This is a genomic window from Halobacillus sp. KGW1 (genome assembly GCF_001592845.1).
Lineage (GTDB): Bacteria > Bacillota > Bacilli > Bacillales > Halobacillaceae > Halobacillus.
Window position 1 is genome coordinate 550056 of the sequence record NZ_LSOC01000002.1, and the last position, 56863, is coordinate 606918.

The following is a 56863-nucleotide window of genomic DNA, read 5'->3' on the forward strand; positions in this document are numbered from 1 at the left end:
TAAAGCCGTACGCCAAGACGCTGCTGCCAATCTCCATCATTGCAATGCTGGTCTCGACGCTGGTCCGGCTTGTCGTTCCAATCCTGATCGGAAAAGTGGCCATCGATATAGCGATTAAAGACGGCAATACCAATTTATTGATCGAGCTTGTCGTTGGAATCGCCGTTTTATACGGGCTCAGCTATGTCGGCAATATTCTTCGGATTAAATATGTCAACATCCTTGGTCAAAACGTCATATACGATTTGAGACAGCATTTGTTTTCCCACGTCCAGCGCTTGTCTCATAAGTTCTTTGATTCCAGATCCGCCGGTTCTATTCTTGTGCGGATCATGAACGATATCAACTCCCTTCAGGAATTGTTCACAAATGGAATTATCAATTTATTGATGGACATCGTCATGTTGACCGGAATTATTGTCATTCTATTTGTACTGAGTCCAAAGCTTGCCCTCGCCGTTCTTGTCATCATGCCGATCATGTTTTACATTTCGACGAAGCTCAGGCGTAACATACGCCGCTCCTGGCAGGATGTGAGGATCCAGCAGTCGCGCTTGAATTCCCATTTGAATGAGAGTCTGCAGGGCGTAAGAATAACCCAGTCGTTCTCACAGGAGAGGGAAAATACGGAATACTTCGATGGTGTCAACAGCGACACCTTCGCATCTTGGAATACGGCGTCTAGAAAAAGTGCCATGTTCCGGCCATTCGTCGAGATGAGTAATGCCGCAGGTACCATTATTCTGGTCGCATTCGGAGCTCATCTTATCCTTGAAGGCGATGTGGAAATCGGTACTTTCGTATCCTTTGCCTTCTTCCTGGGAATGTTCTGGGAGCCGATTTCACGTCTCGGTATGGTCTACAATCAGCTGTTGATGGCCATGGCCGCATCCGAGCGGATCTTTGAATTTCTTGATGAGAAACCGAATGTGGAAGAAAAGGCCGGCGCTGTTACTTTGACAGATATGAAAGGTCACATCGAATTTGATCACGTCCGGTTCGCCTATGATGAGAAGCGAATTGCTCTCCATGACATAGAATTGGAGATGAAGGCAGGGGAGACGGTAGCCCTCGTCGGCCATACCGGGTCCGGTAAATCGACCATCGCGAACTTAATCAGCCGCTTTTATGACCCGACGGGAGGTTCTGTGAAAATCGACGGTGTCGATCTTCGTGATGCGACCATCGATAGTGTCCGCCAGCAGATCAGTGTCGTCCTGCAGGATACATTCATTTTCTCAGGGACGATCATGGAGAACATTCGCTTCGGACGACCCGGTGCATCCGATGAAGAAGTCATGGACGCTGCGAAGGTTGTTGGAGCCGATGGTTTTATCCAAAGACTCAGTGAAGGATATCAAACGGAAGTAGAAGAGAGAGGAAGCATTCTGTCTGCAGGGGAAAGGCAGCTCTTATCCTTCGCCCGCGCCCTTCTGGCTGATCCGAGGATTTTAATACTGGATGAAGCGACAGCGAGTATCGATACGGAAACAGAAGTGAAAATCCAGCAGGCGCTGAAAAGACTTCTGAAAGGCCGGACAGCCATCATGATCGCTCACCGATTGTCGACGATCAGGGAAGCAGACAACATCTTCGTACTCGAGCAAGGGAAAATTTTAGAGCACGGGTCCCACGAGGAACTGATGGATGCTAAAGGGGAGTACTACGAATTAGTCAAAGCCCAGTTCCGCATGCTCGATGCTATGTAATTCCATTGAATATTCATTTCTTGTAAATATGGAAGCCGTCAGTCATGACGGCTTCTTTTTTTGTGGAAGATCCTGTTACGATCCGTGCCGGAAGGGGTAAACGAGTAATGTCGAACGGAAGGATTTTTGAAGGAAATGTGAAGTTTGTGAAGTATGTCACAAAATCGTCAACACTGACTGCCCACGAAGTGGGATGACCGCATTATACTAAGTGTATCGGATAGATTACCACGAGTTCGTTAGGAGGAAGATTCATGTTCGATTTTGATAACGTCGCCGTAAGTCAGTCACTGACGGCGATGACTCTATTATTCCATGCTATTTTCGCAACGATCGGAGTCGGTGTTCCTGTGCTCGTTTCCGTCGCTGAATTTATCGGGATCCGGAAGAAAGATCCTCACTATACATTACTGGCAAGACGATGGACCCGCGGTTATACCATCACCGTAGCCGTTGGGGTCGTGACTGGAACCGCGATCGGCCTGCAGCTTTCTTTGATCTGGCCGAGCTTTATGCAGATCGCAGGTAACGTCATTGCTCTGCCGCTCTTCATGGAGACGTTCGCCTTCTTCTTCGAAGCGATCTTCCTGGGCATTTATTTATATACGTGGGACCGGTTCAAAAACCCGATCCATCACTGGCTTTTGTCCATTCCTGTGGTGATTGGAGGGACGATGTCCGCCTTTTTCATCACGACGGTCAACTCCTTCATGAACACGCCGCAGGGATTCGACCTGGAAGGCGGTCGTTTCACGGCAGTCGATCCAATTGCAGCGATGTTCAACCCTGCAACTCCGACAAAGGTGTTTCACGTCGTATCTTCATCCTATTTGACAGCAGCCGCCATCCTTGCTGGTATAGCCGCTTTTATTATTTTAGTGAAAAAAGGAAGTGCTTATCATAAGAAAGCTTTGAAATTAACGGTTTCCATGATGTTCATTTTTGCTATTCTGACGGCTCTTGCCGGGGACTTATCAGCGAAATTCCTTGCTGAACACCAGCCGGAGAAGCTTGCTGCAGGAGAATGGCACTTCGATACGGAGGAAGGAGCAGACCTTGTTGTTTTTGGAAGACTTAATGAGAATAATGAGGTGGAGAACGCCATCCGTATTCCAAACGCTCTGAGCTTCCTTGCTCACGGCGATTTCCAGGCGGAAGTAGAAGGTCTGAATGAAACTCCTGAAGAAGAACGTCCGCCGTTATGGATACACTATATGTTCGATCTGATGGTGACGATCGGATTTTACCTGCTCGGCATTTCCCTGTTGTTCCTCGTATTCTGGAAAGTGAAGAAGTGGAATACGTATCATCCGCTGCTTCTTTGGGGAATTGCGCTTGCCGGACCATTGTCCATGCTCGCCGTCGAATTCGGGTGGATATTTGCGGAAGTCGGCCGGCAGCCATGGATTCTGCGCGGGTTTATGACCGTTGCCGAGGGTGCGACGACCTCACCTTATGTCACCCAGATGTTTGTCCTGTTCGCCGTCCTTTATTTGGTGCTTGCCCTCGGGTGTATCCTTACCCTGCGAAAAATCTTTAAGGGGAGACCAGCCGAGCTTGAAATGGAACGACGATATCCGCAGGTGGCAGCAGCGAGAGAGGAGGCCGATGAATGAACTATGAATTGATTGGGATCAGCGTCTTGTGGCTGTTCCTTTACGGGTATTTAATCGTAGCATCCGTCGACTTCGGCGCTGGTTTCTTCGCCTATTATGCCAGGTTGACGAAGCAGGACCATGTGATAAATAAACTGATTTCCCGCTATTTATCTCCTGTTTGGGAAGTGACGAACGTATTCTTTGTGTTCTTCTTCGTCGGTCTGATCGGATTCTTCCCGGATATGGCCTACTATTTCGGTCAGGCCATGCTCGTTCCGGGCAGCATCGCCATTGTTCTCCTTGCCATTCGCGGCTCATTCTACGCGTTTGAGAATTATGGATCGAAAAATAACAGCTTCTACATGTTCCTGTACGGGGCGACCGGACTGCTTATTCCGGCTGCGCTTTCGACCGGGTTGACGATCTCGGAAGGGGGTTACATCGAAGAGACGGCGGACGGGGTTCACCTGCTCGTCGGAGAACTGTTGACCAGCCCTTATTCCTGGAGTGTCGTGTTCCTTGCGATTGTTTCCGTTCTGTATATCAGCTCGATGTTTCTCAGCTATTACGCTCACAGAGCGGATGATCAGCCTGCTCTTAATCTCGTCCGTCGTTATGCCTTGTTTTGGAGTTCCCCTACGATTATCGCCAGTCTGACGACATTCATTGCCCTCAGTCAGCAGAACGAGGAGCATTTCAACAAGGCGCTTGATCTGTGGTGGGTATTCGGCCTCTCTGTCGCAGCCTTTATGCTTGCCGTCTTTCTCGTATATAGAGGGAAACATTATGGATGGGCGTTCATCGCCGTCATGGTCCAGTTCTTCTTTGCCTTCTTCGGCTACGGAGCTTCTCACCTGCCTTATCTATTGAAGCCTTTCGTAACCTTGACAAGCGGCGTGACAAATGACGCGATGGCTGTTGCACTTGTCATTGTATTCATCGCAGGGCTTTTGTTACTCATCCCTTCCCTGATCCTGTTGATGCGCCTGTTCCTGTTCGACGCAGAATATGTAAAAGGGAAAAAATAGATACAGGGTCTAATGGTTGGAACGTCTGCAGCAGCGGGCGTTCCTTTTTTATGCTAACATTGTGAAAGGAAGATCGATCGGTACTGGCATAACAATCGCCTTTCTTTTATGATAGAATGGATGTACATTTGGCCTGATAAATGGAGGAACAATCATGAAAAAAGAATTTGCAGTCATTGGACTGGGTCGTTTCGGCGGCAGCATATGCCGTGAGTTGAGCAGGGAAGGGATGGAAGTGCTAGCCCTTGATCTGGATGAAGATAAAGTCAACGAGTACAGAGATATCGCTTCTCATGCCGTCATCGCTGATTCAACGGACGAACACGTTTTAAAAGAACTGGGATTCCGCAACATCGACCATGTGATTGTCGCGATTGGTGACAACATCCAGGCGAGTATGCTGACCACTCTGATCCTTAAGGAAATGGGAATCAAAACAATTACGGTTAAAGCGCAGAATGACTACCATGAGAAAATCCTGAACAAGATCGGAGCCGATCAAGTTGTCCACCCGGAACGGGATATGGGGAAACGGATCGCGCACAATATCATTTCCAATAATATTCTGGATTATATCGAGCTTTCTGATGATCACAGCGTCGTCGAAGTGAAGGCCGGCAGTAAAATGAGCGGAAAAACGCTTGTTGATCTGGATATCCGTGCCGAGTACGGATGTAACGTCGTGGCAATCAAACGCCATAAAGACGTCATCGTTTCTCCGATGGCAAGTGAAGAAATCCGGGAAACGGATGTCCTGATCGTCATCGGGGCCGATAAAGATATCAGCCGGTTCGAGAAGAACCTCGTTGTTGAAGATTAAATCATTACGAAGAAGCCCATCCTGCAGGATGGGCTTCTAATATATATATGAAATATTTATGATTCATTATCGTCTGGCTCAGGCATGGAGGGCTCCTTCAGCCCTCGATTGTACTCTTCGATCGTCCATATTCTCATTCGGAGGTGAGAAGGGAACGAGTTACCTTTTTTTCAAGCAGCATCCGCCGCGTCTTACCGGGCGTTGTACTTTTGTTTGCGGTGATGTTTCAATGACAATCGGCGTGCTGGACTTCTTAACAGACCTGCTGCTTTGAACTTGTCTTCTCACTCTTCTAGCTTTCACGAATACCTCTCCTTATGGTTTGATAATGTATTATAAGAAAAAATGCGGAAAATGGGAGGGCATTTATCGCTTTTTAATTGAAAAAGGGTGTTCGTCACATGTCCTGTTTTTAATGGTGAAACATCGCATGTTTGGAGGATTGGTCTTGTAAGAAAGAATGACCATGATGACATTATCGTCGGGGTGGTGAAGGAGATCTGTATAAGAGGGATAAGGTGCTGTATCAGGGTGAGTGTGATAGATCGCCAACACCTTATGTCCCGCATGACTCACATGTTCCAACGTTTGTGCGACTACCTTGGCACTGACAAAAAAACGGTTTCTAGCCTTCCATTCGTTTTCCAACGGCCAGACGGATAGGATCACTCCTGGTTCCTCTCCGGCCAATAAACCACAGGCTTCGAGCGGCCATTCCCTGCGTCCGTGCTCCATTATCTGTTCATACTGCTCTTCAGACAGTTCGATCATGGAAGCTCACAGCCTTCTTTGAAAGAATGAAAAGATCGAAGCACGCTCTCGCTTCTTCGGTGCATCTTCGTCATTCTCCTGCGTGAATGATTCCACTTTTCGACCGCGTGCAGGCAGGGATTTAGGTCTGTTGGCAATTCGAAAAGAGGCCATCTTAGGCTTATCATCCGCTTCTTTATGAGGAAGCGTCTCTTTAATGGAGAGGGCTTTCTGGTTGGACACTTTCTCCAAGGGTTCCGGATTCTTCGTGACAGTCTTCTGGACTTTTTCTGGTTTCCTGTTTTCTTCTAATCTCTGGGCGGTTTCTTCACCGTTTTTTTTTCGAATGATGGTGTTCTGGTTGAAGTCCATAGCAGAATGACCGGGCATCCGTCTTTTTCCTGGCTTATTATTTCCGGATTCAGGGAAAGAGATGCCATTCTGTTGAAAGCCCTGCTGGTTCTGATAATAGGATGATTGCTGCTGATACCCTGGCTGCGACATAGGTGGGTAATAATCGCTTCTGCCTGTATGGTACTTCCGTGAAGATTGCAGCATGCTTTGAAGTTTTCTGTACTCCGACGTTTTCTTCGGTGCAGGTGCCTGCTCTCTTGGTTCTTCAATCGGCATTTCCGGAACTTGTTGTCTTGAATGAACCAGCTGTTCTCTCAAGCCGTCGAGTTCTTCCTTCAGACGGTCCACTTCGCTTGTTTCCGTCTGCTTGCTTGGAACCTGCTGGTTTTTCAACGAAGCCAATTCTTCTTTTAACCGCTTCACTTCACTTGATTCCGTTTCTTTCTGTCTGTGCTGCTGTTCTTTTAGCTGCCTTAATTCTTCTTTCAATCGACTTACTTCTCCCGATTCATCCTGCTGCTTCGACCGCTCCTGTACCTCAATTACCCGATTCATTTTTTCCATTAAGTCGTGGACTTGAAGGCGGTCCATCTTCTCCTTAATGAAATCGATGTCGCGTTTTAATGTACTGACGGTGTCGTTCACAGATTGCAGCTGGGCAGCCAGCTGATTCGTTCGTTGGTCTGCACTGTAGTGGTACTCTTCCATACGTTTCATTACTCCTTCGAATTTATGATGGAACCCATCGGATTCCTGTTTCATTAGAAGGTAGTCGTCGGCTATGGTTCCTGTTTTGATGGAGTGGAGCATTTCCTTGTAAAGGGATAATTTCGCTTTCATGGTTTCGATCGCTTCCGGACTGTACGTGTTGTTCAGATCCATTACTCATCACCCTTTTGCAGCACATTAATATACTATTGATGAACCACCAATACGTGACAAATGTGCCGATTTTTCTGACACGCATGACCTTGGAAATCCGTCCTGTTTTTTTCTTACTATTGTATGCAGCACGGAACAAAAAAGTAGTTGTTTGTATCGGACAGTCACACATTTCCATTTGTCGCATTTATTATGGGTGTTCGCACAATTCGCAAAAGCACACCAAATATCAGCGATAGCACTAGACCCAACTGTACACTTGTTCATATGCTACGAATGAAAGAGAAAATCTTATTCGGAGGTGTTTGCAAATCATGCAAGCAAAAAATTTAATGGGGGGCCAAGAGCTCCTTTGTATCAACACAGAAAAAGTTTACGACTGGATTATCAACGAAGCGTCTTTTGATTTGACGTTGGGTGATTTCGATCTACCGGTCGGACCGACAGGAGATTTGCTGGAGTGTACAGATATCGAGAATGTCACTTGTGTCGTGGAACCGGCAGAAGTAGACCCTATCGAAATCGTAGGTCGTACCGATCAAGAATTGGTCGTTGATGGAACATTGTTGACTCTGCAGTTGGTCAACATTCGTAAAAACTTCACCGTGACTGTTCTTGTCGAGCTTATCCCTGAACTTGGCGGCGGTACTATTGAAGTCGGTTCTGTCGACTTTACACGTTGTGAGCAAGTGCTTCTATGTGCGCCGGATGGAACAGATGTCGATGTTTCTTATACAGATCTCGACTGCTTCATCTGTAACTTCTCCTGTGAGGAAAATGGTTCTTTGGAAGACACATTGACTGACGTTACTGTAACGGTTCGTCTGTGCCAAAGCATTCAGTCCACATACGACGTAACGCTTGAAATCGTAGCGGACTTCTGCCAACCGCGTGATATTCTTCCAATCCCGCCTTGCCCTGCTCCAACCATCCCACCTCAATGTCCTGTATTGTTCCCGAATGTGGACGATGGCCCGGGACTATCCGGTGATAAGTGCTAATACTCAGGCATAGAATCAAAGAGAGGATTTCTTCCTCTCTTTTTTCTTTTTGTCTTAATTCGGCTCTTTGTGTTCAGACAGTACGGAGGTGAAACGAATGAAAGGATCGGCTGAGCTGCTTTCTGAATGGCAGCAGAAACAGAAGCGCTACATGGAAGCATTTCGAGATCGGATCAAGGAATTGGAAAAGGCGAGGTCTTGGAAGGTGATCAGCTATTTTACATACTCGGTTCACCTTGCGCATGACAGATCAAAAGAAAGCATTCTTCTTGGAAGCTATCATATCCATAATATCGGTGAGGAACCTTTCGTGGATCCTTACATCTGTCTTCAATTGTCGGAGGACTCCCCCTTTCAGTTTTCCGGGAAGTATCTGTACAAAGATTCGATTCAGAAATTGCAAATGTCCGGGGCTTGGGAACGTTTGAATGAAGCAGACAACAAAACAGAGTATTGGCTGCGCCCTTCCGGAAAGCAGCTCATCTCTCCGGGAGAGAAACTGACCTTCTCCAATTTTCAAATGAAATGGATCGCAGATAAGAAATATGCGGGGAGTCTGAATGGATACACCTATGGAGAGGAGGCGAAGGAGGGGATTCCTTCGCTCAATCAAATCAACCTTAGTGGGGAGGGGGATGCAGGTGGATGAGCTAGACCTCCAGTTGGTGCTTCGTAAATGGCTGAAAGAATGGATGACCCGTCAAGTAACGAGGTTGAAAACAGACGAAGAGAAGCGGAGTCAAAGCTTTGTTTTTCTGGATGACGACACCATCCAGATGATTCTCATGATGTTGGCCATGAATCAGCGTCGTGGATGGAATGCTGAAAAGGTAACAGACAACAAGGAGGATAGGCAGGCGGTAAAGCAGTACATTGAGGAGAGCGAACGGGAGTGGACCGATTTACTTTCCCGTTTGAATTGAAATGAATTCCTACCTGGGGGGTTATGGTTATGGAGAAAGATACGATCCTTCTACAACAGAAGATCATTCATTTCAAGTCGGAACTGGCAAAGTACAAGGAGAAAGTGAAAGATTATCAGGAGAATTATCACTATGCCCTGCTGGAGAAGCTGAAAAAAGAGAATACCGCCCTTCGTGACAGGGAAGAACAGCTGCAAAAGGAAAAAAGTGTCGCAACCCAGGAATCTGTCAAACGCATCCAGGGGATGGAACAGCAAATAGCCAGTATGGAAAAGGCGAAACAAACAATGGAGGAAGAAACGGCGTTATGGAAAGAGAAGGCAGCGAGGTTCCAAAAAGATTTTGAATCCGCACAAACCCGTCTCATTCGTCTACAAAAAGAATCATCTGCTTATCAATATCAGCTGAAGCAGGCTGAAAAGCATTCGGAGGAAAGAGAATCCTTATGGAAGGAAGAGCGTTCCCTTCTAAAAGATAAGCTTGCAGCGGAAAAGAAAGCGAAAGACTCGTTGTTCCAAAAGGCTCAAGGTCTGAGAGAAGAAGCGAAAGACCAGCGGGAATATGTCCAGGAAGAAAGACAACAGAAGCATAACTGGAAAGCAGTTTACCTGGAGAACAGGACGCGGGCAGCAGGGCTGGCACAGGAGAATGCGGAAATTCAAAAACGATTGGAGGCAGCGGAACAGGAGGCAGCCGTTTGGAAAGATCAAGCGAAACAATTGGAAACGGAAGTCCGGAAGGCGGAAGGGGAATTGGCCAGAACAGCAGGGGAGTCTGCAGCGACCGTTTCTGAATGGAAGCTTCGGGAACGTCAATTTCAAAAGGACATCATCCGTTTGAAGCAATCAGCACAGGAAAAACAGCAACTCCTTAACATAAGGGAAGAAGAGCAGGAACGACTGGAGACAGAAAATAAGGAGCTCTGCTCGGATATCAAATACTACGTGTATTATACAAAACAGCTCGGCGATCTTCTCTCCGGCGCGGAGGTGGATTTGAATAAACAAAGAGATGTAGTCCGGGAGTTGGAACAATCGAAAATTAAAGCAGAAGACGAATCGAGACGCATCGGAAGGGAATTGGAGACGAAGGTTGCCGCTTTAAAGCAACTGGAAGATGAACAGCATACCCGTAATCAGGAAAGAAGGTTGTGGGAAGAAGAAAGACAGAACTATCAGTCTGATGTCGCCGACTTAAAGGGGCAGCTCAAGGAGGCTCATGAACAAGTGGAGGAACTGCAGATGATCCAGACTCATCTGAAAAAGCAGAATGAAAAGGTCCTCGGCATGTTCTCCAAGGAAGGAAGCGCGGATACTCCCAGCGATATCCTGTCCGTTCTGGATGAGCAGATGAAGAATATCCTCGGGCAGACGTTCGAGTATGAAGAACAGCTGGATTCCAAAATCATCTTCATGGAGGCACTGGAAGAGAAAATTGATCAGCTTGGGAAAGAAATCCTTCAGATGGAAGGACGGGACGGTCAGGAAGATTGAACGGACGAAGGGCACGCCGGAAGGCTGCTCTTTTTTTGTGCGAAAGATTCAACGGAATCAGGAGAAAATAGGACCAGTATCTCCTCGATTTGTTTAAAGCTTTGCAGGAAAGGAAATAAGAACCATTAGAAGCTATTATATTGTTCACCAGAGAAAGGATGAGACAGATGTTTGAAAAGCGTACAGGAGAAGTGATCACACAGCAATTGATTGATTGGGGGGTGGACCACATCTATGGAATGCCCGGCGATTCCATTAACGAGCTGATGGACGACCTTCGAAAGAGACAGGAAGAAATATCCTTCCTGCAGGTCCGTCATGAAGAAACCGGAGCGCTTGCGGCTGCGGCTTATGCGAAACTCACCGGAAAGCTTGGAGTGACTCTCTCGATTGCTGGACCCGGCGCTGTTCACTTACTTAATGGATTGTATGATGCCAAGGCGGATAAAGCTCCTGTACTTGCCCTTGTCGGACAGGTACATAGTGAAGAGGTGGGGACAGGTGCTTTTCAGGAAATCAATTTGGAGCGCATGTTCGATGATGTTGCCGTGTTCAACCGCCGTGCGGAAACAGAAGCACAGCTTCCCGATCTCTTAGATCAAGCGATTAAGGAAGCTTATGCAAACAAAGGGGTCTCTGTTCTCATCGTACCGGACGATCTGTTTGCAAAAAAACAAAAGAACGAACCGCGTTTGACTGCCGGAACCTACTATCGTCCTGAGATCGTTCCCAATTCGGATCAGCTGAAAGAGGCCCGGCATTTAATCGAGCAGGCGGAGAAACCGCTCATTCTTGCCGGCCAAGGGACGAAGGATGCATCCGCTGAGTTGATTCAATTCGCAGAGACGATCCAGGCTCCTATCGTTATGAGCCTTCTTGGTAAAGGAATCATCCCGGACAATCATCCGTACTGTCTAGGGCAGCACGGTCAGATCGGCACAAAGCCTGCCTACCATGCAATGAAGGAAACCGACCTTCTCATTCTCATCGGTACGCAATTCCCGTACCGTGATTTTCTTCCGGAAGAGGTGAAGGCGGTCCAAATCGATAACAAGCCGGAAAACCTGGGCAAATACTATCCGATTGAGCTTGGTCTTCCTGGAAACAGCAAGGAGACTTTACAGGCGCTGATCGAACTGATTACTCCAGTGGGGGAACGCGGCTATCTTCGTCATTATCAGGAAAAGATGAAGGATTGGCGGATTGCGCTTCAGGAAGAGAAACGTTCCACAAAGGACCCGCTCCATGCACCGCAGGTTATGTATGAGCTGGAGAAGCATATGGAATCCGGTGCGATCATATCCGGAGACGTAGGAAATGTTACCGTATGGCTTTCCCGATTCCTGCATCTTGTCAATCAGAAGTTTCTCATGTCCGGCTGGCTTGCTACAATGGGGAGCGGCCTGCCGGGAGCACTGGCTGCGAAACAAGCCTTCCCGGATAAACAGGTGATCGGCGTTTCCGGAGACGGTGGCTTTTCCATGGTGATGCATGACTTTGTTACAGCCGTTAAGTACGATCTTCCGATTAAAATGATCATTCTAAACAACAGTAAGATTGGAATGATCAAATACGAACAGGAACAGATGGGGCATTTAAATTATGCGACGGACCTTGGGGAAGTGGATTTTGCCAAGTTCGCCGAAGCTTGCGGGGGAGAGGGATACCGAATTCGCTCCTATGAAGAATTGGAGCCGAAAATGAAGCAGGCTTTCGTATCGAATAAGCCGGTCATCATTGATGTCGTTATCGAAGATCAGGCGCCTCTTCCTGGTAAAATTGATTACACCTCAGCGGTCAATTTCTCGAAATATATCGTTAAGAACTTCTTTGAATCCGGGACGCTTGATCTGCCGGATATGAAAAAAGCGCTCCAGCGCCTGACTTGATCAAAAAGAAAAACCCGCGCCGGGTCATCCCGGCGCGGGTTTTTCTTTTTGATCATACTTCCATAATGATTGGAAGAATCATCGGACGACGCTTCGTTTTTTCAAACAAGAACGGAGCGATCGTATCCGTGATTTCGTTTTTGATTTCTGACCATTGCGTTGTACGGCGTTCCATGACTTTCTCAACATGAGAACTTACCAGCTTCTGTGCTTCCTTAATCAAATCTTCGGATTCTCTCATGTAAACGAATCCGCGGGAAATGATGTCCGGGCCGGAAGCGATTTTGAATTCCTTCATATTAATACTTACGACGACGATGACAAGGCCTTCTTCGGAAAGAATACGGCGGTCGCGTAGTACGATATTACCGATATCACCAATTCCGCTGCCATCTACATAGACAGAACCGGAAGGGATCTTACCTGCGATGGAGGCTTCGTCTTTACCAAGGGCAAGCACGTCACCGTTGTCCATAACGAAGCAGTTCTCTTCCTTGACATCACAATCAAGGCTGAGTTTCACATGCTCTTTCAGCATGCGGTATTCTCCGTGGATCGGCATGAAGAATTTCGGCTGCATCAGTCGGAGCATCAGTTTCATCTCTTCCTGACTACCGTGTCCGGAGGTATGGATGTTTGTCAATGGACCGTGAATAACATCGGCACCTGCACGGTAAAGCTTGTTGATCGTACGGCTGACACTGATCGTGTTTCCAGGGATTGGGGAAGAAGAGAACACGACTGTATCGCCAGGCTGGATTTGGATCTGACGGTGGGTACCGTTTGCGATCCTTGACAGGGCAGCCATCGGTTCACCTTGGGAACCGGTACAGAGAATGACGACTTCATTAGCCGGCAGACGGTTGATTTGTTGAGCATCAATGAACGTATCCTTAGGGGCACGGATATATCCAAGTTCCTGACCGATGCGGATGGAAGATTCCATGCTCCGTCCAAAAACAGCTACTTTCCGATTATTCCTAACGGCTGCTTCCACTACCTGTTGAAGGCGGTGGATGTTTGAGGCGAACGTTGCGAAAATCAAACGACCGTTATCCATACGCGTAAAGATATCCTGGATGCTTTCTCCTACGACACGCTCTGACTTCGTAAAGCCTGGTACTTCACTGTTCGTACTGTCGGAAAGAAGAGCAAGTACACCTTCTTTACCGATTTCCGCCATTTTAGCGAGGTCTGCAGGTTCACCGACAGGGGTGAAGTCGAATTTAAAGTCTCCCGTGTGAACGATGTTCCCAGGCGGTGTCTTAACAACTACACCGTAGGAATCAGGGATACTGTGTGTCGTGCGGAAGAAGGACACGGATGTTTTACGGAACTTGATGATGTCATCTTCCTGAATTGTATTCAGTTTCGCACTGCGAAGGAGACCGTGTTCATCAAGCTTGTTGCGAATCAAGCCGATGGCAAGCTTCCCTGCATAAATTGGAATGTTAATTTCACGCAGCAGGTAAGGGATACCGCCGATGTGATCTTCGTGTCCGTGTGTGATGATAAGCCCTTTGATCTTATCTTGGTTCTGCACGAGATACGTATAATCCGGAATGACATAGTCGATACCGAGTAGTTCATCTTCCGGGAATTTAATACCAGCATCAATGAGGATGATTTCGTCTTGGAATTGAACTGCGTATGTGTTTTTACCAATTTCACCGAGTCCGCCAAGGGCGAATACGGCTGTCTGGTCGTTCTTCACGAATTTCATAAATTAAAATGTCTCCAACGCGAAATCTTCGGATTGCTTCTCATATCCCAGGTGATCCTCATCAAGCACCTGGATATATTCAATATTGAACCCTTTATCTTTTAACTTTTCTCTGACTTCTCTCTCTGTTTCCGCTTCCACATACATGGAATTCGTATGTTCACGGACAGGAACTTCTGTTGCCAGTTCCTGATACAAAACTTTGAATATCATTGCACTATCGCTCCTAACTAGATATAATTTCCACATTCTTGTCCTTCCATCATCATAGCACGTTTCGAACCCGCATGGTAATGATAATGATAGTCACAGGTGTTTCGCTGCACCTGGACAATGGTATTACGCGTATGTTTTACGATTCATTAAATTCTTCCAACGTTTTCTAAGCTTCCTTCGTAGACGCTTCATCATATGCATCCATCCCCTTTCACCAGATGAAGAAAAGCGCCAAAAACGTTAAAACCGCCCAATCCCTGTTATCTCTAGTATAATACGGTTTGTGGAAGAATGAAACATTACATTTTATATTTTGTCGTTATCGTTTGTTTTTCTTCTCAAACTTATCCACTCATGCTACAGTATAGCCAAAGAAGACACTATGTTAGTATAAATGTTGAAATCCATGTAGGAGGATCTGGTATGACAAATAAAAAAATCGCCTTCTTCGATATAGACGGCACCCTGCTAGACCATGATAAGAAACTTCCTGAAAAGACAAAACAGGCCATACAGAAATTGAAAGAGCAAGGGGTATACTGTGCCATTGCCACCGGCCGTGCCCCGTTCATGTACAAGAGCTTGCGAGAAGAACTTGGAATCGATTCCTATGTGAGCTTTAACGGACAGTACGTAGTTTTTGAAGGGAAAGAGATTTACAAAAACCCACTTTCAGAAGAAGCACTTCAGAAGCTGCACGTCCACGCAGAAGAGAATGACCATCCGATGGTCTTTATGAACGAAGAGGAGATGAGAGCGTCTACGCCTGATCATGACTCTATTCGCCAAAGTCTCGGCACGCTTCTGCTTGACCATCCGGCTGCAGATGAAGGTTTCTACAGCGGTCGTAACATCTATCAATCCCTGCTTTTCTGTGAAGGAAGAGAAATTGAACAATATGAGGAGGCGTACGAGGCATTCGACTTCATTCGCTGGCATCCGCTCTCCTGTGATGTTCTTCCTAAAGGCGGATCTAAAGCAGAGGGAATTAAGAAAATGATCGAAGCAGCCGGCATGACCATGGAGGATACGTACGCTTTCGGTGACGGACTCAACGACATTGAAATGATTTCAGAAGTCGGAACCGGGGTAGCCATGGGGAACGCTGTACCGGAAACGAAGGCCGTAAGTGACTACGTTACGACGGACGTTTCGGAAGATGGTCTGTCCCACGCCATTTATGAGCTTGGTTTATTGAAATAACCGAGAGGAAATAAAAGAAATCAAGCATAAAAAATCCGGGTGATCATCTGAGATAGACGATCGTCCGGATTTTTTGTTCTATAGAAGCGATTTGTCTTTCTTCTATACATACAGAGGTTTCTCATCGGTCGGCGGGTGTAGCGTTCTCCGGCTCTTTGAAAGGATTTTCCATATCAATATGATCGTAGAACATGACGCCGTGCAGGTGATCGATTTCATGTTGAAATACGATAGCTGCATAATCTTTCAGACGCAGCTTGACTTCATTACCTTCAAGATCTGTGCCCTTTACGGTGATTCGGCGGTGACGAGGGACGTAGCCGGGTACTTCTCTGTCGACAGAGAGGCATCCTTCCCCTGATGTCAAATACGTCTTTTCAACGGAATGACTGACAATTCTCGGATTAAACAGACCATAACTGTAGAGCTTATCCTTCATGTCCGTGAAGTGTACGGCAAGCATTCGTTTATTCACGTTGATCTGCGGAGCTGCCAGACCGACACCTGGTCTTAAGCCGTAACGGCTGCACACCTGGTCATCCTGGCTGTTCTTCAAGTATTGAAGCATTTCTTCCAACGTCTCTTTATCCTCTTCGGATGGTGGGAGGGAGACTTCTTCGGTCACGGTTCTCAAAGCGGGGTGACCTTCCCGGACGATATCATCCATCGTAATCATCTACAACATCCTTTCTGGAAAACAAGTTCTACAATAGCACGCCGGTTCCATTAAGAAAACCATCGGCCATCTATTTGGTAACATTTGTGAAAAGGTGTTTCCATTTAATATCATTTATTATACTATGGTAGATATGGCAAGATTACAATACGATTACGTAGAAATTCAAGGGGGAAGAGCTGTGCCGAAACGTATGCTGATCGGAGGCCTGGGTGCTGCTGCAATCTTGCTGTCTGCATGTACGGGGACGTCCGCACACGAAGCGATGTACGATCATTTGGAAAAAGCGGTTTCTTTGGAAGATGCATTCCGCGACCAGCAGCAGCCGATGGTGGAGCTGGAAGAGAAGGAACAGAAACTTTACGAAGAGATCATTGATCTTCAGACGGACCAGATGGATCAAATCAAAGAGAAGTCCAAGGAAGCCTCTGCTATTGTAGAAGATCGGAAGAAGAAGCTGAAACTGGAGAAAGAGAGCATCGACGCAGCCAAAGAGGAGTTCGATAACATAGATGGTCTTGCAAAAGACTTGGAAGAGGACAAGGCCGAAGCGAAAGACGAGGCCGAAGCCCTCGTAGAAACAATGGATCAGCGCTACGATACATACCAGACTCTTTACAGTGCTTACACAAAAGCCCTTCAGCTGGACGAAGAGCTCTATGATATGCTTCAGAAGGAAGATTTGACGCAGGAAGCCATGCAGGGCCAGATTGAGAAAATCAACGAGAGCTATCAGACGGTTATGGATAAGAATAAAGAATTTAATGAATATACGGACGCCTACAATAATAAGAAGAAAGAACTTTACGATGCATTGTCCTTAAATGTGGAATATGAGGATCATGAAGAATCCAAGGAATCCTGAGAAGAAGCCGCTGCTGTTGCAGCGGCTTCTTCTATTGCTTATAGAAGAGAAGGGGATGGGTGGATGATTATTAAGTTAACGCTGTGCGAATAAAATCGATGTGACAACAAGGCTTCCCTTTCGTTGGAAAGGCAGCAGGTAGGAAGGGGAAGCGGCGAAGAGGCAGATCGTCAACCTTTCTATGGAAAGCTCCCCATGGCCCTGGTTTTCTTTGTTCCCCAATAGAAAACTCCCCCTTTCACATACGGTGAAAATGTTATACTTTTCATTTGATTCTTGATAAGAAAAAACGTAGAATTAATACAGGCAGTAATTTCAGGTGATACAGTATAGTTGTTTTCATCGACAGAATCAGCTGCTTTCCGATTGCTGTGTGTTTAGTCTCGTACTATATAAAGAATATATACTGCGAAGTGATTGACGAATGATGACGAATTGAGCTAAACTACATAGTGGATTGACATTGTACCATTGAATTTTGCTTCTTGAGTGTAACAGTTTATATGGTATTCTCTGTATGATTAGTTCCCTAAACGACGGGGTAAAAACGTAAAGAGCAAATCGGTACAGTTTTTTTTCATATTTGGGAAAGCTACTCACAGCATCCATTTTAAAATACGAAAGGAAAGGGTGAAACACTTTGAAACGAACTCTTGAGAACATCGAAAATCAGTTCGAAACGTTTCAAATCCTGAATGAGGAAGGCGAAATCGTAAATGAAGATTACATGCCTGACCTATCAGACGAAGATCTAAAAGAAATTATGCGCCGTATGGTTTATACGCGTATCCTGGACCAGCGTTCTATCGCGCTTAACCGCCAAGGACGTCTTGGTTTCTATGCACCAACAGCAGGGCAGGAAGCTTCCCAGCTGGGTACACAATTTGCATTGGAGAAAGCGGACTTCATTCTCCCTGGTTACCGTGATGTACCACAATTGATCTGGCACGGCCTTCCACTTCACAAGGCGTTCCTATTCTCTCGTGGACACTTCCAAGGGAACCAAATGCCTGAAGGCGTTAACGCAGTAAGCCCGCAAATCATCATCGGAGCGCAGATCACTCAGACTGCCGGTGTTGGACTTGGCTATAAGAAACGCGGAGAGAACGCTGTAGCAATCACTTACACAGGTGACGGCGGTGCGTCTCAAGGTGACTTCTACGAAGGTATTAACTTCGCAGGTGCTTTTGGTGCGCAAGCGATCTTTGTCGTTCAGAACAACCGTTTCGCAATTTCCGTACCTGTTGAAAAGCAATCTGCCGCACAAACGATTGCTCAAAAAGCAGTAGCTGCAGGAATTGAAGGTATTCAGGTAGACGGTATGGACGTTCTTGCTGTTTATGCTGCAACGAAAGATGCTCGTGAGCGTGCCGTAAACGGAGAAGGTCCGACATTGATCGAGACGCTTACTTACCGTTATGGTCCACACACAATGGCCGGAGATGATCCGACTCGTTACCGTACGGAAGATCAAGACAGCGAGTGGGAGAAGAAAGATCCAATCGTTCGTTTCCGTAAATTCCTTGAAGCGAAAGGCCTGTGGTCTGAAGAGGAAGAAAACGAATTGATCGAAAAGACAAAAGAAGAAATCAAAGCTGCCATCAAGGAAGCTGACAATACTCCGAAGCAGACAGTTACTGATTTGATCGGTATCATGCACGAAGAGCTTCCATCCAACTTGAAAGAACAATTGGATGAATACAAAGAAAAGGAGTCGAAATAAGACCATGGCACAAATGACTATGATTCAAGCCATCACAGATGCGATGCGCACAGAACTTAAAAATGATGAAAACGTGCTGATTTTCGGTGAAGACGTCGGTCAAAACGGCGGTGTATTCCGTGCGACAGAAGGTCTTCAAAGTGAATTCGGCGAAGACCGCGTATTCGATACGCCTCTTGCTGAATCCGGAATCGGCGGTATGTCCATCGGGCTTGCCCTGACTGGTTTCCGTCCGGTACCTGAAATCCAATTCTTCGGTTTCGTATACGAAGTAATGGATGCAATCAGCGGTCAAATGGCACGTTACCGTTACCGTTCCGGTGGTACACGTCCAATGCCGATTACGGTCCGTTCTCCTTTCGGTGGTGGTGTACACACACCAGAACTTCACGCAGACAGCCTGGAAGGCCTTATGGCACAACAGCCTGGACTTCGTGTAGTTATTCCATCCAACCCTTACGATGCGAAAGGTCTATTGATCTCTTCCATCCGCAATAACGATCCTGTTATCTTCCTTGAGCACATGAAGCTTTACCGCTCTTTCCGTGAAGAAGTTCCGGAAGAAGAGTACACGGTAGAACTTGATAAAGCTGCAGTGAAGCGCGAAGGTACAGACGTAACATTGGTCGCTTACGGCGCAATGGTACACTCTTCCCTTAAAGCAGCGGAAGAACTTGAGAAAGACGGAATCAGTGCAGAAGTTATCGACCTTCGTACTGTAAGCCCGGTTGACTACGAAACGATCCTTGAATCTGTTAAGAAGACAAACCGTGCGGTAGTCGTTCAAGAAGCTCAGAAACAAGCTGGTATTGCAGCGAACGTCGTTTCTGAAATTCAAGAAAAAGCCATTCTTCACTTGGAAGCTCCTGTTCTGCGTGTAGCTGCACCGGATACAGTATATGCATTCACTCAAGCGGAAGAAGTATGGTTGCCTAACCACAACACAATCGTTGAAAAAGTCAACGATGTTATGAACTTTTAATCATCTCTAACTTATAGGAGGGAACAACCGTGGCATTTGAATTTAAGCTACCTGATATCGGTGAAGGTATCCACGAAGGTGAAATTGCAAAGTGGTTCGTCAAGCCTGGCGACGAAGTAAAAGAAGATGACGTGCTTTGTGAAGTACAAAACGACAAAGCCGTTGTAGAGATTCCTTCTCAAGTAGATGGAACTGTTAAAGAGCTTCACGTGGATGAAGGAGAAGTAACAACTGTAGGTACGGTCATCATCACGATTGATGACGGTTCTGAAGATACAGGCTCCTCAGAAGCACCTAAAGAAGAAGCGAAGGAAGAAGCTCCTAAAGAGGAAGCGAAATCCGAAGAGCCTCAAACATCTGAAGAGAGCGATGTAGATGAAGACAAGCGCGTCGTAGCCATGCCTTCTGTACGTAAATTCGCTCGCGACAACGATGTGGATATCCGTAAAGTACAGGGCTCCGGCAAAAACGGACGCATCGTGAAAGAAGACATCGAAAGCTTCTTGAACGGCGGACAGCCGGCTGCTTCTGAAGCACCTGCAGAAGAGAAAGAAGAGGCATCTGCTTCTACTTCTTCCGAACAGGCCGTACCAGCTGCGGGCGAAGCATATCCGGAAACACGTGAGAAGATGAGCGGTATCCGTAAAGCGATCTCCAAAGCTATGGTTAATTCCAAGCATACGGCTCCTCACGTAACGTTGATGGACGAAGTGGACGTAACAGAACTTGTTGCCCACCGTAAGAAATTCAAAGCAGTTGCTGCTGAACAGGAAATCAAGCTGACATATCTTCCTTATGTTGTGAAGGCTCTTGTTTCCACACTGAAGAAATTCCCTGTACTGAACACGTCTATTGACGACAGCACAGATGAAATTATTCAGAAACACTACTATAATATTGGTATCGCGGCAGATACAGATAAAGGCCTTATGGTTCCAGTCGTTAAAGACGCAGATCGTAAGTCTGTCTTCTCTATCTCCAGCGAAATCAATGAACTTGCTGTAAAAGCTCGTGACGGTAAACTTTCAGCACAAGAAATGAAAGGTGCTTCCACTACAATCACGAACATCGGTTCTGCTGGTGGTCAATGGTTTACTCCGGTAATCAACCACCCAGAAGTAGCGATCCTAGGTATCGGCCGTATCGCTGACAAACCGATCGTCCGCGATGGTGAAGTAGTAGTCGCTCCTGTCCTTGCGATTTCCTTGAGCTTCGACCACCGTATCATCGATGGTGCTACAGCTCAAAACGCAATGAACAACGTCAAGCGTTTACTGAACGATCCACAACTAATTATGATGGAGGCGTAAAGTATGGTAGTAGGAGATTTCCCAATTGAACTAGACACGTTAGTAGTTGGTGCGGGTCCCGGCGGCTATGTAGCTGCCATCCGCGCTGCACAAACAGGACAAAAAGTTACAATCGTTGACAAAGGCAACCTCGGCGGTGTCTGCCTTAACGTTGGATGTGTACCTTCCAAAGCATTGATTCAAGCGGGTCACCGTTATGAGCATGCAAAAGGATCCGAAGACATGGGTATCAAATCGGAGAACCCGACTGTTGATTTCACAAAAGTACAAGAGTGGAAGGGCAGTGTCGTTAACAAACTTACCAGCGGTGTCGAAGGGCTTCTTAAAGGAAACAAAGTAGACATCGTAAAAGGTGAAGTTTACTTCGTGGATAAAAACACGGTTCGCGTTATGGATGAGAAAAATTCTCAAACTTACACGTTCAACAACGTAATCATCGCGACAGGTTCTCGTCCAATCGAGCTTCCTACTTTCAAATACTCTGATCGCGTCCTGGATTCTACAGGTGCTCTTAACCTTAAAGAGATTCCTAAGAAACTGGTCGTTATCGGTGGTGGATACATCGGTACAGAGCTTGGTACGGCTTACGCTAACTTCGATACAGAAGTGACGATCCTTGAAGGTACAGGCGATATCCTTGGCGGCTTCGAGAAGCAAATGACTTCTGTCGTTAAGAAACGTCTGAAGAAAAAAGGCGTCGCTATCGAAACGAACGCCCTTGCACAAGGTGTGGAAGAGCGTGAAGACGGCGTTACCATTACTTACGAAGTTAAAGGCGAAACGAAATCCATCGACGCTGACTACGTACTTGTTACCGTTGGTCGTCGTCCGAACACAGACGAAATCGGCTTGGAAGACCTTGGCGTGAAAATGAGCGACAAAGGTGTTATCGAAGTGGATAAACAGTGCCGTACGAGCATTGACAACGTCTACGCTATCGGTGATATCGTTCCTGGTCCTCCACTTGCTCACAAAGCCTCTTACGAAGGTAAGATCGCTGCGGAAGCAATTGCTGGTGAGAAGTCTGAAATCGACTATCTTGGAATTCCAGCTGTTGTATTCTCTGATCCAGAACTTGCTTCTGTTGGTTACACAGAACAAGAAGCGAAAGATGCTGGTTACGAAGTAAAAGCAGCTAAATTCCCGTTTGCAGCAAACGGACGTGCTCTTTCTCTTAACGACAGTGACGGTTTCTTGAAACTGGTTACTCGTAAAGATGATGGTCTCGTTATCGGTGCTCAAATTGCAGGTCCAAACGCTAGTGACATGATCGCTGAACTTGGCCTTGCTGTAGAAGCAGGCATGACGGCGGAAGATTTGGCTCTTACAATCCACGCTCACCCAACTCTAGGTGAGATCACGATGGAAGCTGCTGAAGTAGCTTTGGGTAACCCAATCCACATCATGTAATTATTTTAAAAAAGGCAAAAGCTCTTCGGAGCTTTTGCCTTTTTCTCTTATATAGAGAGGAGAGCAGGAAGATGGAAGTAGAGCGTTATTTAAAGCGTATTCATGTAAACAGGTTGGAGGCACCCTCTTTGTCCTTCCTGAGCAGACTTCAGGATCAACATATGCTTCATGTCCCTTTCGAGAACTTGGATGTCATCCGTCAAGTTCCAATTGAACTGCATATACCATCCTTTTATGATAAAGTTGTTCTCCGCAGAAGGGGAGGATTTTGTTATGAACTGAATGGTCTATTTCATTGGCTGCTCGGAAAGGCGGGGTATGAAGCGCGGTTGATCAGTGCCACAGTGAAGCAGCCGGATGGGGATTGGGCTCTAGAGGACAGCCATGCCGCTATCATCGTGTGCCTGGATGGATCGGAGTATTTGGTTGATGTTGGATTCGGAGATTCTACGAGGAGGCCGCTTCGCCTGAGCGGGGAGGTTTCAAGAGACGTGAGCGGGGATTACCGCGTCGATAAGTGCGGGAAAGCATTCTATCTGCAGAGAAAGAAAAATGACTCAGAGGAGTGGCAGACGCTGTACCGTTTTTTGTCCAGAGGAAGAAAATTAGACGATTTCCATAAGGCCTGCGAGTATAACCAGACCTCCCCTTCTTCTCCTTTCACAGGTAAGGATATCGCTACGATTGCTTCAGCTGACGGCAGACTGACTATTTCCGGAAATACCTTGATACAAACAACCCGTTTCGGCAGAGAAAGAACCGGGATCGAGGAGGAAGAGAAGAAGCTGCTTCTTCAGAACGAGTTCGGCATGTCTTCTTTTTGATACCAGGAAAAGAAGGAGATACCCCGTCCCTATAGAACAGTATGTAGAAAAGGGAAAAGAGGTGTCATAGGTGAACAGCCCTATTCGTCCTGTGATTCATACGGTGCTCGTACCTGTCACGGATTTAAAGGCATCCAGCAGGTGGTATGGCCTATCCACTCCGTTAGATGCTGTGTCTCCCCCCGTGCAAAACATCCCGCTTGACCATCACACCGGCCTGACTCTGGATACGGGAAGGTAGTTTGATAAGGAAAAGCAAAGCGGATTGCCCCTGTTCAACTTCCATACGGATGATATCCTATCCGCTGCGGAATTCGTGAAGAACCGAAAGCTTGGAGAGATCAGTGACATTACCGTCTTTTATGATCTTTCTTTTTTTACTATACAAGACCCGGATGACAATATAATTATGATAGGAACCGGATGAGCAGAGAATTCTATTCTCTGCTTTTCATTATGCTTTCTTTATTAAGAATATATTGTGCGATATAGAAGAATATGTTAAATTGTATCTCGTATCACAAGGGATAGGAGAGATAGAATGAAGAAAAAAATGATATTCGTTGCTTTACCGGTACTGGCGGTTCTTGTCTTTGTCGTCATTCAAATGAGCAAGCCGTCCCCTTCTGACGTGTTGACGGATTTTAAGGAAGCGGTCCAGGCGGAAGATTCAGATCGCCTGTTCGACATGGTCGAGCTCGAAGATGACATCGAGTGGAGTACAGAAGACGCAGAAAGTATGATTACATATTTTAAGCAAAATGAAGATGATTGGTCTGATCAAATGGAAGTATTAAACAGGCAGGCAGCTGCGTACCAATCGAAAGGCGATACATCGGTTTCAGCCGGTGCAAACGAGTTGGCTAACGGTGGATTTTATATGAAGAAGGAAGAGGGGCTTTTTGGAGCTGCGTATGCGATAAAGGCGGCTGGGTTTCATCTGGATCTGCAGGCTCCTGAAGATGCTGAGATTACTTTCAAGGATGCCGAGATCGATATGTCAAACAAGGAAACGAAGCGGCTTGGTACGTTCGGACCCGGAGTTTATACGATTCATGGCTCTAAACAATATGAATATACAAAGGTTTCCGAAGACAAAGAAGTGACGTTGTTTGAACAAGGGGATTATTCGCAGGCGGTTCAAATGGATTTGACAGGAGAGAAGGTTACTGTCACGTCTCAGACACCGGAAACTAAAGTGAAAGTAGAAGGAAAAGACACGGAGCAAACAATTAACGAGACGCTTGCCGTTGGTCCCATTGGAGAAGGAATGACGGTTCAAGGATTCAAGGAGTTCCCGTGGGGAGAGGCGACAAGTAAATCGTTTGTGGTCGGGGAGGATGAATACACCGATGTGGGAAAAGGTTTCGCTAAGTTGGAAGGGTATGATCTGACTCCCGATCCTGTGGTAGGCGATGCGATGAAAAAGGCAGTAGTTTCTGCCATCAACCGGTTCGCTGAGGAGGAAGTAAAGGCCAAGAAAGAACAAGATGTGGAGATACTTACTAATATCAGTGATCCATTGGAAAAGGACTACATCGTCCAAATCCAAGATTTTGATGAGGAAAATTACTTTGAAGGAAAAGCCCTTGGAACGCGGATAGACATAGAGAATGCAAGTTATGAACAAGGACAGGGAGGCGTGGACTTATTAAGAGTTCCTGTCGAGTTTCACGAGGAATCCAGGGAAGTTTATGAATATATTGATACAGAGATGAGAGAGTCATTCGATGCCACTGTCGTTGTTCTGACGTATGATGAGCAGGAGAAGCAGTGGATCATCTACGATAAAGAGAATAAGCGTCATGTGGGAGAGGACTATATGTCTGGGGAAGGTGTAGTGAAAACGGAATTTTAATTGGTTGTTGCATGTAGAGTTTCCGCACTCATCCTCGTTGAATAGGAAGAAAAGAATCGAATATGAAAAGATCCGGTCTCTGTAGAGGCCGGATCTTTTTCCTTCCTGTCCATCAGGAAGGTTTTTCTGTATAGGAACCGGTCATGTTGATGGAATCTTCCAATGCTGTAAGAATATCAATATGCCGGTTATCACCTTTTATCGTCTTAACGGTCTTTCCTTCTTTCTTAACAACAAGGGCAGGGAGATCTTCTTTCGTCAGACGAAGGTTATCCGAATTCATCTCCTGCTGTTTAAATTCCAGCTCTTCTGTATCCTGTTGTTTGACTTTCCAATCAAGCAGGGCGCTCATATAATTTTTTGCTGCTTCCTGCTCATCGCTGTCTGTGTAGAGGTACAACTCATAATCGAGAGGTGATGCCTTCAGAACCTGGACATCTTCTGTTTTCGGTATGCAACCGGCTAACAACAGGACAGCAAAAAACGTCATGATCAGGTACTTGTTCATCCTCCGCCACTCCCTTAGCTTCGTTCCATCCTAAGTGTAACAAAGGACTAGGGGATAGTTGGAACTGTTATCGTTTTGTTACGGAAATGAAAGCCTTATGTCGCTTTATGATAACAATGTGTAAAATAAAACCCCCTCGATCCACGGGACCGAGGGGGAGGATATCTTTATTTCTTACGCAAATTGACCTTTTTGCCTTCTTCCTGGAATGCTTTGAAGAGGGAGAAGCAGATCAAAATCATGATGAATGTAAACGGGAAGGCGGCGATTATTGCTGCTGTCTGCAGGGAACTCAATCCACCCTGCCAAAGAAGTACAGCGGCTGCACCGGCCTGAATGATACCCCAAGTGAACTTCACCTGGTTCTTAGGGTTCAGGCTTCCGTTGGTCGTCTGCATACCGAGAACGAAGGTCGCAGAGTCGGCAGACGTGATGAAGAACGTGCTGATCAACAGCAGTCCGATAATTGCCATGACTGAACCAAGCGGAATATGCTGCAGCATAGAGAACAGCGCGACTTCTGTACCAAGTTCGCTTACATCGGATTGAATGTCTACTCCTTGGAAGAACTCAAGGAAGATCGCAGATCCACCAAATACGGAGAACCAAAGAGCTCCGAAGATCGTAGGGACGAGCAGGACACCGAGAACGAATTCGCGGATGGTACGTCCTCTGGATACACGGGCAATGAATGTACCTACAAATGGAGCCCAGGAGATCCACCAAGCCCAGTAGAAGATCGTCCAGTCCTGTACCCACGTATTATCTTGGGAGAACGGCGTCATGCGGAAGCTCATCTGCGGAAGGTCACGGACATATCTTCCGAGTGTCGTTGTGAAGAAGTCCATGATGAAGTTCGTCGGACCGGCGAACAGCAGGAAGAGCATAAGTACAATTGCAAGCACGATGTTCGTGTTACTCAAGTACTTGATCCCTTTGTTCAAACCTGTCATGGCAGATGTCATGAACAAGACGGTAACAATAGCGATGATTGTCAACTGAAGAGCGAACGTATCGCTTAAGCCGTCAAATGTGTACGCGAGACCACTGGATATCTGCAGTGCTCCAAGACCGAGTGATGTTGCAACACCGAAGATCGTTGCGAATACAGCGATGACATCGACCAACGTTCCGATCGGGCCTTTGACGCGTTTCTCACCAAGGATCGGTGTCAGGGCAGCGCTGATGACGCCGGGAGCGTCTTTACGGAATTTGAAGAATGCCAGTGCCAGTGCAAGGACGGCATAGATGGCCCAAGGGTGGAGTCCCCAGTGGAAGAAGGAATATTTCAGCGCGGACTGCGCGGCATCCTCACTCATCGGCTCCTGTTCTACGCCTGCTGGTGTATGCAGGTGGGAAAGTGGTTCCGCTGCACCCCAGAATACGAGGCCGATACCCATACCGGCACTGAAAAGCATAGCGAACCATGTGAGATAAGAATATTCCGGTTCTTCATCCGGTTTACCCAATTTCAAATTACCATATTTAGAGAAGATTAAATAAATGGCGAAAATCAAAAATCCTGTAGCGGACAGCAGGTAAAACCATCCGAATTTTTCTGTAAGAAATCCTTGGACATTTGATGTAATGTTAGCAAGGTTCCATGTCGGCAGCGTTGATTCTGGAATCGTTCCCCAGATGATGAATAAGAACGCAATGACGACGGAAATGTAAAATACTTTAGTTACTTGATTCATGTCTAAGTTCCCTCCTAATGGATTTGTTTGTGCACATTCCCCTTTGTACAGTTTTGTACGATCAATCTCTTAAGTAGCACTTCTCCACCAAGGCCATCTGTTTTGCAGATAAGTCCTGCAGTTCTTCCAAAACATCATGGAAGCACAGCATTTCATAAAGCAGGATTGTCTGTGGTGGGAGGTGGTGTCGGTATGTGGTTTTCTTGATGACGTGGTCTTCTTTCCATTTCCAGAATAAGCGGTCCAAATGGGCGACGTTTTGAAACTGCTCTTCCTGGATGGAATGGGTCGGGTCCAGTAATACCCGGACATAATGATCCGTCAAAGAATGCAGAAGTTCCTTCTCAGATTCCGAGAAATCGGATCCCTTCGTCTGAACATACTGCAGATTCCCCAGATGATAGACGATTTGCTGGAAGGCTGCGAGCTTCCTTTGGGAAAGTTGAAAAGCGACCATTTCTTCATTCGTGTGACGGTGATACTTCCATTCTTCCCGCTGATAACTTGACAGCTGCAGAGTTTTCTCCAGATGAGCGGTCAGCTGCCGGTAAGACCGCTGGTTATTCCGTGTTTTCTCTTTAGATTCTGCCGTAATATCATAAATTATTCGTTTCAGGAGAAGGCCGGCTTGGTTATAAAGGCCATTGATGTTTTTGTAAATCATTGGGGAATAATTGGGCGGCAGCAGAAAAAAGTTCACAAATGTCGAAACAATGATCCCAATGGATGTAGTACCCAATCTTGTGAAGAATGAAACAAAATAATGGTCCTGAAAGTCCGGAATCATGGCTGTCGCCGTAATGGTGGCGACAAGAATGCCGGCATCGAGCTTCAGTTTGTGACAGACAGCAATAGTCGCCATCGCAACCAGCGCAAACGTAAGGGCACCTTTTCCGAAAAGTCCGTAGAAAGCCGTAGCAAGCAGAGCTCCGATTGCAGAGGCGGGGAAACGCACTGCCGCCTTCTTGATCGAGTCGGCTGCCGTATGCTCGATCGTGACAATTGCGGTTATGACAGCAAAAATAATGGGTAAATTAAAAAAACCGCAAATCAATGCAGTCAGAAAGACAGATATACCCGTCTTCAATGTACGGCTTCCGAGAAGTTTGAATCGCTTGATTGCTTGAAGCATTTCCATCACCCATTCAATAAAAAATGAAAAATAGATATTTAATGAAAGACCACATCAAAACATTATATAACAAATTACCTAAAAAACATAGAAAAAATGTAGATTTGTCGGATATAATGGAATATGTGGAAATACATAACAGTGGAGGGTTTACTATGAAGAAGTGGTCCCTATTCCTCTTCATCCTGCTGATCATGCTTGCTGCATGTTCCGAAACGAATGGACAGGAAGGACAGGAGAAAGACCAGAAAGCAGAAGAAAATGTACAGACGTCTGATGATTCCGGGCAGACATCCGAAGATGAAGCCGACAAGGAGGATTCAGAAACCAAAGAGGAAGCGGAAGAAGCGACGGCCGATACAGCGCCTCAGTACGAACTTACGGGAAACTGGTCGTTTCAGCCGATCGGGGATGCCAATCCGAAAGTTGCTCTGCTGACCTTTGACGACTCTCCCGATAAACATGCGGTTGAAATGGCCCGGCTGCTGAAAGAGAAAGGCGCACCGGCCATTTTTCTTGTGAATGGACACTTCATCGATTCGGAAGAAGGGAAGCAGAAATTAAAGGAAATTTATGAAATGGGCTTTGCCATTGGGAACCATACGGCAACACATGCCAACTTGAAGGACCTGACAGAAGAACAGCAGAGGGAAGAAATTGTGAGCGTCAGTGATACCGTGGAAGAAATAACAGGCGAACGGCCGAAGTTCTTCCGTGCACCTTTCGGCTCCAACACTGATTTCTCCAAGCGTTTGGCGGAAGAAGAAGGAATGCTTGTTATGAATTGGACCTACGGCTACGATTGGGAGAAGCAGTATCAGAATCCGGAAGCTCTTGCTGACATCATGGTCCATTCCGAATATTTGAATGACGGGGCCAACCTGCTTATGCACGACAGGGAATGGACATATCAAGCGCTCGGTGATATCGTCGATGGTCTCCGGGAAGAGGGCTATGAGCTCCTCGATCCTGCACTAATTCAAACGCCTTAAGAGAGAACGAACCACATAATGTACAGGCTGAAGACCATCTCCGGATGGTCTTTTTTTGTCTAAATCTTTTCCGTATCACATATATTGTAGGAAGGAGAAAATTAGTATAACACATTTATTAAAAAGTTATACTTTTGGGCTTGATTTTTCGTTTGTGCCATATTAAAATGAACTTACATTGAAAACGATTACAAATAAAGGGAGTGGATGTAGATGGGTACAATCATTTGTCAAGACTGTCAGAAGGTAATCGAGCATTACGATAATGAGAAGGTGGCTACTCTTTACAGCACATGTCCAACTTGCAATAAACCGAAAGAACAATAGGGGATAAAATAAAAAAGAACCAAGCGCCGGAAAAGGCGGCTTGGTTCTTTTTTTTATTGAAATGCTTTCTGTTCCCTGATAACGTGGATGGTTTCCAACGTGTCATCCTCAGGACCCTGTACAGGGAGACCCGCTTCCATATTCTCGTGAATGTAATCGACGTTCTCTTTGGTAATGATCTCACCAGGGATGAAAATCGGAATGCCTGGAGGGTACACCATAACGAATTCGGCACTGATTCGTCCGACAGCCTCTTTCAAAGGCATGGTCTCCGTTGTGGAGTAAAAAGCTTCCCGCGGCGATATCGCAAGTACAGGTATATCCGGCACCTTCACCTTAGCGTTTGCCACTTCGACGGCAGAGGAACGCTCCTCAGCCAATTGACAGAGGGCGTCGATCAATTTGTCGACATCCTCTTCCCGGTCGCCCGGGGTGATGATACACAAAATATTGTAAAGATCGGAGAGTTCGACTTCGATCGCGTAGTGTTCCCGCAGCCATACTTCCACGTCGTAACCCGACATACCAAGTTTCTTAACGGATATGATCAGCTTCGTAGGATCGTAGTCCACTGTGGCATGACTCGTGAGGATCTCCTCTCCAGGACAGTAAATGGATGGAATATCGTTGAGCCTCGTTCTTGTTTCGTCTGCCAGGCGGAGCGTTTCTTCCATCAGCTTACGTCCGTTGACAGCTAGATGTCTCCGTGCTGTATCTAAGGAAGCGAGCAGGATATAGGAAGTTGATGTCGTATGGAGCATCGAAAGGATCGTCTGAACCCGTTCATGTGATACAAGGCCTTCCCGAAGGTTCAATACGGAGCTTTGCGTAAGCGATCCACCGAGCTTATGGACGCTGGTTGCAGCGAGGTCTGCACCTGCCTGCATCGCAGACAGTGGCAGACGCTCATGGAAGTGGATATGGACCCCGTGTGCTTCATCGACAAGGACGGGAATGTCATACCCGTGAGCGATCTCTACTATCTGCTTCAGATCCGCCGTGACACCGAAATACGTAGGATTAATTACGAGCACACCTTTAGCATCGGGGTGGGCTTCGATGGCTTTCTGCACGGCCTCCGGAGTGACCCCGTGGGATATACCGAAGCGTTCATCCAGTTCCGGGTGTACGAAAATCGGCCGTGCACCGGAAAGGATGACAGCAGTCGTAATGGATTTATGGACATTCCGTGGGACGATGATTTTATCTCCAGGCTGGCACACGCTCATGATCATCGTCATGATCGCACCGGAGGTCCCCTGGACAGAGAAGAATGTATAGTCTGCACCGAACGCTTCTGCTGCAAGGTCCTGTGCCTCTTTAATCATGCCCTGCGGATGATGTAGATCATCCAGAGGTTCAATGTTGATCATATCTATGGACAGCGCATTCTCTCCAATAAATGCCCGGAATTCTTCGTCCATTCCTTTTCCGTTCTTATGACCGGGAATGTGGAACGGTGTCGGTTTTTTATCTCTATGTTTCTTGAGCCCTGTGAACAGGGGCGTCTCGTGTTGGTTCATAGTAAAAGCTACACCTCTTTACAAATAGAAAAGCAAATGAATTATAGCAGAGGAGGGGGATAACTGGCTAGTGTTTTATGTATCCTTTTTTCCAACCATGATAAAATGGGAAGGAAAGGAGCGGATGGATGTGAGATGGTCGACACGTGTTACCGAAATGCTTGGCATTACATATCCGATTATTCAGGGGGGGCTTGCACACCTGGCTTATTCAGAACTTGCATCAGCAGTTTCCGAGGCAGGCGGTCTTGGACAATTGACAGCGATGAGCATGGAAAGTCCGGAGGTATTGAAAGAGGAGATCGGGCGTATGAGGGAGAAGACGGCACGGCCGTTCGGTGTCAACTTCGCTATCGGTCAGCACGGCAGGCCGTACGAAGCGATGGTGCAGGCGGCAATCGATGAAGGCGTCCCAGTCGTATCGGTCACAGGGGGTAATCCTAAGCCTGTCCTTGAAATGGTTCAAAAACATGGGGTGAAGACCCTTGTGCTTGTGGCGTCCCGCAGGCAGGCGGTCAAAGCAGAACAGCTGGGCGCCGACGCGGTGATGGTGGTGGGTCAGGAAGGGGGAGGGCATCTTGGGCGTGATGACGTCGGAACGATGGTCCTGACCCCGCAGGTGGTGGACTCTGTCAAGATCCCGGTTATTGCATCAGGCGGGATCGGCGACGGACGTGGATTAATGGCCGCTCTTTCCCTTGGTGCAGAAGGCATAGAAATGGGGACGCGCTTCATCGCAACAAAAGAATGCACCCTCGCCCATACTTCTTATCAGCAGGCGCTTGTGGAGGCTGACGAAACGTCAACGACCATTGTTAAACGAAGTCTTCAAGCACCTGCGAGGGCATTGAAAAATGAGTGGACAGCACGTATTCTGGAATTGGAGGCAGAAGGAGCGGGGTATGACGGTTTGAAGACGTTCATCGGGAACGAAGCGAACCGCGCTTTTATTCATGAAGGAAAAGAAAGTGCAGGATTCGGCTGGGCGGGTCAGGTGGCCGGCCGAATCAGCGATGTACCGACAGTCGAAGAACTTTTTGACCGCATGCTTAAGGAAGCGGCTGATATCCGTACCCGCTTCTGTCCGTAAATAAGGAGGATTGTTTTATGAGTTATACGTATCCAATCGATGAAGTTCACTGGTCCAAGGAGGAAATCATCGATGTTGTCAATTTTTACAGTTTAGTTGAGAAAGCATACGAGAACGGGGTGAAGCAGGAGGAATTGCTCCTTGCTTATACGAGATTCAAACAGATCGTCCCTTCGAAAAGTGAAGAGAAGACGCTTTGCGGCAAATTTGAGAAAGAATCCGGCTATTCCTGTTACCGGACGGTGAAGGAAGCGCGTTCCAAGCATCCGGAAGATAAAGTGAAGATGTAAAGGAAAGGGCGCCCCAATGGGGCGCCCTTTCCTTATTTCTATAACTGCTCATTGAATTCTTCAGGCCAACTGTTTCGTTGCCTGGTAGAGTGGTTCAAGCGTTTGGAACGTCTCTCTGCACAATTCGAGGAAAGCTTCCCCGTCCTTCAAGCGCAAGTCCCCCCGTTCCAAATGACGGCCGCAGAGAATCTCCGCTTTCTTCACAGACTGAAGCCGCTCTGTCATGCTTAAGAACTTCTCCTCATCGACCTCGCTGTGAGGGATGGCATCCGGTTTCGTATGATCGATCGACCATACGAAATCATCCGGTATTTCCTTTAAGATAGCTGCTTTACTATGCTCGAGCTTTCTTCCGAAGTCCTCTTTAATCGGGCTCTCGTAGATGACGGCGAACCAGATGAACACGTGGGTTTCCCACAAGCCGATTTGAAAATGCGGCAGTTTTTTATAGCCGCGTTTGTTGGATGCAAGGGCTGCCCACGTATCGTTCGGCGGGTTCGTTTTCCGGCGGGCATGCTTCGCAACGTGAACGAACATCTCGTCACCAGTCATAGCAGTCACATCAGGGGCAAGGTCTGTAGCAATCGCTTCCAGTTTCGGGGAAATCCTGCCCCGCAATGCCTCCATTCTATTTTCAAGTCCTGGAATGGAAAAGACGTCGAAATCTTCCTGGGTGAATCCGTGGAACGTACTCATTCTATTAACACCTCCGGTTAGTTCGGTCTTATTTTACCACAACACATCCGCTTTACTAAGCGATGTGTTCGTCTGGTTTGAACGTTGTAAAAATGGGTTACATATAAGTAATCTAACTGAAACTTCTGTCGCAAATGTCACATATATATATAGTAAGGATTTGAAAGGGAGGGGTTTGGCAATGAAACATGTCATGGAAGCGTTGCGTAAGCGAGAAGCAGAAGAGAAGCTCCCGGTGATCCGTATGGAAATTGATTACGAACTGGTCTCCTTACATGATGCGATTCTTGCGGGAGATCAAGAGCAGATGAAGAAGACGAAAAAACGTCTCTCTGAACTTCGTAGACAACTGATTGAATGGTCCATATAGACCGAGCGGCGATTTCCGTTGCTCGCTTTTTTTTGTTTGGAAGGAGGACAAGGACTCCCGGCGGCATTAGGGGAGAGCCTATTTGATGCATTTCCTGTCAAATTTTGATAGGATGGAGGGTGACACTTAGAGAAGGGGTACGATGATATGGATCAACAGATGAAGAATAAGATTTATGATCATGCGAAGGCATGGATCTATGAAGCAGGCGAAAACATCCGGGCTGGAATCGATTCACCTAGATCCATCGAAACGAAATCAAACCCGAATGACCTGGTAACCGAAATGGACCAACAGACGGAGAAATTTTTTGCGGAGAAAATAAAAGAAACCTATCCGGACCACCTGCTTTTCGGAGAAGAAGGCTTCGGAGATGATATCAAAGATTTGTCCGGAACGGTATGGATCGTCGACCCGATTGACGGTACGATGAATTTCGTTCACCAGAAAAGGAATTTTGCTATTTCCATCGGAATCTATTCAGAAGGTACCGGTGAAATAGGCTTGATCTATAACGTGATGGAAGATACTTTGTATGCAGCAAAGCGTGGGGAAGGGTCGTATAAGAACGAAACCCGTCTCCCACAATTGAGCGGGGAACGACCATTAAACCAGTCGATCCTGGCCTTAAATACGACGTGGCTCCTACCTGAGAATCCCTACGTGGAACATAAAGGGATGGAGAACCTTGTTAAGAAATTGCGGAGCACAAGGTCTTACGGCTCTGCTGCTTTGGAATTCGCATTCATGGCGGAGGGAATTATGGACGGTTATTTGACGATGTCTCTTATGCCTTGGGATTACGCTGCCGGTGCCATCCTCGTTAATGAAGTGGGAGGGACCGTAACGAAAGCGGACGGGTCACCTCTTGATTTGTTAAATAAAACGACTGTCCTTGCATCAAGAGCGAACATTCATGAAGAAATTCTTGAAGGATATGTCCTTTTGAAATAAAAGTAAAAAGAGCGGCCTCGGATTCGAGACCGCTCTTTTTTTATGCGTGTTCCTGCTGTAGTTTACGTTTTCTTCGCAGGCCGACGCTCATGATCGCGAAGCCGAGCAGGAAAAAGGCACCCGCAAGCCAGAAGACCTGCTGGCCTAAGGCAAACCCGACAGCGACAAAGGACAAGATGACAAGCAGGGCTAAAAAGCCGTTGCTCCATTGAAAATTCTTCACAAAGACTCACCTCAATTCCTCTCTATTATATAGGATTTGTCTAAATAATGAAAATGCTGTCATGGGTAGCTTATCCTGGATAAATTTAGTATGATGGGAAAGTAAGGAGCCGAACTAGTGGAGGAGGGACTTCATGAGGGACATGTCTACATTACCGGTCCCCGCCGATCTGTGGCCGGTAGCGGATTTCTTCTTCCGGGGGCTGGGAAGTGAAGTCAATTTGAATGATGAAACAGAAGTGGGAATGTTGTTTCGTTCGTTTTTATTATTATATTTGACCGTCGTGTTGCTGGCGATCGCGACTTTCAAGCTTGGATTCGCAAGAAAACTGCCTGTATTGAAGACGATTGTCGTATACGGGGTGCTCGTCATCGGTACCTTCATACTGACTCTTCTGTTAGGGTTGAACTTGCCGATTCCGGAAAGTCTGATGGTGGCAGCCCTTATTCTCGGTGTTTACCGTGTTCGTCTTCACAGGGAACGCAGGGAAAGAGCCGGGAGAGAGCCGTCCTGATATGGAAAGAGCCCGGGTGCAGACACCCGGGCTCTACGGTTCTATAGTTTACTTCAGCTTAAATGCTTCTCTTTCTTTCTCTCCTTTTGAAAGCGGAAAGAACCGGAAGCGAGCCGTTTTTTCGTGTTTTTTTCAATGCGATCGTGGCATGATTGACACATGTACGTGTGAATCCGCCTGTTTCTCAATCGCTTCGCCTGTAAACAATAACTGTCGATTTTTTCAATCTTGTCGCATATCACGCATTGTACACGCATCTATTTCACCTCTATCTTTCAAAACGATTACATATAGTTTAACATATGATGGCAATTTAAAATAGATGCAGATTCCACGTTTGATTGGACAGGTGGTTGGGAAATGTAAGAAAAGAAGTCAAGGAAAGGGTGGTTGGATGAAGAAACGTTGGATTTTTACCGCAGTTGGAGCAGTAGCAGGAGGAACACTTGCTTATTTCCTGAAAGATGAGGATAACCGCAAGCAGGTAAAAGACAAGGCAAAATCCATTCAAGGTACGTTCACCTCCAAGGATGATATGCCGATTGAGGAAGCCGGTAAGCCGGAAGTCTCTCATTTGGAAAATGCGGACATGGTGTCCGAAGGCTCTCAGTTCGGTGTTCAATACTACAACGAACTAACAGAGAAGGAAAGAGAGATCCTGGAAAGAAGTAACAGCTAAATCCTTTACGGATTTAGCTGTTTTTCTGTTAATGATCCTTCGACTGTTTCTTTTGGACATCTTCCAGATTCTCTTTTTTATCTTTTGGTATCGTTTCTTCGTTTGTATTTGTTTGCGGTTTTTCGTTAATCGGACCTTCGGGCATGTACCTGGCGACAATCTGGCTCAGTTCATCCGTCACACCTTCGACCGGATGTCCTTCAGCAATCTTTCTGCCAAGTCCTCGAAGGCGTTCGACCCCGTCTGCATCGGCAATGACGGCTGCCTGCTTGCCGTACGGATCATGCTTGAGCGCTTCAGCGACGGAATATTTAATGACCCCGACGCGGGAGCGGTCCAAATCCTTGTCCACATCAATGCCGACGGCTACATAGTTACCAAGTACGATCGCTGTCGCATCATGGACGTCAGGAACCTCTACGGCAATTTTCGCCAAATGCCGGGCTGCCTGCTGGCTCGTTAAGTTCTTTCTTTCCACCGGATCCGAGTCCGTCACATATTTCAGTTCCGTCTCACCCTGTCGTTCCTGAAGCAGCGACTCTTCACCGGATTGCTGTTGACAGGCGGCTGTAAACAGCAGCGCAGTTGTCAATAGAAGTTTTTTCACTGGAAACACCACTTTTTTTATTTATAGCCTGTGATTTATGGTGGATAATATGCAAAAAGGACAGCTGTATCAGCTGTCCAATTGTTTACTTCAATTCAATTTTTTTGATGCCTTTGATCGGTTCGGATCGATTGGAACCATCCTGGAAATACAGATGGACCGGCCCTTCTTCTTGGAGCGGCTTTCCATTCTCTGCGAACAGCAGGTAGGCGTGCTTCAGAACATCGGCATCGACGACGTGTTCTCCTGAAGCCGTATGTAAAGCGGCCTGTGTGACTTCTTTTTCCGGCTCACTCGTCTCGAGGAACGGCTGGATCGGCATAAGGAACGTACCGGTCAATATCCGCTGTTTCTCATATCGGTTCAAGCTCTTGTTCACCGGTGGGTTAATTTTCTGTTGGTAAACTTCTCTGTCAAAGCGTAGGGACTTGCGTTTGAGTTCGTCTTCTTCTTCCGATTGTGCCCGTACTTCATCCGGTTCGAATATTTCGTCGAACGTCATCTTCCGATCATCGAAGATCCATACGGTAGGATCCAGAGTGATCGGGAATTTTACATTTCCTGCTATTTGGACAATCATGGCGAAGCCACCTTTCGAATAGTAAAAAAATTCATGCATAAAAAGCATAGCAAAAAATGAATTCGATTTCATTACAGGGAGGTCCTTTCATTGAAAAAAGATATTACCGAACAGGAATTATCCGGATGGCTGGATAATGTCCGGCCCTATGCCTATGACGGACAAGTAGCCAACTATATCCCAGCCTTATCACGCCAGGACCCCGAAGATCTGGCAGTTGCCATCCATTATGTAAATGGAGAATCGGTGGAAGCAGGTAAAACAGAGGTCCGGTTCACTTTGCAGAGTATTTCCAAAGTGATTGCACTTGCGCTTGCATTGATGGATAACGGGGAATCCTACGTTTTTGACCGTGTCGGAATGGAACCGACGGGGGATCCATTCCACTCGATCTACCGTTTGGAGCAAATACCTTCTAAACCGCTTAACCCAATGATTAATGCAGGAGCGCTTGCGGTTACAAATATGATTCACGGAGACACACCGGATGAGAAAGTGGGGAGGCTGCTCAGTTTCATGCATGAACTGACGGATGATCACTCCATTACGTACAATGAGGAAGTTGCCGGCTCTGAATTTGAAACAGCCTTTCTCAACCGATCCCTCCTTTTCTATATGAAGCAGCATAGAATTGTCACGGGAAGTGTGGAAGAGACACTCGATGCATACACGAAGCAGTGTGCGATAGAGGTCAATGTCTGCCAGCTGGCAAGAATCGGTGCCCTCCTTGCAAACGGCGGGGTGGATATTCAATCCGGAAGGCGGATTATTCCGAAACACCTGGCCAGAATATGTAAAACATTTATGGTTACGTGTGGGATGTACGATGCTTCGGGTTCCTTTGCGATTAAAGTGGGCATCCCTGCGAAGAGTGGTGTTTCCGGATCGGTGCTTGCTTCCTTAAATCATTTTGGAGGGATAGCGGTTTACGGACCAAGCCTTGATGAGAAGGGAAACAGCGTCGTCGGGCTGAAGCTGCTGGAGATCCTCTCCAACCGTTATGACCTGTCCATTTTTTGACGATGCCAAGCGATTCCAATGTTGCATTTTTTGCGTGTAAACGATAAGATGTTAAAAAGAAAGACATGTATTCGGGAGGGGATTTTGATGTTGTCTGATGTGGCTGTGGATCATCGTGAGAAAGCCTATGCCCTTCTTAAAGCTGATGCTGATAAAATTCTACAGTTGATTAAAGTACAGATGGACAATCTGACAATGCCTCAGTGTCCACTTTATGAAGAGGTTTTAGATACACAGATGTTCGGTTTATCCAGGGAAATCCACTTTGCGGTCCGGCTGAACCTGATTAGTGATGAAGAGGGAAAACAGCTGTTGGATAATTTGGAAAAACAATTGAATGTACTGCACGAGGCTTCTCAAAAGTCTTGATTATCAACTCAAATTACGACAATACTTGTTGTAGTTTGAGTTTTTTAGTTTTTAAAAAACAGCGCACAGATAACTGCCATCCATTGGAAAAGTCAAAAAAGCAGGAAAAATAGGTTCCTATGTAGTAAAAGTAACAGAAAGATCATCCATTGCAGATTACATCTAGAAACAGACATAGTAAATGATAGAAATGGAGAGTGGGACTATGGCACAAGTGAAAAAAATCAACAAAGTTCTTGTAGCGAACCGTGGGGAGATCGCGATTCGTGTATTCCGCGCGTGTACGGAACTGAATATCCGTACGGTCGCCGTCTATTCTCAGGAGGATACAGGCTCCTATCATCGGTATAAGGCGGATGAAGCCTATCTTGTCGGGGCAGGTAAGAAGCCTATTGATGCTTACCTGGACATTGAAGGAATCATCGAAATCGCGAAAAGTGTTGGAGTAGATGCCATCCACCCGGGCTATGGCTTTCTATCAGAGAACATTCAATTTGCCCGTCGATGTGAAGAAGAGGGAATTACGTTCATCGGCCCGACCAGCCAACATTTGAGCATGTTCGGGGATAAGGTGAAAGCCCGTTACCAGGCGGTTCAAGCGGATATTCCCGTCATTCCCGGGAGCGATGGTCCTGTAAGCGGTTTGGATGAGATACGAGCCTTTGGTGACAAACACGGCTATCCGTTAATGATCAAGGCATCCATGGGCGGCGGCGGCCGGGGCATGCGGGTCGTCCGCAGTAGAGAGACCCTGGAAGATTCTTATGACCGTGCCCGCTCGGAAGCGAAGGCTGCCTTCGGAAGTGATGAAGTATATGTAGAGAAGCTGATTGAAGAGCCGAAGCACATCGAAGTGCAGATCATGGGGGATCATGAAGGCAACGTCATCCACTTATACGAGCGTGATTGCTCTGTCCAGCGCCGTCACCAGAAGGTGGTGGAAGTGGCTCCGAGTGTTAATCTTTCAGATGATCTCCGGGAGCGGATTTGTGCTGCAGCGGTTAAATTAATGGACAATGTCCAATATGTCAATGCTGGAACAGTTGAGTTCCTTGTTACCGGCGATGACTTTTATTTTATAGAAGTAAACCCTCGTGTTCAGGTAGAGCATACGATCACAGAAATGATTACAGGTGTGGATATCGTCCAGACCCAAATTCTTTTAGCGGAAGGGTACGGACTACATAGTGACCGGGTCAGCATTCCTCATCAGGATGAAATCAAACCGCACGGTTACGCGATCCAGTCCCGTGTTACGACAGAGGATCCGTTAAACAACTTCATGCCGGATACAGGGAAGATCATGGCTTACCGGTCCGGAGGAGGTTTCGGGGTTCGTCTCGATGCAGGGAATGCGTTTCATGGTTCCGTCATTTCCCCTTACTATGATTCCCTGCTTGTGAAGTTGTCCACATGGGCACTGAGCTTCGATCAGGCAGCGAATAAGATGGTCCGTAATTTGAAAGAGTTCCGGATCCGCGGTATTAAAACGAATATTCCTTTTCTTGAGAATGTCGTTCAGCACAAGCAGTTCCTGTCAGGCGAATATGATACCACCTTCATCGACCGTTCACCGGAACTATTTGTATTTCCTAAGCGGAAAGACCGTGGTACGAAGATGCTTTCCTATATTGCCGATCGGACGATCAACGGTTTTGAAGGGTACGGCAACCGGAAGAAACCTCCATTTCAGAAGCCCAGGGTTCCCGAAGTCAAATACTCCGAACCTGTGCCGGAGGGATCAAAGCAAATTCTTGATGAACGCGGCCCGGAAGGACTTGCTGAATGGCTGAAGGAACGGAAGGATGTGCTCCTCACCGATACGACGTTCCGTGATGCTCACCAGTCGCTCCTTGCCACAAGAGTAAGAACGAAAGACCTTGAAAACATCGCAGAGCCTACTGCACGCCTGCTTCCAGATTTATTCTCCTTGGAGATGTGGGGAGGAGCCACCTTTGATGTATCTTATCGATTCCTCAAAGAAGACCCTTGGGAGCGTCTATTAAAGCTGCGTCAAAAAGCACCGAACGTATTGTTCCAAATGCTCCTTCGTTCATCCAACGCGGTCGGATACAAAAATTATCCGGACAACCTCATCCGTGAGTTCGTGGAGAAAAGTGCAAATGCCGGAATCGATGTATTCCGTATTTTCGACTCTTTGAACTGGGTGGAAGGAATGAAGCTGACCATAGATGCGGTTCGTGAAAGCGGCAAAGTAGCAGAAGCAGCCATCTGTTACACAGGAGACATTCTCGACGAAAGCCGTCCGAAGTACGATCTGAATTACTATAAGCGGATTGCCAAGGAATTGGAAGAGGCTGGTGCCCACATTTTAGGAATCAAGGATATGGCAGGGCTGCTTAAGCCGGAAGCCGCTTATCAATTGATCACAGCTCTCAAAGAGACGGTGGATATTCCGATCCATCTTCACACGCATGACACGAGCGGAAACGGCTTATTTACCTATGCCAGAGCGGTAGAAGCGGGTGTTGATGTAGTAGACGTTGCCGCAGGATCGATGGCCGGATTAACGTCACAACCGAGTGCGAACAGCCTTTATTATGCTTTGGAAGGCAGCGAAAGGAAGCCTGATGTCAACATCAAAGCTTATGAAGAGCTCGGGAAGTACTGGGAAGATATCAGAAAGTATTACCAGGATTTTGAAAGCGGTATGATGGCTCCACATACAGAAGTTTATGAGCATGAGATGCCAGGGGGGCAGTACAGCAACCTGCAGCAGCAGGCGAAAGCCGTCGGGCTTGGGAACAGATGGGAAGAAGTGAAGACGATGTACCGTCGTGTAAACGACATGTTCGGTGATATCGTCAAGGTAACACCGTCATCCAAAGTGGTCGGAGACATGGCCCTTTACATGGTTCAAAATGACTTAAACGAGGATGACGTATATGACAAAGGGGACACGCTTGACTTTCCGGACAGCGTGGTAGAGTTGTTCCAAGGCTATCTTGGACAGCCGTACGGTGGATTTCCGCAGGAGCTCCAGCGTATTATTCTTAAAGGGCGGGAACCGATTACCGTACGCCCGGGAGAATTGCTGGAGCCGGTAGATTTCACGGATCTGAAAGAAACGCTGTTCCATAAACTCGACCGTCCGGTGACCAGCTTCGATATGATCAGCTATGCACTTTATCCGAAAGTGTTCATGGATTATCATGGATTCACGGAACAGTACGGAGACATGTCTGTACTTGATACGCCGACATTCTTCTACGGAATGCGCCTCGGAGAGGAAATCGAAGTAGAGATCGAACAGGGAAAAACATTGATCGTCAAGCTCGTTTCTGTCGGAGAACCCCAGATCGACGGAACCCGCGTTATCTATTTTGAGCTGAACGGTCAGCCGCGTGAAGTCGTTGTACGTGATGAGAATGTGAAGGCGGCTGTTGATGAGCGTCCGAGAGCCGATAAATCAAATAATAAACATATAGGAGCGAGTATGCCTGGTACAGTCGTCAAAGTCCTTTCCAGCAAAGGAGAAGATGTAAAGAAGGGGGATCATCTGATGATCACCGAGGCCATGAAGATGGAAACGACGGTTCAAGCTCCATTCGACGGGAAAATCAAAGATGTTTATGTATCCAATAACGATGCGATTCATGTAGGAGATCTCCTCATCGAATTTGAATAAGATAAATACGTGTCCCTAAGGGGGCGCGTATTTTTTTGATGGCAGAGGCTGCTTTATAGATCTACGATTATTTCTTGGTCATCTTGGATAGGATGGTAGGTGGAGATCCTCTTCGCGGTACTGGGAAGCTTCGGATTCGAAGCTTATGAGTGCCTCATTGAAAAATTCACAAATTCGTCACAAAATAATAAAATTCCTCTGTTTAAATAGATACGATAGCGATTACATGATACAATTTATTTGATGTTTCCTGTCATTAAATTACTTTTCTAGCAAGAAACAGTTTCTTTTTTACATGCTTGTTAACATTGGTGGAAGCAGTAAGAATTTATCTTTATTCCATCCGGTTCAAGAAGCATGACCGACCTTAATCTGTCATCCTTTAGACTTTTTTATTTTTCAACTTGCGGAACCGCTTTCGTGAGTGATTCTCCATGATACCTTCACCGATTCTTCCAAATTTCATCCGACAGGAAGTGGAAGATGACAGAGCTTTGTTCACACCTATTTGCATACGATTGTTGGAAAGAGGCACGATATCACTAGTCCTGCATGAAAGATTTACCTCTGCTGTTGAAGAATACCTACATAAGGCTTTGAACTAAGCCGGTTACCGGGTTTTCGTTTTTATGGCCGGTCCTTATGGATCGGGCTTTAAAATATAATTTGTCACTATAAGAGAAAGAGAGGTATTGCGCATGAGAGGTTGGACGAATAAGTTCCGTTCTTTCCTTTTACTCGGTTTTCTTACCGCGTTCCTTTCCGGATGTGGAGAAGAGAACCTTAGTGCCTTGAAACCGAAGGGGTATGGAGCGGAATTATTATTGGATCTTATGTTGATCAGTATTGCGATCATGATCTTTGTTTTTGTGATCGTTATGGCCATTTACGCCTTCGTTCTTATCCGTTTCAGGGAAAAGAAAGGACAGGAACACGTCATTCCGAAACAGACGGAAGGCAACAAGGCGCTGGAAGTGATCTGGACAGTCATTCCAATCATCCTTCTGCTTGTCCTGGCCATTCCTACCGTACAAGCGACTTTCGATCTTGCTGATCAATCCACTCAAGGGGATGAAGGGGTTGTGACGATCGAAGTCACCGGGAACCAATATTGGTGGCATTTCAATTACCCGGATCAGGAAATTGCCGTCAGTCAGGAGCTCTACATCCCGACAGGCGAGCGTGTCTACTTAAATATGAAATCCAGTGATGTCATCCACTCCTTCTGGCTTCCTTCCATCGCTGGAAAGATGGATACGAATCCAGGAGAGAATATGAACACCATGTACTTAGAAGCTAATGAAGAAGGGGTCTACTGGGGACACTGTGCCGAGCTTTGCGGCCCTTCCCACTCTTTGATGGATTTCCGCGTGGTGGCGGTCAGTCCGGATGAGTACGATCAGTGGGTGGAAGACATGCAGAATATTGATCCGGAAGCCGCTCCAGAGACGACATCCGCTCAGGATGGTCAGAAACTTTTCAATGATAACTGTATGAGCTGTCACGCTATCGGTGGAGCGTCTGCCGGTGTGGGGCCGAATCTGGCTAACTTCGGTAATCGGGAGAAGATTGCCGGTATATTAGAGCCTTCCAAGGAGAACCTCGTCGACTGGATCGTACAGCCGGATGAAGTGAAGCCTGGAAACCAGATGCCGTCCGAGCTTGTTACAGAAGATGAGGCAGCTGATATTGCCGATTACTTATTACAATTGCAGCACTCTGACGTGGGCAGTGATGTTCCGACACAGAGTGAGGACGAGTGATTCAATAATTGATAGAGGTTGAAAAGGGAGGTTAAAGCGTGAGTACTGCAGTAGCACACAAGCGAGGCCTCGGTGCTGCGATTTGGGATTATTTGACTACCGTAGACCACAAGAAGATCGCGCATCTTTATCTGGTTGCCGGAGGATTATTTTTCCTTATCGGCGGTCTGGAGGCCATGATTATAAGAATTCAGCTGATGAAACCGGACAACGATTTCATTTCGGCTGGACTATATAACGAAATGATCACGATGCATGGAACAACCATGATTTTCCTTGCGGCTATGCCGCTCATTTTCGCATTAATGAACGCCGTTGTACCGTTACAAATCGGGGCGCGGGACGTCGCCTTTCCATTTTTGAATTCTTTGGGATTCTGGCTTTTCCTGTTCGGCGGATTGATGCTGAATGTTTCCTGGTTCACAGGAGGAGCGCCGGATGCCGGTTGGACCAACTATGCACCGTTATCGACGACATCACCTGGTCACGGCGTTGACTACTATGTCATGGGTCTGCAGATATCAGGTGCCGGAACGTTGATCGGGGGGATCAACTTTCTCGTAACGATCGTCAATATGCGTGCGCCTGGTATGACGTATATGAGGATGCCGTTGTTCACATGGTCGGTCTTTGTGACAAGTACACTGATTTTGTTCGCCTTTCCGGCTTTGACGGTCGGTTTGTTCCTGATGATGTTCGATCGAATGTTCGGTTCTGCGTTCTTTGACGTCGCCCTCGGTGGTAACGTCATCATCTGGGAACACTTATTCTGGATTTTCGGACACCCGGAAGTCTATATCCTGATCCTGCCGCTGTTTGGTGCATTCAGTGATATCTTCTCGACGTTTTCCAGAAAGCGTTTGTTTGGATACTCCGCAATGGTATTTGCTACGGTATTGATCGGGTTCCTTGGATTCATGGTATGGGCCCACCATATGTTCACCGTCGGAATGGGACCGATTGCTAACTCCATTTTCGCCGTAGCTACGATGGCCATCGCGGTTCCGACCGGAATCAAAATATTCAACTGGCTCTTCACGATGTGGGGCGGCCAGATCAAGATGACCTCTGCAATGCTTTGGTCTGTCGCCTTCATCCCTTCCTTTACCATCGGTGGGATGACAGGGGTTATGCTGGCAGCGGCGGCTGCCGATTACCAGTATCATGATACGTATTTCGTAGTCGGTCACTTCCACTACGTCATCGTCGGCGGTGTCGTCTTTGGATTGTTCGCGGCTCTGCACTACTGGTGGCCGAAGATGTTTGGTAAAGTATTGAACGAAAAATTAGGTAAATTGGCATTTTGGCCGTTTTTCATCGGCTTCCACCTGACATTCTTCATTCAGCACTTCCTGGGGCTGATGGGGATGCCGAGACGTTACTGGGTATTCCTTGAAGGACAGGGGTTGGAAACAGGAAACTTGATCAGTACGGTCGGGGCCTTCCTGATGGCGATTGGAACCGTTATTTTTATGATCAACGTCATTTACACGTCCGTTCGTGAGAAGAAGGTCGACGGGGATCCTTGGGGCGGCCGTACGCTTGAATGGTCCATTCCTTCCCCTCCGCCGCACTACAACTTCGTACAGACGCCGTTGGTCCGCGGCCTGGATCCATTGTGGGTCGAAAAAATGGATGGAAAAGAGGGGATGACTCCGGCAGAACCACTTGGTGATATCCATATGCCGAATGCATCGATTCTTCCTTTTACTATGTCTTTAGGACTTTTCATCGCCGGTTTCGGCTTCATTTATCAAGTCGATGATTCTTCCTGGTTGATCGCGGTCTTCGCAGGGATGGGAATCACCTTACTATCGATGCTGCTCCGGTCTGTAAAAGATGATCTCGGCCATCACATCCATAAAGAAGAGTTGGAAGAAGATATTAAGAAGGGGGTTGCCAAGAAATGAGTCATGAAGATGTATTGAATCCCAAACAAATGCCGCATGATCCTGAAAAGGCCACCCTCGAAGGAAAGAATAAGTTTCTCGGTTTTTGGTTTTTCCTCGGTGGGGAAACGGTCCTGTTTGCGAGTCTGTTCGGAACCTATCTTGCTCTGAACGGCTCCACACAGGGAGAGAACACACCGGAGAATTTATTCGGTCTTGAACTTGTGTTCCTTATGACGATGCTCCTTCTGACGAGTTCATTAACAAGCGTATATGCGATGTATCACATGAAAAACCACGATTTCGGCAAGATGCAGGCATGGCTTGGAGTGACGGTGCTGCTCGGGCTTGGATTCCTTGGATTGGAAATTTATGAATTCGTCCATTACATTCACGAGTATGAATTCACATTCCGTTCTTCTGCGTTCGGTTCTGCCTTCTACACGTTGGTAGGTTTTCACGGCGGACACGTCCTCTTCGGACTCAGTTGGATCGTTACGTTGATGATCCGTAACCAGAAGCGGGGCTTAAACTTATACAATGCCCCTAAGTTTTACATCGCCAGTCTTTATTGGCACTTTATCGACGTTGTATGGGTCTTCATTTTCACAGTCGTCTACCTTATGGGAAAGGTGGGTTAAGCGATGGCGAAGAAAACATATACCAAACCTGTCCACAAGGCGGAGTATGAGAAGAAACAGCACAAGGAAGAAATGAAGCAGCAGGTGATCACCTTTGTGCTGATGATTTTCTTCACCTTAATTGCTTTCGGAATGGTGATCATGGAAGTGAGTTCGTATTTCATCATCCCGATCCTGATTGTTCTTGCAGTCGTCCAGGTGGCATTCCAGCTCTATTATTTTATGCATATGAAAAACAAAGGGCACGACATGCCGGCGTTGATGATGTATGGCGGAGCGGCTGTGGCACTCCTGACAATCATCACGTTCACCTCTATCGTTTGGTGGTAACTGGGAAAAGACCGGGACACGTGTCCGGTCTTTTCTTCATTCGCAATAATTTTGTCTAAATAATGAATAGTGGGAATATTACTTAATATTTCCTCGTTTTTTCCAAATGAATTCGGTAAAATGAAGAAGAAAATACAACGAACAGGGAGTGGCAACCATGTGGTTAGAACTTCAAATCTTCGGCTTCCGTGCACTGTGGAGTCCATTCTATCTTCTTTTTGTCCTGGTACTGGCATCTGTCTACTATTATGTGACCGGTCCGGGGAGAAAGGAAGGGGAAGCGCGACCTTCCATTATTCAGCAAGTGCTGTTTTATTCGGGTATAGTTCTCTTATACACCATCAAAGGCTCTCCTGTCGATCTCCTGAGCCATATCATGTTCACCGCCCATATGACGCAGATGGCGCTGTATTATCTGCTGTTCCCAATTTTAATTATTAAGGGTGTTCCCGTCTGGATTTGGGAGAAAGTCCTGACGGTTGGAGGGATCGCTCCCGTTATGAGTTTCTTAACGAAACCACTGCTTTCTCTAATCGTATTCAACGGCTTGTTTTCTATCTATCATATGCCGCCTATATTCGACTTTGCCAAATCCAGTGAGTGGGCGCACACGTTGATCACGACGTTCATTCTGTTTACAGCCTTCTGTATGTGGCTTTCCGTCTTTCCGCCGCTGAAACGGATGGACAGGCTGAGTCCCCTGTTGAAAATTGGATTCATTTTTGCAAACGGCGTCCTGATTACTCCTGCCTGCGGGCTGATTATTTTTGCCGGGTCACCAATCTATGCAACATATTCAGACGGCGGCGCTTGGATTCAGGCAATGAGTCTGTGTGTGCCAGCGGATGTTTTGAGTGGTTTGTCAGGAACGCTGACTGGTCCTTCTTATTTTTCAGCGATGCCGGTCCTTGAAGATCAACAGCTTGGCGGGATTATCATGAAAGTAACGCAGGAGATCATTTTCGGATCCGTGATCGCTTATATCTTCTTCCAATGGTTTAATAAAGAAAAAGATACGATCGATCCGCTTCCCGGTACAGTTGGAACAGAGACTTGAAGCGTCCATTTAATAACCAGAAGTTAATATCATCATTGTTTGAAAAGGGAAAGAGGTGCTTGTATGCCAATATTGCCGACGTTAAGTACATTTTTCATCGTAATCAGTGCCGTCTTTGTAGCTGTCGGATGGTATTTGATTATTAAGGATAGAAAGAGTGCCCACAGGAAAGTAATGCTGCTTGCTGCGGTCAGTGCACTGACTTTCTTTATCATCTATGCCAGCCGGACTGTCTTTGTCGGGAATACAAGTTTCGGTGGACCGGATGAAATCAAAGTCTACTATACGATCTTCCTCATTTTTCATATCTTCCTTGCGACAGCAGGGGCTGTATTTGGAATCGTGACCCTGCTTTTCGGGTTTAAGAAGAACATTGGAAGACATAGGAAAATCGGACCAGTAACAAGTATCATCTGGTTCTTCACCGCGGTTACCGGAGTTGCGGTTTATCTGCTTCTTTACATCATCTACGACGGCGGCGTGACGACGAGTATGATCAAGGCGATTCTAGGTACATAAGTGGAAGGTCGCTGCTTTCGCCATTCCTCTCACGGAAGTTAGGAAAAACAACGAAATTATTCGTTGTTTTTTTGTTTAACAACTGGAGGAAAAAGGTATAAAGGAATGTACTAATAAAATCCTCTATACATATAGGAAAGGGATGGATTACGGATGGAAGTGAAGTCAGCAAGATTGAAGCTTTTTCCGGTCACACTCGATTTGGCACAAACATTGATGAAGAATTCCTTGGCTTTTTATTACAAATTCCAACTGCCTTGGAATAAAAATTGGCCGCATGACGGACTGCGAGCGTTGCTCCCGATGTATGCAGAGAGGCTGGAGAACAATCCGGAAGAGCTTGGATTCGGACCGTGGGTGATCATCGACCTTGAAGAAGAACATGTAATCGGGGATATTGGTTTTAAAGGCCTGCCCGATGAAGATGGAAACATAGAAGTCGGTTACCATATCGTCGCATCCGAGCGTAACTTCGGCTTTGCCTCAGAAGCAGTGGATGCATTGTGTCAATGGGCGTTTCGCCAGGAGAATGTAAAGGGGATCGAAGCGCAGTGTGATAAGGGAAATATTCCATCACAGAAAGTTTTAATCAATAACGGTTTTAACCATACGGGAAGAAGCCAGGATATCCTTGTATTCAAGAAAGATAAAACACCGAAGGATCATAAACAGAATACGTTTCACGAAGGAATTTAAAGACCCGGAAGCATGAAGATGCTTCCGGGTTTTTATCGTTTATATTTTCATATTCCATTTAATAATTCCCGCTTCTTTAGCGGAATTAAAAGCGATGACAAGCAGAGGACCAAGGATAAATCCGAGCAGTCCAATCAGCTGCAGTCCTAAATACATGGCGATGAGCGTGGCAAGCGGGGAGAGCCCGATATGCCGACCCATGACCTTCGGTTCGACTGTACGCCTTATAGCCAGTAAGACGATAGCAAGAATGGCGAGCTTCGTTCCGGTAGCCACATCACCGGTGAGCAGGGTATAGACGGACCATGGACCGAGAATAACAATGGAACCGATAATTGGAATGAAGTCGATGATCCAGATAATAAAGGACATCAGTAGAGCGACTTCCGGTGCAATCCACAGTAGTCCTGCCAGAGAGACAATGAAAATGATAATACTCACAAGAAATTGGGCTTTCAGGAAGCCGAACACGACATAGGACAGACGAGCATTCATGAATTTAACTTTTTCAGATGTCGCTTCCGTGAAATTGTTGTGCATCTTTTCCCGTAAGCGCGGAAGCTCCAACATAAACATAAACAGGGCAATCAGATAAACGAGCAGACTGACCAGTAATTCCGGTATCTTGGCCGCGGCGGCTGCGATATTTGTAATTTCAAGCTTTTCTGCAATCGTATTGGAAGTCCTGTCCACTGCATTTGTAAGTTCATTCGTTACTTTGTCGACGAACTCCTTCGGCATATTCTGTGTGAAGCTGGACATATTCTCTTCCCAGTCCAGAAGGACATCATTGATTTGGTTAATATAACCCGGAGCGTTGTCAGCCAGCTGCACAATTTGAGTGACTGCTTTCGTTATCGTGAAAGAACCGAGAAGGCCGAGAAATACAAGGAACAAAAGAAATACGATCGTCACAGACATTTTCCTGTTGATCCGGAACCTGAATTCGAAAAATCGAACCGAGGGATTCAAGAATAATGCCGTCACAAATGCCAGGACGAGCGGAATCGACACAGGCAGAATAAAGTAGGCGATGATGATAAGTAGGATAGCTGCCATGATCAGCAGCCATTGTTTTTTTGAAAGATATCGGAACAATTTAAGTATCTTTCTCCTTTCCCCCATGAATCTGTGTAGAGTTTGCATAAATGGAACCTGTTTCCATATACAGGTCTGCTAAAAAAGCCGCCCATCATTCAATGATGTGCGACTCAGTGGCATCCGGCTGTATCAGCGGCGGTCCGGATCGTTCGAAAGTTCATTCACTTTTGCGAGCACTTCTTCGTTTTCATTTTCCTGTGCCCATTTCTTTAATTTATCGAGGACAATATGTTCAGGTACTTGTGTATGGTATTTCTTCGCGCCGTCTGCGACTTTGTGTACCAAGGATAAGGCTCTTTCTACCAAATCATTAGAAAAGCCCTCCTGATGCCCATACTCGATGCCGTGAGGATAATAATGACGTCCTAGAAGAGGCTGAAGAAGCCGGATGACGGCATCTCCGCGATCGACATCCCCTTCAACGGCGAATCCCTGAATCCGTATGTAATGGGTCACATTCTTTTCTGGTGCTTCCAACTTGTAATCGTACGTTACTCGCTCATAATCCCAGGAGCCGCCAAGGATAAAACCGTTGCTTTCCATTAATTCCGTAAGCGGTTTAAGGTCGACGACAAGACCTTCCATACCAGTACCTTCTAACCTCATAGTTTATACACCTCACAAATTGTTATGTATCTTACCGGACGATCGTACGGATTTATTTCGCAATTGTCTATGGTGTTCCGTTCCATTACTTACTATTGGCATTTACAGTTATATTATACAACAAAAGGGTCGGCATTGCATGTAATAAAATCCTCAAATAGGAGACAATAAAGTTTGATTTCGACTTAATGAAGGAGGAATTATTGATGAAGACGGTAAAAGATATTATGACCAGTGATGTAGTTGTCTGTCATACGAATGATCAATTGAGCCAAGCGGCTTCCATGATGAAAGAAAGGAACGTAGGAGCGATTCCAATCTGCGATGAGCAGGGGAACCTTATGGGAATGGTCACGGACCGTGACCTGGCAATTCGCGGTTATGCGGCGAAGCAGCCCGATTCTACACCGATCCAGCAGGTGATGAGTGACCATATGTACAACTGTTCACCGGATACGTCATTGGAAGAAGCGAGCCGGATCATGGCTCAGCACCAAATCAGACGCTTGCCTGTCGTGGAAAACGGCAAACTCGTCGGCATGCTTTCTCTCGGAGATCTCTCCGTTGAAGAAATGTCCGACCATGCAGCTGGAGTGGCTTTGCAGGATATTTCCGAACGTCCGGAACTCCACTGAGAAGAAGGCAACCCGCTTTAGGGCGGGTTGTCTTTTATAATGTTCATAGATGATTTGGATGATTATTATACATATAAGTAAATACTTTTTAACAAGGAGGAACGGATGAAAAGATGGGGGTTGATTTGGGGATGTGCAGCGGCCTTGCTTATTTTTGGGCTATGGAAGATAGGTGGGGAAGAAGAGAAAGGTTTGGAAGAGGCTGTAGTGACAACGGGGGAGCCCTTGCAAGAGAAAGAAGCGTTCTCCTTGGAAATGATTCCGGGGGCGACCGCGAAAGATCTCGCGGTGCTGTTGGGTGCACCGATGAAGAAGGACCCTGGGAGATACGGCTATCAGTGGTGGATGTACAAAGAAGGAGAGGCACCGATCCTGATTGGGATGTATGAAGGGGAAGCAGTAACGGCGGTTGTATTCCATAGAGTTAAACACGGGGATGTCCGAGTCGGTGATTCCTACCAAACCATCGGCAGGCGTAAGACGTTGCAGAGAAAATTCCCCTTACCGAGTGAAGGTCCTTATACCTTTGAATTATCGGAAGAGGACGTTCGGACGAGGCCGCTCTTACCATTTGAAGAGCAGTGGTCGCTCCAGTTATATATCGATACGGTGACAGAAAAGGTTTCTGCTGTTCGGTTGATCCGTAATGATTTCCTGCTTCGGCAGCAACCGTACCGTCTCGTCTATAACGGGGCACTCCCGGCAGCGGAGTACTTGGATAGAGAAGAGTGGGAAGCCGTGCAGGAAGGGGAAAAGGCGCAGATCTTCGCCCTTACTAATTACATAAGGAAACGGGAGGGAGCGGATGAGCTCAAGGAGCATAAAGAAGCGGGAGCAGTCGCTTACCGGCATAGTGAGGACATGGCACGATCGGATTATTTCTCTCATCATTCTCCGGACGGAAAAGGATTGAAGGAGCGCTTGGAAGGCATTTCTTACACCCGGGCGGGAGAAAACCTTGCCGCTCGTTACGTCGATCCGACAGCCGCCTTGAACGGCTGGATGAACAGCCCCGGCCATAGAAAAGCACTGCTGGATACGGAATTCACTCATGTCGGCATCGGTGTCTTCCGAATGCATTACACCCAGAATTTCCTGACACTCCCATGAACGCCTCGCTTCTTTATGCATAGGCTATACTGTAATTCTGACAGTGAGGTGTAGGAAATGGGAACGAATGAGTTGCACCCGAATGTCCAACAGTTCAAAGCATTCGTCGATCGTAAACCTGCAGTGAAGGCACAGCTCCGTAAAAATCATGGTTTGATCCAGAACTATTACGAGAAATGGCTGATCCTGGGTGAAAAGGATCCGTTCTGGGGATCCCTTCCTAAAGTCAAGAACGAACCCGGTCAGGCGAAGATGGACTGGATCAAACAAATCGGCCTGTTGATGGAAGATATAAACTGGGAAGAGGTATCGCGTCAGATCGATGAACTAAATGGAGCGTTGGGCCAGTTCCAGCAGTTGATCACCGATGTCCGGAGTGATTCCACACAGGGTAAAGAGAAAATGGAGTACCCCTATTATTAGGGAGAAAGAGGCAGGTGGAGATTCTTACATTTCCATCTGCCTTCCTATTTGATAAGATAGAGATGGAGGTGGACAAGTTATTATGTTAGCTACAATGGAGATTGTCGATATCCTGGACCGTTCCGAGTCTATAGGCCGGATGGTCATGAACTCCGATACGATGCAGCATTACCAAGAGGCGAAAACGGCTCTTGCCAACGATAAAGAGGCGCAGAAGCTCATCAGGCGCTTTGCAGATATGAAAGAACACTATGAGGACGTGCAGCGATTCGGTCGCTATCACCCGGATTACAATTCGATCATGAAGGAAGTCCGACTGGTAAAAAGGGAGATGGATATGCATGAATCCGTGGCACAGTTCAAGAAAGCGGAACGCGAGATTCAAAAGCTCCTGGATGAAATAAGCGAAAGTGTTGCTTTCAGCGTGAGCGAACAGATTAAAGTACCGAAAAACGGCGCGGCCCTTACCGACAGCGGATGCAGCGGCGGCTGTGGTAGTGGTGGAAGCTGCGGCTGCGCTTCCTGACTACCGCTCCAAACGGATGCAGTCGGTACATCCATTCCCACAGCAGAACATCTTCTTTTGTGGTACGAGAAACCGAACCCGATACACATAAAGCGCCTGATCCTTGCGTACATAACTCATCGCAAGGGTCAGGCGTTTGCCTTTCATCGCAGTCGCTGCACAGTTTTTCAGCGTATTTTCAACGGGTTCTCGGTCAACGGATCTATCTGTATGAAGATAAAAGAACGGCATCCCGGCATATATTTTTGATGTAACTTGCTTAAAAAGAGGAGATTGGTCCAACAAGGATTCGAACTTCTGCCAAGCTTTTTCCTGATCGGTCTGCATGAAAATACCACCCTTCAAAAAAAGAGTCATTGCCGGCTTGTTCCTCATTTGGTAAACTGTCGTTAACAAATTATGTTTCATGGGGAGTAGAGACGGACTATGAACAGAACGAAACGGCAAGGAATTATCGTCTATTTTCAACATATGAAAAACATCAGGCAGATAAAGAAACATGGGCATTTGATCCATGCTTCCAAAAAAATGAAGTATGCCCTCATTTATGTTAATCAGGAGGACTTGGAGTTTAAGATGGAGAAGCTGGAACGCCTCCCTTTCATTTCCCGCGTCGAGCCTTCCTTCAAGCCGGAAATACGGACGGATTATGAAAATGCGAAGCCCGATAAGGCGAAGCAGTATGACTATAAGATGGGTATTTGACTGAAAAAGGAACTTCCGACCGGAAGTTCCTTTTTTATGTGAGTGGAGCGATGAAACGGTTCATCCGAAGAATGCCGATCAAGTGTTGATAGAACAATTCGGTTTCCGGAAAGAGGTTGGATGGTTTGATTGTGAATTCTCTTACCTCTTTGCCGGCTTTCTCGGCCATTTCCTTAAATAGATCAAACCGCTTGTTAGGCATCTCGTGGGGATTTGGGATCCCTTCTCTGCATATATAAATCGGTTGAAATTTATCTCCGAAGGCGGGTTTCATGACAAGCGAAAGGGAAGCGGTCGGTTTGCCTTCCTTCTCACTGTAAAAAGCGATGGCGTGCTGAATACGATCCGGCATTCGTTCGCCCAGATCAATTAATTCATAAATATCCGCATACCCTTCGCCAAGTTCGATGAATTTCTGTATCATAAATAAGAACATCCTTTCTTCGTTGCATCTTCTCGTTTAAAGGTAGCACGAATGTCAGGAAATGTGAACGTTGATTTTCTCAGGAAAGGAGGGAAGTTCTATTGAAAATATGGAAGCAGACAGGCTGGCTGGTCTTCGTCTTTTTCACCGTTATCCTTGCCTATCAGTGGCATGCGGCAGGGAAAGGTGGTGCGAAGCCTGAACAGGAACTGCAGATCACAATCGAAGCAGAGCGACAAATAGCCGTTGTCACGTATCATTACCCGGTTCTTGCACCGGGTGTTTATGAGGTCGATTTCCCTCCTGGTGCAGGGGACGTATCCTGTGCATACGAAGAAGATGGATGCCGTTTGGTTGATGGTCAACAGTTAAACCTGGAAGAGACAGCCTCCGTACACCTTACGTATACGGTAAAGATTCCAGAGAACAAGCAGTGGGATAATTGGCATTTGGTAGTACACAAAAACGGCAGCCCGGTCCAGTCTTCCTTCACTCTGAAAATATTGGATGCTGCAGGTTCCGAAAGAAATTGGGCGGCACCTGTCCGAAAGCCGGCAGACATCGAGCTCGACAGGATACATTTTCACCGTTTTAAGTTCGGGAAAGAATATCCTCTTTATGTGACAAGAGGTATGGAGGAATGGACGTATGAGGACAGTACGGTGCTTCTTTCTGACAAGAACAACTGGCTGGAGGAAGACAGGGAATCGTTCAAGGAGATTCTTGACTTATACGGGCCTGCCGTTGTCCGCACAGGTACAAAATCCCTTAAAGTAGAAGACGGATACTGGCAGGTGCCCGGTAAAGATGACGATGCTCTAAGGATGGAACTGTTAAAGCGAAAGCTGACCTCGTTATCTTCCGAGCAAGATGGTAACACAATCGAACGGGCGGTTGGGATGATAGGTGCGGAAAACAGGGATGGTCTTTCTAAGGCGGCTCGAGATTTATTGGAACAAAAGATCGTACGCTCCGAAGCCCCTGCCGACCTTGCATCCTTTCTAGACCGCTCCCTTTATGAGATTACAGGTATGAAAACCTCCTACTTTAGGAAAGGCGAGAAGGAACTGTACTTTGTTCTTAAACACGAGCCGGTGCCGGCAGTCGTTTACCAGGGAGAGCCGTATTATTCCGTGAAAGAATTGGCACAACAGCGAGGATACAGCTTGGTCTCTGTTGGTGAAGGGCAGATACGAATCCTCACACCTGATGGAGAGTACGTCTTTTATGAAAATGAGCCCATCTTCATCTTCAACGAAGAGGACTTCGGGATAGCGGAAGGGGCACTGAAACAATTCGGCGAAACATTTTATATGAAAAAACGGTATGTAGACGATTTGTTCGGCGCATTTCAAAAAAAATAGGGCTGCCCGAATCACGGGCAGCCCTGCTTTTTTGGATCATGCAAGATGAAACAAAAAAGTAAAGGGAGAGGAGAAACCGGAGGAAGAACTTATGGGGATGTAAGTCTTCTCCGTTTTCAGAAGCAGTATCATCCGCTTCCGTTGCTAGTATGGGCATAAGTCCAGCCGGATATTCATGGAACAGGAAATTTTTATTGATAAGCATCCCCACAAGGATGCACTTCCCCGAAAGACGTAATTTATGGTAGGATTATGGGGAATGCTGACAAAAGAGGTGTACACAATGCGAGTGATTGCAGGTCAATTCAAGGGCAGACAGTTGAAATCTGTCCCTACTCATAAAACACGCCCGACGACAGATAAAGTGAAAGAAGCCGTCTTTCACGGAATTGGTCCTTTCTTTGACGGTGGACGGGCACTGGACTTGTTCGCCGGCAGTGGTGGTCTTGGAATCGAAGCGATCAGCCGCGGGGCGGATTCCTGTGTCTTCGTCGACCAGCAGCAGAAAGCGGTCCAGACCGTATATGAAAACATCAAACTGCTCGATATAGAAGACAGGGTGGAAGTGTTTCGTACCGATGCGAAACGCGCGATTAAAGCTGCGGGGAAACGCGGGT

63 protein-coding genes (2 of these 63 only partly in view) are annotated in these 56863 nt (G+C 46.7%); 42 read left to right on the forward strand and 21 right to left on the reverse strand.

Annotated features, from left to right (window positions below):
- The 4 genes from AXG56_RS03505 to AXG56_RS03520 all read left to right on the forward strand — a co-directional run.
- Positions 1–1709: the 3' portion of an ABC transporter ATP-binding protein gene (locus AXG56_RS03505; protein ID WP_008640444.1), read on the forward strand. 115 nt of this gene lie to the left of the window's left edge; 1709 of the gene's 1824 nt are visible here — the last part of the coding sequence; its start codon lies beyond the left edge, outside the window; the stop codon is at positions 1707–1709.
- A gap of 254 nt (positions 1710–1963) precedes the next feature.
- Positions 1964–3325: a cytochrome ubiquinol oxidase subunit I gene (locus AXG56_RS03510; protein ID WP_026577534.1), complete on the forward strand. Its 1362-nt coding sequence runs from the start codon at positions 1964–1966 to the stop codon at positions 3323–3325.
- Entirely contained in the window at positions 3322–4335 is a 1014-nt protein-coding gene (locus AXG56_RS03515) for a cytochrome d ubiquinol oxidase subunit II (protein WP_062513301.1), read from the forward strand. Before AXG56_RS03510 ends, AXG56_RS03515 begins: the two co-directional genes overlap by 4 nt.
- A 154-nt stretch (positions 4336–4489) precedes the next feature.
- Positions 4490–5155, forward strand: coding sequence for a TrkA family potassium uptake protein (locus tag AXG56_RS03520; RefSeq protein ID WP_008640449.1), 666 nt, complete (start codon positions 4490–4492; stop codon positions 5153–5155).
- 159 nt (positions 5156–5314) lie between these two features.
- Here the strand turns inward: AXG56_RS03520 and AXG56_RS19390 are convergent, their stop codons facing one another.
- From AXG56_RS19390 to AXG56_RS03530, 3 genes are all read right to left on the reverse strand, one after another.
- Positions 5315–5458 (reverse strand): hypothetical protein, encoded by a 144-nt coding sequence (locus AXG56_RS19390; protein ID WP_161484896.1) that lies wholly within the window; start codon positions 5456–5458, stop codon positions 5315–5317.
- Between the two features lie 63 nt (positions 5459–5521).
- A complete protein-coding gene (locus AXG56_RS03525; protein ID WP_062513303.1) occupies positions 5522–5926 on the reverse strand; it encodes a Mov34/MPN/PAD-1 family protein in 405 nt (134 codons plus the stop codon).
- Between the two features lie 6 nt (positions 5927–5932).
- A complete protein-coding gene (locus AXG56_RS03530) occupies positions 5933–7141 on the reverse strand; it encodes a hypothetical protein (RefSeq protein ID WP_062513305.1) in 1209 nt (402 codons plus the stop codon).
- A 314-nt stretch (positions 7142–7455) separates the two neighbouring features.
- Between AXG56_RS03530 and AXG56_RS03535 the strand changes: the two genes are divergently transcribed.
- The 5 genes from AXG56_RS03535 (at position 7456) to AXG56_RS03555 (ending at position 12447) form a co-directional block, all read left to right on the forward strand.
- Complete coding sequence (locus tag AXG56_RS03535) at positions 7456–8142, forward strand: hypothetical protein (protein ID WP_008639059.1); 687 nt, start codon at positions 7456–7458, stop codon at positions 8140–8142.
- Positions 8143–8239: 97 nt separating this feature from the next.
- Positions 8240–8791 carry a hypothetical protein gene (locus AXG56_RS03540; protein ID WP_008639060.1) on the forward strand — a complete coding sequence of 184 codons (552 nt, stop codon included), beginning with the start codon at positions 8240–8242 and terminating at the stop codon, positions 8789–8791.
- Positions 8784–9065 (forward strand): hypothetical protein, encoded by a 282-nt coding sequence (locus tag AXG56_RS03545; protein WP_062513307.1) that lies wholly within the window; start codon positions 8784–8786, stop codon positions 9063–9065. Before AXG56_RS03540 ends, AXG56_RS03545 begins: the two co-directional genes overlap by 8 nt.
- 29 nt (positions 9066–9094) lie before the next feature.
- Complete coding sequence (locus AXG56_RS03550; RefSeq protein ID WP_062513308.1) at positions 9095–10558, forward strand: hypothetical protein; 1464 nt, start codon at positions 9095–9097, stop codon at positions 10556–10558.
- A gap of 167 nt (positions 10559–10725) precedes the next feature.
- Positions 10726–12447, forward strand: a complete 1722-nt coding sequence (locus AXG56_RS03555) for a pyruvate oxidase (RefSeq protein ID WP_062513310.1) — start codon at positions 10726–10728, stop codon at positions 12445–12447.
- A 52-nt stretch (positions 12448–12499) separates the two neighbouring features.
- Here AXG56_RS03555 and rnjA read toward each other — a convergent pair whose 3' ends face one another.
- Positions 12500–14170, reverse strand: coding sequence for a ribonuclease J1 (gene rnjA / locus AXG56_RS03560; protein ID WP_008639064.1), 1671 nt, complete (start codon positions 14168–14170; stop codon positions 12500–12502).
- A gap of 3 nt (positions 14171–14173) precedes the next feature.
- Positions 14174–14383 (reverse strand): DNA-dependent RNA polymerase subunit epsilon, encoded by a 210-nt coding sequence (locus AXG56_RS03565; protein ID WP_008639066.1) that lies wholly within the window; start codon positions 14381–14383, stop codon positions 14174–14176.
- 426 nt (positions 14384–14809) lie between these two features.
- Here AXG56_RS03565 and AXG56_RS03570 point away from each other — a divergent pair, with 426 nt between their 5' ends.
- Positions 14810–15589 (forward strand): Cof-type HAD-IIB family hydrolase, encoded by a 780-nt coding sequence (locus AXG56_RS03570; RefSeq protein WP_008639068.1) that lies wholly within the window; start codon positions 14810–14812, stop codon positions 15587–15589.
- Between the two features lie 121 nt (positions 15590–15710).
- Here AXG56_RS03570 and def read toward each other — a convergent pair whose 3' ends face one another.
- Positions 15711–16265, reverse strand: coding sequence for a peptide deformylase (gene def / locus AXG56_RS03575; RefSeq protein WP_008639070.1), 555 nt, complete (start codon positions 16263–16265; stop codon positions 15711–15713).
- A gap of 181 nt (positions 16266–16446) precedes the next feature.
- On the opposite strand from def, the gene AXG56_RS03580 reads away from it, so the two are divergent.
- Positions 16447–17130 (forward strand): YkyA family protein, encoded by a 684-nt coding sequence (locus AXG56_RS03580; protein WP_008639072.1) that lies wholly within the window; start codon positions 16447–16449, stop codon positions 17128–17130.
- A 75-nt stretch (positions 17131–17205) separates the two neighbouring features.
- Here the strand turns inward: AXG56_RS03580 and AXG56_RS19395 are convergent, their stop codons facing one another.
- A complete protein-coding gene (locus tag AXG56_RS19395; protein ID WP_161484897.1) occupies positions 17206–17352 on the reverse strand; it encodes a hypothetical protein in 147 nt (48 codons plus the stop codon).
- A 418-nt stretch (positions 17353–17770) separates the two neighbouring features.
- On the opposite strand from AXG56_RS19395, the gene pdhA reads away from it, so the two are divergent.
- The 5 genes from pdhA to AXG56_RS03605 all read left to right on the forward strand — a co-directional run bounded on the left by pdhA (position 17771) and on the right by AXG56_RS03605 (position 23379).
- Positions 17771–18853: a pyruvate dehydrogenase (acetyl-transferring) E1 component subunit alpha gene (pdhA, locus tag AXG56_RS03585; RefSeq protein WP_008639074.1), complete on the forward strand. Its 1083-nt coding sequence runs from the start codon at positions 17771–17773 to the stop codon at positions 18851–18853.
- A 4-nt stretch (positions 18854–18857) separates the two neighbouring features.
- Positions 18858–19835, forward strand: a complete 978-nt coding sequence (locus AXG56_RS03590) for an alpha-ketoacid dehydrogenase subunit beta (protein ID WP_008639076.1) — start codon at positions 18858–18860, stop codon at positions 19833–19835.
- Positions 19836–19864: 29 nt separating this feature from the next.
- A complete protein-coding gene (locus AXG56_RS03595; protein ID WP_008639078.1) occupies positions 19865–21145 on the forward strand; it encodes a dihydrolipoamide acetyltransferase family protein in 1281 nt (426 codons plus the stop codon).
- Between the two features lie 3 nt (positions 21146–21148).
- The gene (gene lpdA, locus AXG56_RS03600; protein ID WP_008639079.1) at positions 21149–22555 is read left to right on the forward strand and encodes a dihydrolipoyl dehydrogenase; all 1407 of its coding nucleotides are present in this window, start codon (positions 21149–21151) and stop codon (positions 22553–22555) included.
- Positions 22556–22626: 71 nt separating this feature from the next.
- The gene (locus tag AXG56_RS03605; protein ID WP_008639080.1) at positions 22627–23379 is read left to right on the forward strand and encodes an arylamine N-acetyltransferase; all 753 of its coding nucleotides are present in this window, start codon (positions 22627–22629) and stop codon (positions 23377–23379) included.
- A 163-nt stretch (positions 23380–23542) separates the two neighbouring features.
- Here AXG56_RS03605 and AXG56_RS19825 read toward each other — a convergent pair whose 3' ends face one another.
- Positions 23543–23665, reverse strand: coding sequence for a hypothetical protein (locus AXG56_RS19825; RefSeq protein WP_255358485.1), 123 nt, complete (start codon positions 23663–23665; stop codon positions 23543–23545).
- Between the two features lie 255 nt (positions 23666–23920).
- Between AXG56_RS19825 and AXG56_RS03610 the strand changes: the two genes are divergently transcribed.
- On the forward strand, positions 23921–25237 hold the full coding sequence (locus AXG56_RS03610) for a hypothetical protein (protein ID WP_062513312.1): 1317 nt from the start codon (positions 23921–23923) through the stop codon (positions 25235–25237).
- 112 nt (positions 25238–25349) lie between these two features.
- On the opposite strand, the gene AXG56_RS03615 is transcribed toward AXG56_RS03610, so the two are convergent.
- From AXG56_RS03615 to AXG56_RS03625, 3 genes are all read right to left on the reverse strand, one after another.
- Positions 25350–25745, reverse strand: coding sequence for a hypothetical protein (locus AXG56_RS03615; protein WP_026577528.1), 396 nt, complete (start codon positions 25743–25745; stop codon positions 25350–25352).
- 167 nt (positions 25746–25912) lie between these two features.
- Positions 25913–27442: a BCCT family transporter gene (locus AXG56_RS03620; RefSeq protein ID WP_008639085.1), complete on the reverse strand. Its 1530-nt coding sequence runs from the start codon at positions 27440–27442 to the stop codon at positions 25913–25915.
- Between the two features lie 61 nt (positions 27443–27503).
- Positions 27504–28574 (reverse strand): aromatic acid exporter family protein, encoded by a 1071-nt coding sequence (locus AXG56_RS03625; protein ID WP_026577527.1) that lies wholly within the window; start codon positions 28572–28574, stop codon positions 27504–27506.
- Between the two features lie 155 nt (positions 28575–28729).
- Here AXG56_RS03625 and AXG56_RS03630 point away from each other — a divergent pair, with 155 nt between their 5' ends.
- Both AXG56_RS03630 and AXG56_RS19080 read left to right on the forward strand, forming a co-directional pair.
- Complete coding sequence (locus AXG56_RS03630) at positions 28730–29566, forward strand: polysaccharide deacetylase family protein (RefSeq protein ID WP_008639087.1); 837 nt, start codon at positions 28730–28732, stop codon at positions 29564–29566.
- 213 nt (positions 29567–29779) lie between these two features.
- Positions 29780–29893 (forward strand): GapA-binding peptide SR1P, encoded by a 114-nt coding sequence (locus AXG56_RS19080; RefSeq protein ID WP_008639088.1) that lies wholly within the window; start codon positions 29780–29782, stop codon positions 29891–29893.
- Between the two features lie 53 nt (positions 29894–29946).
- Here AXG56_RS19080 and AXG56_RS03635 read toward each other — a convergent pair whose 3' ends face one another.
- Positions 29947–31416 carry an aminotransferase class I/II-fold pyridoxal phosphate-dependent enzyme gene (locus AXG56_RS03635; RefSeq protein WP_008639089.1) on the reverse strand — a complete coding sequence of 490 codons (1470 nt, stop codon included), beginning with the start codon at positions 31414–31416 and terminating at the stop codon, positions 29947–29949.
- Between the two features lie 124 nt (positions 31417–31540).
- Between AXG56_RS03635 and AXG56_RS03640 the strand changes: the two genes are divergently transcribed.
- Both AXG56_RS03640 and AXG56_RS03645 read left to right on the forward strand, forming a co-directional pair.
- A complete protein-coding gene (locus tag AXG56_RS03640; protein WP_369815261.1) occupies positions 31541–32506 on the forward strand; it encodes an NAD(P)H-dependent flavin oxidoreductase in 966 nt (321 codons plus the stop codon).
- 17 nt (positions 32507–32523) lie between these two features.
- Entirely contained in the window at positions 32524–32796 is a 273-nt protein-coding gene (locus tag AXG56_RS03645) for a UPF0223 family protein (protein WP_008639092.1), read from the forward strand.
- 60 nt (positions 32797–32856) lie between these two features.
- On the opposite strand, the gene AXG56_RS03650 is transcribed toward AXG56_RS03645, so the two are convergent.
- A complete protein-coding gene (locus AXG56_RS03650) occupies positions 32857–33492 on the reverse strand; it encodes a YktB family protein (RefSeq protein ID WP_008639095.1) in 636 nt (211 codons plus the stop codon).
- Positions 33493–33673: 181 nt separating this feature from the next.
- Between AXG56_RS03650 and AXG56_RS03655 the strand changes: the two genes are divergently transcribed.
- Both AXG56_RS03655 and AXG56_RS03660 read left to right on the forward strand, forming a co-directional pair.
- Positions 33674–33862 (forward strand): hypothetical protein, encoded by a 189-nt coding sequence (locus AXG56_RS03655; RefSeq protein ID WP_008639098.1) that lies wholly within the window; start codon positions 33674–33676, stop codon positions 33860–33862.
- A gap of 147 nt (positions 33863–34009) precedes the next feature.
- Entirely contained in the window at positions 34010–34816 is an 807-nt protein-coding gene (locus AXG56_RS03660; protein WP_008639099.1) for an inositol monophosphatase family protein, read from the forward strand.
- Between the two features lie 40 nt (positions 34817–34856).
- On the opposite strand, the gene AXG56_RS03665 is transcribed toward AXG56_RS03660, so the two are convergent.
- Positions 34857–35039, reverse strand: coding sequence for a DUF5325 family protein (locus tag AXG56_RS03665; protein ID WP_008639100.1), 183 nt, complete (start codon positions 35037–35039; stop codon positions 34857–34859).
- A gap of 133 nt (positions 35040–35172) precedes the next feature.
- Between AXG56_RS03665 and AXG56_RS03670 the strand changes: the two genes are divergently transcribed.
- A complete protein-coding gene (locus AXG56_RS03670; protein WP_008639101.1) occupies positions 35173–35553 on the forward strand; it encodes a YlaH-like family protein in 381 nt (126 codons plus the stop codon).
- A gap of 53 nt (positions 35554–35606) precedes the next feature.
- Here the strand turns inward: AXG56_RS03670 and AXG56_RS19085 are convergent, their stop codons facing one another.
- Entirely contained in the window at positions 35607–35810 is a 204-nt protein-coding gene (locus tag AXG56_RS19085; protein ID WP_008639102.1) for a YlaI family protein, read from the reverse strand.
- A 137-nt stretch (positions 35811–35947) separates the two neighbouring features.
- Here AXG56_RS19085 and AXG56_RS03675 point away from each other — a divergent pair, with 137 nt between their 5' ends.
- The gene (locus AXG56_RS03675; protein ID WP_008639103.1) at positions 35948–36232 is read left to right on the forward strand and encodes a hypothetical protein; all 285 of its coding nucleotides are present in this window, start codon (positions 35948–35950) and stop codon (positions 36230–36232) included.
- A 28-nt stretch (positions 36233–36260) separates the two neighbouring features.
- Here AXG56_RS03675 and AXG56_RS03680 read toward each other — a convergent pair whose 3' ends face one another.
- Both AXG56_RS03680 and AXG56_RS03685 read right to left on the reverse strand, forming a co-directional pair.
- Entirely contained in the window at positions 36261–36839 is a 579-nt protein-coding gene (locus AXG56_RS03680) for a YhcN/YlaJ family sporulation lipoprotein (protein ID WP_008639104.1), read from the reverse strand.
- Between the two features lie 85 nt (positions 36840–36924).
- Positions 36925–37419, reverse strand: a complete 495-nt coding sequence (locus AXG56_RS03685; RefSeq protein WP_008639106.1) for a hypothetical protein — start codon at positions 37417–37419, stop codon at positions 36925–36927.
- 90 nt (positions 37420–37509) lie between these two features.
- Between AXG56_RS03685 and glsA the strand changes: the two genes are divergently transcribed.
- The 10 genes from glsA to AXG56_RS03735 all read left to right on the forward strand — a co-directional run bounded on the left by glsA (position 37510) and on the right by AXG56_RS03735 (position 49352).
- Positions 37510–38439, forward strand: coding sequence for a glutaminase A (gene glsA, locus AXG56_RS03690; protein WP_008639108.1), 930 nt, complete (start codon positions 37510–37512; stop codon positions 38437–38439).
- 87 nt (positions 38440–38526) lie between these two features.
- Positions 38527–38808, forward strand: a complete 282-nt coding sequence (locus AXG56_RS03695; RefSeq protein WP_008639110.1) for a YlaN family protein — start codon at positions 38527–38529, stop codon at positions 38806–38808.
- Positions 38809–39013: 205 nt separating this feature from the next.
- Entirely contained in the window at positions 39014–42457 is a 3444-nt protein-coding gene (gene pyc / locus AXG56_RS03700) for a pyruvate carboxylase (protein WP_026577525.1), read from the forward strand.
- Positions 42458–43155: 698 nt separating this feature from the next.
- The gene (coxB, locus tag AXG56_RS03705) at positions 43156–44220 is read left to right on the forward strand and encodes a cytochrome c oxidase subunit II (RefSeq protein WP_008639116.1); all 1065 of its coding nucleotides are present in this window, start codon (positions 43156–43158) and stop codon (positions 44218–44220) included.
- A gap of 38 nt (positions 44221–44258) precedes the next feature.
- Entirely contained in the window at positions 44259–46130 is a 1872-nt protein-coding gene (ctaD, locus tag AXG56_RS03710; protein ID WP_008639118.1) for a cytochrome c oxidase subunit I, read from the forward strand.
- Positions 46127–46750: a cytochrome c oxidase subunit 3 gene (locus AXG56_RS03715; protein WP_008639120.1), complete on the forward strand. Its 624-nt coding sequence runs from the start codon at positions 46127–46129 to the stop codon at positions 46748–46750. The genes ctaD and AXG56_RS03715 overlap by 4 nt, the downstream gene beginning before the upstream one ends.
- 3 nt (positions 46751–46753) lie before the next feature.
- A complete protein-coding gene (ctaF, locus tag AXG56_RS03720; RefSeq protein ID WP_008639121.1) occupies positions 46754–47080 on the forward strand; it encodes a cytochrome c oxidase subunit IVB in 327 nt (108 codons plus the stop codon).
- Between the two features lie 157 nt (positions 47081–47237).
- Positions 47238–48137 carry a cytochrome c oxidase assembly factor CtaG gene (gene ctaG / locus AXG56_RS03725; RefSeq protein ID WP_062513314.1) on the forward strand — a complete coding sequence of 300 codons (900 nt, stop codon included), beginning with the start codon at positions 47238–47240 and terminating at the stop codon, positions 48135–48137.
- 63 nt (positions 48138–48200) lie between these two features.
- Entirely contained in the window at positions 48201–48656 is a 456-nt protein-coding gene (locus tag AXG56_RS03730) for a DUF420 domain-containing protein (protein ID WP_008639123.1), read from the forward strand.
- 153 nt (positions 48657–48809) lie between these two features.
- Complete coding sequence (locus AXG56_RS03735; protein ID WP_008639124.1) at positions 48810–49352, forward strand: GNAT family N-acetyltransferase; 543 nt, start codon at positions 48810–48812, stop codon at positions 49350–49352.
- Positions 49353–49391: 39 nt separating this feature from the next.
- Here AXG56_RS03735 and ytvI read toward each other — a convergent pair whose 3' ends face one another.
- Together ytvI and AXG56_RS03745 are read right to left on the reverse strand one after the other, a co-directional pair.
- A complete protein-coding gene (ytvI, locus tag AXG56_RS03740) occupies positions 49392–50450 on the reverse strand; it encodes a sporulation integral membrane protein YtvI (RefSeq protein ID WP_008639128.1) in 1059 nt (352 codons plus the stop codon).
- 132 nt (positions 50451–50582) lie between these two features.
- Positions 50583–51059 (reverse strand): YugN family protein, encoded by a 477-nt coding sequence (locus AXG56_RS03745; RefSeq protein ID WP_026577524.1) that lies wholly within the window; start codon positions 51057–51059, stop codon positions 50583–50585.
- A gap of 206 nt (positions 51060–51265) precedes the next feature.
- Here AXG56_RS03745 and AXG56_RS03750 point away from each other — a divergent pair, with 206 nt between their 5' ends.
- The 4 genes from AXG56_RS03750 to AXG56_RS03765 all read left to right on the forward strand — a co-directional run bounded on the left by AXG56_RS03750 (position 51266) and on the right by AXG56_RS03765 (position 53753).
- Positions 51266–51694 (forward strand): CBS domain-containing protein, encoded by a 429-nt coding sequence (locus AXG56_RS03750; RefSeq protein ID WP_008639132.1) that lies wholly within the window; start codon positions 51266–51268, stop codon positions 51692–51694.
- 105 nt (positions 51695–51799) lie between these two features.
- Positions 51800–52804 (forward strand): CAP-associated domain-containing protein, encoded by a 1005-nt coding sequence (locus AXG56_RS03755; protein WP_062513316.1) that lies wholly within the window; start codon positions 51800–51802, stop codon positions 52802–52804.
- Between the two features lie 57 nt (positions 52805–52861).
- Positions 52862–53227 carry a spore coat protein YlbD gene (gene ylbD, locus AXG56_RS03760; RefSeq protein ID WP_008639137.1) on the forward strand — a complete coding sequence of 122 codons (366 nt, stop codon included), beginning with the start codon at positions 52862–52864 and terminating at the stop codon, positions 53225–53227.
- An 82-nt stretch (positions 53228–53309) separates the two neighbouring features.
- Positions 53310–53753, forward strand: coding sequence for a YlbF family regulator (locus tag AXG56_RS03765; RefSeq protein ID WP_062513317.1), 444 nt, complete (start codon positions 53310–53312; stop codon positions 53751–53753).
- Here AXG56_RS03765 and AXG56_RS03770 read toward each other — a convergent pair whose 3' ends face one another.
- A complete protein-coding gene (locus tag AXG56_RS03770) occupies positions 53754–54080 on the reverse strand; it encodes a hypothetical protein (RefSeq protein WP_152413415.1) in 327 nt (108 codons plus the stop codon).
- Positions 54081–54179: 99 nt separating this feature from the next.
- Between AXG56_RS03770 and AXG56_RS03775 the strand changes: the two genes are divergently transcribed.
- A complete protein-coding gene (locus tag AXG56_RS03775; RefSeq protein WP_008639144.1) occupies positions 54180–54458 on the forward strand; it encodes a YlbG family protein in 279 nt (92 codons plus the stop codon).
- A gap of 34 nt (positions 54459–54492) precedes the next feature.
- Here AXG56_RS03775 and AXG56_RS03780 read toward each other — a convergent pair whose 3' ends face one another.
- Positions 54493–54882, reverse strand: coding sequence for a hypothetical protein (locus AXG56_RS03780; RefSeq protein WP_062513319.1), 390 nt, complete (start codon positions 54880–54882; stop codon positions 54493–54495).
- A gap of 101 nt (positions 54883–54983) precedes the next feature.
- Between AXG56_RS03780 and AXG56_RS03785 the strand changes: the two genes are divergently transcribed.
- On the forward strand, positions 54984–56246 hold the full coding sequence (locus AXG56_RS03785; RefSeq protein ID WP_062513321.1) for a hypothetical protein: 1263 nt from the start codon (positions 54984–54986) through the stop codon (positions 56244–56246).
- A 259-nt stretch (positions 56247–56505) separates the two neighbouring features.
- Positions 56506–56863, forward strand: partial view of a 16S rRNA (guanine(966)-N(2))-methyltransferase RsmD gene (rsmD, locus tag AXG56_RS03790; RefSeq protein ID WP_081594849.1) — the 5' portion only. It continues 215 nt past the right edge of the window; the window shows 358 of its 573 coding nt (coding positions 1–358); the start codon lies at positions 56506–56508; its stop codon lies off the right edge, out of view.

Coding starts and splice junctions, on each gene's coding strand:
- AXG56_RS03510 (WP_026577534.1), top strand. CDS start 1,964: ATGTTCGATTTTGATAACGTCGCCGTAAGTCAGTCACTGACGGCGATG.
- AXG56_RS03515 (WP_062513301.1), top strand. CDS start 3,322: ATGAACTATGAATTGATTGGGATCAGCGTCTTGTGGCTGTTCCTTTAC.
- AXG56_RS03520 (WP_008640449.1), top strand. CDS start 4,490: ATGAAAAAAGAATTTGCAGTCATTGGACTGGGTCGTTTCGGCGGCAGC.
- AXG56_RS03525 (WP_062513303.1), bottom strand. CDS start 5,926: ATGATCGAACTGTCTGAAGAGCAGTATGAACAGATAATGGAGCACGGA.
- AXG56_RS03530 (WP_062513305.1), bottom strand. CDS start 7,141: ATGGATCTGAACAACACGTACAGTCCGGAAGCGATCGAAACCATGAAA.
- AXG56_RS03535 (WP_008639059.1), top strand. CDS start 7,456: ATGCAAGCAAAAAATTTAATGGGGGGCCAAGAGCTCCTTTGTATCAAC.
- AXG56_RS03540 (WP_008639060.1), top strand. CDS start 8,240: ATGAAAGGATCGGCTGAGCTGCTTTCTGAATGGCAGCAGAAACAGAAG.
- AXG56_RS03550 (WP_062513308.1), top strand. CDS start 9,095: ATGGAGAAAGATACGATCCTTCTACAACAGAAGATCATTCATTTCAAG.
- AXG56_RS03555 (WP_062513310.1), top strand. CDS start 10,726: ATGTTTGAAAAGCGTACAGGAGAAGTGATCACACAGCAATTGATTGAT.
- rnjA (WP_008639064.1), bottom strand. CDS start 14,170: ATGAAATTCGTGAAGAACGACCAGACAGCCGTATTCGCCCTTGGCGGA.
- AXG56_RS03565 (WP_008639066.1), bottom strand. CDS start 14,383: ATGATATTCAAAGTTTTGTATCAGGAACTGGCAACAGAAGTTCCTGTC.
- AXG56_RS03570 (WP_008639068.1), top strand. CDS start 14,810: ATGACAAATAAAAAAATCGCCTTCTTCGATATAGACGGCACCCTGCTA.
- def (WP_008639070.1), bottom strand. CDS start 16,265: ATGATTACGATGGATGATATCGTCCGGGAAGGTCACCCCGCTTTGAGA.
- AXG56_RS03590 (WP_008639076.1), top strand. CDS start 18,858: ATGGCACAAATGACTATGATTCAAGCCATCACAGATGCGATGCGCACA.
- lpdA (WP_008639079.1), top strand. CDS start 21,149: ATGGTAGTAGGAGATTTCCCAATTGAACTAGACACGTTAGTAGTTGGT.
- AXG56_RS03605 (WP_008639080.1), top strand. CDS start 22,627: ATGGAAGTAGAGCGTTATTTAAAGCGTATTCATGTAAACAGGTTGGAG.
- AXG56_RS19825 (WP_255358485.1), bottom strand. CDS start 23,665: ATGGAAGTTGAACAGGGGCAATCCGCTTTGCTTTTCCTTATCAAACTA.
- AXG56_RS03610 (WP_062513312.1), top strand. CDS start 23,921: ATGAAGAAAAAAATGATATTCGTTGCTTTACCGGTACTGGCGGTTCTT.
- AXG56_RS03615 (WP_026577528.1), bottom strand. CDS start 25,745: ATGAACAAGTACCTGATCATGACGTTTTTTGCTGTCCTGTTGTTAGCC.
- AXG56_RS03620 (WP_008639085.1), bottom strand. CDS start 27,442: ATGAATCAAGTAACTAAAGTATTTTACATTTCCGTCGTCATTGCGTTC.
- AXG56_RS03625 (WP_026577527.1), bottom strand. CDS start 28,574: ATGCTTCAAGCAATCAAGCGATTCAAACTTCTCGGAAGCCGTACATTG.
- AXG56_RS03630 (WP_008639087.1), top strand. CDS start 28,730: ATGAAGAAGTGGTCCCTATTCCTCTTCATCCTGCTGATCATGCTTGCT.
- AXG56_RS19080 (WP_008639088.1), top strand. CDS start 29,780: ATGGGTACAATCATTTGTCAAGACTGTCAGAAGGTAATCGAGCATTAC.
- AXG56_RS03635 (WP_008639089.1), bottom strand. CDS start 31,416: ATGAACCAACACGAGACGCCCCTGTTCACAGGGCTCAAGAAACATAGA.
- AXG56_RS03640 (WP_369815261.1), top strand. CDS start 31,541: ATGGATGTGAGATGGTCGACACGTGTTACCGAAATGCTTGGCATTACA.
- AXG56_RS03645 (WP_008639092.1), top strand. CDS start 32,524: ATGAGTTATACGTATCCAATCGATGAAGTTCACTGGTCCAAGGAGGAA.
- AXG56_RS03650 (WP_008639095.1), bottom strand. CDS start 33,492: ATGAGTACGTTCCACGGATTCACCCAGGAAGATTTCGACGTCTTTTCC.
- AXG56_RS03655 (WP_008639098.1), top strand. CDS start 33,674: ATGAAACATGTCATGGAAGCGTTGCGTAAGCGAGAAGCAGAAGAGAAG.
- AXG56_RS03660 (WP_008639099.1), top strand. CDS start 34,010: ATGGATCAACAGATGAAGAATAAGATTTATGATCATGCGAAGGCATGG.
- AXG56_RS03670 (WP_008639101.1), top strand. CDS start 35,173: ATGAGGGACATGTCTACATTACCGGTCCCCGCCGATCTGTGGCCGGTA.
- AXG56_RS19085 (WP_008639102.1), bottom strand. CDS start 35,810: ATGCGTGTACAATGCGTGATATGCGACAAGATTGAAAAAATCGACAGT.
- AXG56_RS03675 (WP_008639103.1), top strand. CDS start 35,948: ATGAAGAAACGTTGGATTTTTACCGCAGTTGGAGCAGTAGCAGGAGGA.
- AXG56_RS03685 (WP_008639106.1), bottom strand. CDS start 37,419: ATGATTGTCCAAATAGCAGGAAATGTAAAATTCCCGATCACTCTGGAT.
- AXG56_RS03695 (WP_008639110.1), top strand. CDS start 38,527: ATGTTGTCTGATGTGGCTGTGGATCATCGTGAGAAAGCCTATGCCCTT.
- pyc (WP_026577525.1), top strand. CDS start 39,014: ATGGCACAAGTGAAAAAAATCAACAAAGTTCTTGTAGCGAACCGTGGG.
- coxB (WP_008639116.1), top strand. CDS start 43,156: ATGAGAGGTTGGACGAATAAGTTCCGTTCTTTCCTTTTACTCGGTTTT.
- AXG56_RS03715 (WP_008639120.1), top strand. CDS start 46,127: ATGAGTCATGAAGATGTATTGAATCCCAAACAAATGCCGCATGATCCT.
- ctaF (WP_008639121.1), top strand. CDS start 46,754: ATGGCGAAGAAAACATATACCAAACCTGTCCACAAGGCGGAGTATGAG.
- ctaG (WP_062513314.1), top strand. CDS start 47,238: ATGTGGTTAGAACTTCAAATCTTCGGCTTCCGTGCACTGTGGAGTCCA.
- AXG56_RS03730 (WP_008639123.1), top strand. CDS start 48,201: ATGCCAATATTGCCGACGTTAAGTACATTTTTCATCGTAATCAGTGCC.
- AXG56_RS03735 (WP_008639124.1), top strand. CDS start 48,810: ATGGAAGTGAAGTCAGCAAGATTGAAGCTTTTTCCGGTCACACTCGAT.
- AXG56_RS03745 (WP_026577524.1), bottom strand. CDS start 51,059: ATGAGGTTAGAAGGTACTGGTATGGAAGGTCTTGTCGTCGACCTTAAA.
- AXG56_RS03750 (WP_008639132.1), top strand. CDS start 51,266: ATGAAGACGGTAAAAGATATTATGACCAGTGATGTAGTTGTCTGTCAT.
- AXG56_RS03755 (WP_062513316.1), top strand. CDS start 51,800: ATGAAAAGATGGGGGTTGATTTGGGGATGTGCAGCGGCCTTGCTTATT.
- ylbD (WP_008639137.1), top strand. CDS start 52,862: ATGGGAACGAATGAGTTGCACCCGAATGTCCAACAGTTCAAAGCATTC.
- AXG56_RS03765 (WP_062513317.1), top strand. CDS start 53,310: ATGTTAGCTACAATGGAGATTGTCGATATCCTGGACCGTTCCGAGTCT.
- AXG56_RS03770 (WP_152413415.1), bottom strand. CDS start 54,080: ATGCAGACCGATCAGGAAAAAGCTTGGCAGAAGTTCGAATCCTTGTTG.
- AXG56_RS03775 (WP_008639144.1), top strand. CDS start 54,180: ATGAACAGAACGAAACGGCAAGGAATTATCGTCTATTTTCAACATATG.
- AXG56_RS03780 (WP_062513319.1), bottom strand. CDS start 54,882: ATGATACAGAAATTCATCGAACTTGGCGAAGGGTATGCGGATATTTAT.